This window comes from Streptomyces sp. NPDC004667 (genome assembly GCF_040609475.1).
Lineage (GTDB): Bacteria > Actinomycetota > Actinomycetes > Streptomycetales > Streptomycetaceae > Streptomyces.
The window spans coordinates 1-57,671 of the sequence record NZ_JBEXKC010000047.1 but is presented as its reverse complement, the minus strand read 5'-3'; the positions used below and the strand labels follow the sequence as shown (position 1 = coordinate 57,671).

Genomic DNA, 57,671 nt, shown 5'->3' with positions numbered 1-57,671 from the left:
CCGCGGCGGTGTGCGGGCGGGCGCCGACGGCCGTTCGCAGCTGGCCTTCACCACGTTCCGGAAGGAGGGGAACGAGGAGGTGGCGGTGGACACGGGCCACGTCGACAAGCCCTCGACGGCGGACGTTGCGGCCTGCTCGGGCTCACTCGCCACGGGCAGCGACACCGAGAAGTTCGTCGAGGCCCGCCTGTGCGCCGCCTTCAACCGGGGCGTGGCGCTGAACGACACCGCCACCTGGTCGGACGCCTCGCGGTACTACGCCAGGGACACCGGGGTCCCCTTCAACGACTACGCGGCCTTCTTCCACTCCATCAGCCTCGACGGCCTCGCCTACGCCTTTCCCTACGACGACGTCCACGACGGGAGCTCGGTCATGATCCTCCCGAACTCCGACGCACCGACGAGCCTGAAGCTCACCGTCGGCTGAGCCGACGGCACCCGGCCGCGTTCACCCGGTGCCGGCTCCCCCGCCGTCGTCGGGGAACCCCGGGTCGTTTCCGCCGCCGTCCGGCGGGGCGGGGGGCGACGGGCCGTCGTCCGGCCCGCCGGTGGCCGGCGGCGTCGGGTCGGGACCGGTGGTCGCGGTCGGGCCCGACGGCGGCTGCGTCGTGCGCGTCGGCGGCGGTGTCGTCGGCGGCGGTGTCCTTCTGGGCGGCGGAGTCGTGGGCGGCGGGGTCGTGGGCGGCGGAGTCGGGGTGATGCCGCTCATCATCTTCAGGTCGAAGGGCACCGCGGCGCTGCCCTCCAGGGCGCTCTTGGTGTAGGCGGCCCACACCGCGCCCGGCGGCCCACCGCCGCTGACCCTCTCGAGGCCGAGCGCCCCGTACAGGGGGCGCAGCTGCCCGCTGTCCGGGTCCTGGCCCATGACGGAGACGACCGTCGCCAGGTCGGGGGTGTACCCGGCGAACAGCGCCGCCTGGTCGTTCTCCGCCGTGCCGGTCTTTGCGGCCGTCGGCCGTCCGATCCGGCCGGCCGCCTTGGCGGTGCCGTTGGCGACCGTTCCCCGGAGCATGGCCGTCGCGGTGTCCGCCGCCTCCCGGGGCACCGCCTGGACCGCTTCCCGGTCGGGCAGGCTCAGCTTCTCCCCGCCACGGGTGACCGAGTCGACCAGGGTGTACGGGATGTGCTTCCCGTGCGCGGCCATCGTCGCGTACGCCTGCGTCATGTCGAGGACGCTCGCCTGGGCGACGCCGAGGGCGATCGACGGGTCGGCGCCGAAGGAGGACAGGTCGTCCGGCAGGCCCATGGCCACGGCGGTCGCCTTCACCTTGGCCGGCCCCACGTCGACGGCCATCTGCGCGAACACCGAGTTCACCGACTTGTCCGTGGCCGTGCTGACGGTGATGGGACCGTACGACACATCGTCCTCGTTCTCCGGCGCGTAGGGCACGGGCGAGCCCTTGACCGGTGTCTTGCTGTCACCGTTGTAGATCGTGTCGGGGCCTATCGGCTGACCGTCCTGGGTGTGCGAGCGGTTGGCCAGGGCCGAGACGAACACCAGCGGCTTGAAGGTGGAGGCGACCGTGGAGTCGTGCCGGGTGGCGTTGTCGACGAACTGCTTGGTGTAGTCGATGCCGCCGTACAGGGCGACCACCCGGCCCGTCGCCGGATCGATCGACACCCCGCCGACGCGCACGTTGCGGTCCGCCGCCCGTGCCGGGTCGAGCTTGGAGTTCACGTTCTCCTGGACGGCCCGCACGAAGTCGTCCTCGCGCTTCCTGTCGATGCTGGTCGTGATCTGGTAGCCGCCGCGCGCCAGCTCGTCCTTCGTCACCACCTTGTTGTCCAGCAGGTACTGCTCGGCGGCCTTGGCCAGGTAGCCGCGCTGTCCCGACAGTCCGGACGGCGGTGTCGGGTCGATGGGATCGGGGAAAGCCATGGCGGCCCGTTCGTGCTGGTCGAGCCAGTGCTCCTTGACCATGCCGTCGAGCACGTAGTTCCACCGGGCCACGGCCTGCGGCCGGGCGTCCGGATTGGTCCGCACGTCGAGTGCGCTCGGGGCGTTCAGCAGCGTGGCCAGGTACGCGCCTTCGGCCGTGGTCAGCTGCGAGGCGTTCTTGCCGTAGTAGGCCTGGGCGGCGGCCTGGATGCCGTACGCGTTGCGCCCGAAGTAGCTGGTGTTGAGGTACCCCTGGAGGATGTCCTGCTTGGACTCCTCGTTCCCCAGCTTGACCGCGATGATCAGCTCCTTGGCCTTGCGGGTGAGGGTCTGTTCCTGGCCGAGGTAGGTGTTCTTGACGTACTGCTGGGTGATGGTGGAACCGGACTGGGCGGGGCCGCCGGTGGCCATGTTCCAGGCGGCGCGCAGCATCGCCTGCGGGTCGATGGCGGGTTCGGTGTAGAACCCCCGGTCCTCCGCGGCCAGTACGGCCTCCGCCACGCTCTTGGGCACCTGTGAGAGCTGGATGTTCTGACGGTTGAACTCGCCGGTGCGGGCCAGCAGGGACCCGTCGGAGTAGAGGAAGACGTTGCTCTGCGCGGTGGCGGCCGCGTTCGCCGCGTCGGGCACGTCGACCACCATGTAGCCGGTGATCACGGCGCCTATGCCCGCCACGAGCAGACCGAGCGAGGTGCCGAGCACCCAGGGCCATCGGGGGATCCAGCGGCGCCAGCCTGTACGGCGGGGCCGGGGGGGCGCGGCGCGGCGGCGCCGGTTCCAGCGCGGGAGCCAGAGCCTTCTCCCGTTGTTCCGGGGCGGTGTGTCGTGGGTCATCGGGTGGTCCTTGCGGGGTGTCGCGGGCCCGCGCCGGTTCGCACCGGCCGGGGCGGGGTGGACCCGGCCGGTGCCAACCGCGCAGGGTGCCGGGACCACAGCAGCCAATCAGTCGCGGACCGGCCGCCCCATCCACCGATCGGAGCCGGTACCGGGTGTGCGCGCGGTCCCCCGGCGGCCTCGTCCCGGGGCGCGCGCTGCCGGGCCGGTTGGGCCAGGCCGGTCGGGCCGCGCGGATCCGGACCGTCCCGCCCGTCCGACCGTTCCTGCCTCGCTGCTCCCGTGCGGGACGGCAACGGCGCCCCGGGACCATCCGTCGCGTGGGCCGAACGGTGGACCGCATCGGCCGGTGACGCGGAGCACCCTGGACGCACCGCCCCTCGGTCCCCCACCCGGTCCTTCCCGGGGGGGACCGCCGGAACAGAAGGAAGTGACTCGATTGACCGGCAGGCAGAACCGGCAGACCTCGGCGACGATCCAGGAGGTGTGCGCCGACCCCGTCGAAACCGGGATCCCGGGGCTCGGCGGCGTCGGCCCGTGCTTCGAGCCGCCGACGCGCGGCGGTCCTTCCCGCACGGTGGTCCAGCGGATCGTGATCCCGCCGGGCTTCGAGACCGGCTGGCACTACCACCCCGCCGACGTGCTGGTCACGGTGGTGCGCGGAAGCCTCACCCACTACGACGCGATCGGCCGCGTCGACGTCCGGCCGGCCGGTACCTCCTTCCTGGAACCCGCCGGGATGATCCATGCCCACCTCGGCCGCAACGACGGGGACGAGCCGGTGGTCATGTACGTCACCCACGTCAGTCCGGTCAGCGGGGCACTGGCGCTGCCCCTGCCCGTCGCGGCCCCGGGCGACGGGGCTCAGGGCCCGGCGGCGGCCTGACGACACCGGCGGTATCAGACGAACGCCTGCCGGTACCGGTCGAACCATTCCCGTACCGGGGTGGGCTCGGAACCCGTCAGGCTCTCGAACGTCCCGGTGACCAGCTCCGCCTTCCCCTCACGCCAGGCACGCATGTGGAGGATCACGCCGAAGTCCGCCTCCTGCGGCGACAGCCCCATGCCCACCAGCAGGGCGCGGAAGTCCGCCTCGGGAACGTCGTGGTAGGCGACCGGCCGTCCCAGGGCCGCCGAGGCGCATACGGCGATGTCGGTCATGGACAGCGCCTGCGGCCCGGTGATCTCGTAGTTCTTCCCGGACGGCCCGTCGGAGGTCAGGACCGCGGCGGCGGCACGGGCCACGTCGTCGGCGGCGACGAAGCCCACCCGGCCGTCGCCGGCACAGGCCCAGAGCTCCCCACTGTCACGGACCGCGTCCGCATGCGGCAACAGGCTCGTCTCCATCACCGAGTTGGGCGACACGAGCGCCCACTCCAGACCGCTGGCCCGCAGGGCGGCGATGGACGCCTGGTGGAGCTCGTCGAGGGGGTCGCCGTCGTGGCGGACGCAGCCGTGCAGCTTCACGATCCTGCGGACACCCGCCGCCCCGGCCGCGTCGATCACGGCCCTTTCCCGCGTGTAGACGTGCTCGTCCATCGGCGACACCAGGAAGACGGTGCCGACGCCGTCCAGCGCCGGGGGCAGGGTCGCGGGATCGTCCATGTCGCCGACGGCGACGTCCACTTCCGCCGCCAGGAGGCGTTCGGCCTTGGCGCGGTCGCGGACCAGGGCCCGCACGGGTACGCCCTCTTCGGCGAGCCTGTTGGCGATGCGGCTGCCGAACATTCCGGTGGCTCCGGTGACCAGGATCATGTCGATGCCTTCCTTCGAGCGAATTGCAAGATATCGGACTATTACCCCTTTCGGGGTGCATCCCGCATCGGCCGCGCCCACGGTCGCCGCGAGGCGGTGCGCTACGGCGCCGTGATCACGAACTGGGTCACCGCGGGCACGGACGTCAGCGGAGGGGCACTGCTGTCGGAGACGGTGAAGGCGACGGAGAAGGTGCCGGCCGTCGTCGGAGTGCCGGTGACCTGACCGGTGTGCGGGTCGACGGCGAGGCCCGGCACGGCGGGTCCGGAGAACGCGTAGCCGTCGAGGGGGCTGTTGTACGCCTGGTCGCCGCCCGCCGCGAACCGGCTGATGTCGATGCCGGTGACGGGTCGTCCGACCGTGCCTTGGAACGGCCGCCCCGGATCGAAGTCGATGGCCGGGGCGGCTCCCAGCGCCGCCGTCAGGCCCATGACGGTGCCGGAGAGATTGGTGAGCACGTTGAGGGCGGCGGTGGCGCCGACGCGGACCGGGAAGGATTCGTCGGCGTCGGTGGTCTTGAGGCGGAGGACCGAGTCGACACCGCTGATGCACGAGAGCACGTCGACGGCCCAGCCGTAGGCCCCGGCGCCGCTCGCGGAGTCGTCGGCCGCGAGGCAGACGAGCTGGACGAGCCCCAGCGTCGTGGTGAGGACCGGGCCGACCTTCCCGTCGGAGAGGTTCTGGAACCACGCGGTGTCGGCGGTCGCGTCGCCCGCCATGTGGGCGTACAGTGTCGCGCCCGAAAGGCAGACCTGGGCCGCCTGTGCGGTGAGGGCACCGCTCGCCGGGCCCGCCCAGGCCCTGCCCGCGACCGGGGGAACGCTGCCGATCACGCCGGAGAACACCTGGGCGGCGGTGGCGATCACCGCCGTGGACGTGCCGACGCAGTCGCTCCGCGATTCCCACATGATGGCCAGGTCCCCGTACAGGCTCGCGATCGAGTCCAGGATTCCCAGACCCGCGCAGACCGCCTGGAGGCGGTGCAGGTCCGCCGCGCTCCCGACCGCGTCCCCGCCCTCCCCCGGGACTCCACCGCTCTGCCAGGGCGGGACCGGCAGGGCCGGGAAGACTCCGCCGGGGAAGGGTGCCGAGTCGGCGCCGTGGAACACCTTGTACGTCGTGGTGAGGAAGAAGGCGCCGACGAGGTGGGACATCCCGCCGACGGTCAGCGGCTCGGGCACGGCGATCCCGGCCTCGGTCTGGACCCAGGTGTAGAGGGTGTTGACGGGGCCCAGGTCGAGGGGCACCGACAGCAGGTCGGCGAAGCCGAGCGCCATGTCCGCGAGGACCGAGAGCAGGCCGTCGACCAGCGCGTCGAGCACGTCCAGGGCCGCCAGCGCCACCTGCTCCAACGCCTCCAGCAGACCTGCCACCGCGGTGGTCCGCGCCATGCCGGGATCGGCCGGGTCGAAGAGTGCGGCGCAGGCCGCGGCGACGTCCCCGAGGGCCGCGGTCAGGTCCGCGACCAGGGAAGTGGCGTCCACCTTCGTGCGGAACTCGTCGAAGGCTGCGGTCAGCGGTGAGTCGGCGGCCGGGGAGGGGAAGGCGGCGCCCGGCACGCCCGAGGCGGCGATGACCCGGTTGAGCAGCCAGGCGGCCTGCGGATCCTGCGTCAGGTCCCGGACGGCGGGCACGGTGCCCGCGGCGGTCGCGGGCAGCGGCTGGACGTTGGCGAAGTCACCCGCCCTGGATTGGGCGAACCGCTCCTTGAGCGCCGTGAACTCGGCGGTGACCTCGGCCCTCCTGCCGGAGAACCAGTCGTCGGCCAGCCCTTCGAAGTGCCGGAACGTCGCCGCGCAGAGGGGCATGACCTCAGAGGTCGCCGACTCCAGGGCCTTCTTGGTGTCCCAGATGTCGCCGAAGTCGAACACGGCCTTCAGCCAGTCCGCCACCCGGCCGATGTCCTGCACCACCGTGCGGAGCGCGGCCTCGGCCAGGTGCACCGCGCTGTCGAAGTCGTCGATGGCGAAGTCGGCGAGTTCCACGATCTTCTCGCCGAGCAGGATGAACACCTTGCCGACGTCACCGGTGACGAACGCGTTGCAGACCTCGATCACGCCGTTGCGGATGCCCTCCCACACATCACTCGCGAAATCGGCGAACTCCTCCCAGATCCCGCCGTATTCCGGCAGGGCCCGGACCGCCGCGAGGTACGCCCGCGCCTCGTCCGGGGTCGCGAACTCCACGTAGCCGAGGCCGGTGCGCGGCAGCCGGCCGACGGCGCAGCCGTGCACGGGAGAGCGCCGGCCCGGGGCGCTTCCGGGCGGGCGCGCGGTGAGGGGCTGCCCGGTCCCCGCCGCCAGGGCGTTGCGCACCGCCGCGACGACACCGTCGGCCTGTTGCGAGGTCGTGCCCGGAGCGACCACCGGCCCTGCGTCCGTCCGGGCGGCGAGCAGGGACGCACCACTGAACGGGGCGTCCCGGGAGGCCAGGGAGCCGGTCCCGGAGAGGAATCCGTGGACGCCGGACGCCTGCTGGACGGACACGCCGTCGGCGAGTCCGGGAGCGTCGACGCGCAGGGCCGGTGGAGCAAGGGACCGGGCGGCGGTCGCGACGGTGATCCGGCCCAGGGCGTTGGTGGTCAGCCGGGCGGCGCGTTCGGGCCCCACGAGGTACGAGACCCCGTCGGAGACGAGCTCCACCCTGGACTGCGCCGACACGTTCAGGGTCCGGCCCGGCATCGCGACCCCCGCCGTGTCCAGCAGCGTGATGTCGGAGACGTAGTGGGTGACCGGGGCCGGGGCGTCCGTCACCGGCAGCCGCACAGACTCCTGCGACCACCGGGCCGACAGCAGGTCCTGGCCGGCCACGCACCACTGGTTCGCCGCCGAGGCGTCATCCTGCCTGATCAGCTGGTTGGGCAGGGAGTCGGGGAAGGGGTCGAGCGCGTACTCCAGGACGCCGGGCCGGATGCGTACCGCCATCGGCGCCGGCGCACCCGTGGCGGTCGAGGTCTGCGACCAGGCCGGTCCGCCGTTCGCCCAGCTGCTCTGGTGCAGGACCTGGAGGGTGCCGACGGAGTCCAGTCCGTAGACGTGCAGCATCCGGTTGGCGTCCGCCCACGCGCGCGCCGTGGAGAAGCCCAGCCCCGGTGTGACGTTGCTGTACCAGCCCGGTCCCTGATCGGTGTTCAGCACGTTCGTGGTGACGAGCCCGCCGGAGGTGTCCAGATGGACCACCCCGAAACCGATGCCCCCGTAGTAGACCGGGGGTCCCTGGTAGGCGCCCACCAACTGCGCCACGTCCGAGGCCATGACGCAGGGGGTGCCGCCGGCGTCGATCCTCACCAGGTCCTCACCCTGCTGGACGAACAGCGTCCACGAGGACGGACCGGCGAGGCCGACGTAGTCGGCGCCCGGTGCCAGGACCGGGATCGAGGGGGTGCTCACCTCGAAGGCCGGGACGGTCGTACGGGCGCTTCCGGCGCGTATGTGCCAGAAGTGGTCGCCGACCGGGTTGAGGCCGAAGACGTGCGGGGTGGTCCCGTCGTAGAAGAGCCGCAGCTTCGAGATGCCGACGACCGGGACCGGGGACACCAGGGGATCCGCCGCCTGCCACCGGCTCGCCGTCAGCCCGTTCGCACTCGTCCCGGTCAGCCGCGCGGCCGCCAGCGTGCAGGCGCCGTCGCCCGGCGGACTGGTGTACAGCGCCCACACGCTCAGGTCGAAGGGGTGGACGACGACCACGACCTCCTGCGCCCGCACCGGGGCCGAGGTGCCGGAGAGGAGGGCCGGGGTCTGCTCCCACCCGGATCCGGTGTTCTCCGAGCGCCGCAGCCAGGTCAGGACACCCTCGGCGCTGATGACGAGGGCTTCCTCCGCGCCGTTCGCGAACGGGTTCGCGAACAGGGCGATCCGGTTCTCCCCGGCCGCGGCGTCCACTCCGCCCGGCGCCAGGCAGTCCTGCATCAGCAGGCTCGACGAGACGACCGATCCCGGCTGTGGACCGATCGCCTGCGCACCGGCGTCCGTGGTCGATCGGATGCTCATGTCGGATGATCCTTCCGTCGTCATGGTGCCGCCTCCGGGCCGGGCGCCGGACCCCTGGCGCAACCATTACCGGCTTGACGTGGGCAGCACGCCGTTCGCCCGCAGTGGATGTGAGCCAGGAAGTGGAATTCCGCTCCGTGCCGCCCCGGCCCTACGGTGGGCGGAGGGCGCCCACAAGTCCGCCTCTCGGTGCGGCCGTTCGTGCTTCGGCCGCACGTTCCGCCATCCTGGTCCGGTCCCGTCGGGCAGGAGGCCCTGCGACCGGACCCTCCCGGGGGGACGCGGGAGTCAGCCCGGCTTCTGCTTGTCGCGGGAGGTGCGGACGACGTTGACCGCCTGAGGACCCTTGGGCCCGTTCTCGACGTCGAAGGACACGGGCTCTTCCTCCACGAGCTCACGGTATCCCTTGCCGACGATGGCGCTGTAGTGGACGAACACATCGGCGGGATAAGGATTTCCGGGGGTGGCGGCACGGGATATGAAACCGAATCCCTTGTCGCTGTTGAACCACTTGACCGTGCCAGTTGCCATGTCGTCTCCGTGTTGCCGTGGCATGGGGCGGCGCTTCGGTGCACCGCCTCCCATGGAGCCAGCCGGGTGACATTTGGGACAAGAGGCGGATGGGCACCTCATGGGGCAGCCGCGGTCGGGCCGTTGGCGGGCGCCCGCGGCCGGTGTGCGGCGCGGCCCCGGCCCGGTCCCTAAGCGGAAGCCGAGGCCGCGGCGGGGAAATCGGTGATGTGGAGGGCCGCGTCCGCGCCGATGACCGCGACGGACGGACCGTCGCTCGTGCACAGGGCCGCCGGGGCGCCGTCGAAGACGGGGCCGCCGTCCGCCCACCGGTCGCCGGCGCCGTCCCCGGCCGCCAGCGTGCCGGTGCCGTCGCGGTCCGCGACGAGGCTGCCGCATCCGGTCACCGGGCCGTAGCCGCCCGTGTCGCCGAGGTCGCCGACGGCGGAGACCAGCAGTCCCCGCGGACCCGTGTGCGCGGTGGCCGTGAGGACATCGCCCGACTGCGGCCTGCGGAACCACAGCCGGACGCCGTTGCCGTCGGCGACGGCCGTCAGCGGCAGGGTGGTGGCGGGCAGGCCGGTGGGGACCGCCCGCAGCGGCGCCCCGCCGGGGCCCGTGGTCCAGGCCAGGACGGAGCCGGCCGTGGGGGCGAAGACGTATCCGGTGCCGTCGGCCGCGGTCGCGGCCACCGGGTCGCCGTGCAGGCCGGAACCGCCCAGGCGCCGCCAGGGGGACCAGCCGCTGCCCGACTGGGTCCGTGCCCGCAGGGTGTAGTCGCCGTCACGGACGTACACGCTCAGTCGCCCGTCCTTGCCGACGGTCACCGCGGGGGCGCTGAAGGCGAGGGTTCCCTGCGTGTTGCCCGTCGCGGGCGCGCCGAGGGAGTTCCACGGAGCGAACGCGTCGCCGCCCGCGGTCCGCTCCACCGTGTAGACGAGCTCGCGGGTGTAGTGCGCCGCCGCGGAGCCGAAACCCATGAGCGTCCGGCTGGCGAACACGGCGACCCGCCCGTCCGGCAGGACGACCGCGTGGGCGCCCTGGTCCAGCCCGGTTCCGGGCAGGAGCGCCGGTCCGGACCAGCCGCGGCCCGGGCCGGCGCTGTGCCAGGCGGCCATCTGCCCGTCCAGGACGGAGAACGCCCAGTCGCCGTCGTGCGGTGTCACGGCGGTCCACGAGGTGCTGTTGCCGCGGGCGTAGCGGATGTCGTCGCTCCAGTGGTACCCGGAGGGGTTCTGCGCCACCTTGAGGTCACCGCAGCCCGCGGTGCTGTCGCAGTCGTCGGGCCGGCCCGTCCAGGCGTACGTCTTCAGGAAGCCCAGTTTCGTACGGGCCGCGGCCGGGTCGAGCACGTCGGCGAAGGCGCCGCTCTGGTAGCCGAGGTAGTTCTGGACCGTGAAGTGCGGCCGGTCCGGGAACGGCACGGCGGCGGCGTACCGGTCGAGGGCGGCCTGCACGAACCGGGCTCCGTAGATGTGGTCCTGGTGGTCCGCCTTCGGGTTCTTGCCCGGAGTCGGGTCCTGGGTCCGGACCAGGGTCGGACGGTACTTCTCCAGGAGGCCGGTGAGGGTGGCGACCACCTGGCTGCGGGTGTAGGTGAAGGGCTTCGTGACGGGGCTGCCCGCGATGAGCTGGGAGCGGATGACGCGGGTCCGGCCGTCCCACAGGCCGTGCAGGCTCCACGGCGCGTTGCCGTGGACCGACTCCGCCTCCCTCATCTCCAGCCAGACCAGCTGTACGGAGGGCTTCGCGGCGAGGACGTCGACCTCGGCCCGCGCCCCGCCGGCCGTACTGATGACGGAGCGGCGCCAGGGGCTGGCGGGGTCGCGGGTGGCCATCTGGGCGTAGGCGGCCAGGATGCCGTTCTGCCGCGCCTCGGCGTACAGCGGCTTGTCGGGAGCGGGCAGCCGCCCCTCGGCAGCCAGCACCTTCTCCTCGTGGCCGCCGATGTTGCGCCCGTCCGCCTCCCCGGAGGTCAGGTACACGGTGGTCAGGGCCGCGCCGTCGGCGATGGAGTGCCGGACGTCCGGATTCATGAAATAGAGGTCGTCGTCGGGATGTGCGATGAAGTCCACCGTTCGGACCGGCCCGGGAGCGGCGGCTGAGGGGCTCTGCGGGGCGACGGCGGCGGTCGGCGCCGTCCGGGGCGAGGCCCCGGCCTGGCAGGCACCGGAGACCGCCGTCCCGCAGAGGACGCCCGCGACGGCGCAGGAGATCAGGAACCGGGTCTTCGGCCGGCCGGCCGGGCCGGGGGAGGGCGTGGTGTTCACGATGGGTGTCCTCTCCGTCGCGTTCCGTGCCGGTGGGCGGGCGGGTGCGTGCCCGAAGGATCCGGCATCGGATGGTCGTCGGCCGACGGCCTCGGCGGCGTGGTCGGCCCGTGTCCGGAGGGGAGGGACGGTGATGCGCTCGGGGACGTCGGGATGTGCCGCACGGGTCTACTCGCGGATTGGTTACCGCCGGACCTTGTGTCCGGATGAGCGGTTGCCGTTACGGCCGCGCATGCTTCTCATGTCGCGGACTTCCCGGTCGTCCTCTTCGTGCATCGGGGCCTTCCGGCCTCTCTGACGCAATCGACACTACGGACGTGACGCGGGGCACACCCTCCCCCTGTCGGGGGGTCCGAGGGGGTGACGCGGCTCACCCGCCCGGCCCGCGGGGCGTGGCCCCACGGGCCGGGCGGGGGACTGGTCCGGGGCCTCAGCGAGTGCCGGTGACCGAGGCGACGACCGGCGCCGCCAGAGGGTTCCCGGGCAGGCCGTAGCGCACTTCCAGCCGCTTCGTGCCGGGAGCGGGGTAGGAGAAGGCGACGTCGCTCCAGTGGTCGACGGAGGTGGCCGCGGTGTCCCCGCTGAGCCAGATCGGGCCCGTCTGAGCCGATCGGACCGGGTCGTAGAGGAAGAACACGGAGCCCTCCTGCTCGGCGACGGCCGGCTCCGAGGCGAGCACCAGCACTCTCATGGGGCCGCCCCGCCCCGGCATCCACGACTCCACCAGGTTTTCGAGCGCGAACCGCTGGTCCACGCGGACGTGTACCCCCGCGCCGCCGTCGGCCGGCGCGGTACCGGAAGGCGCCGCGGCGGCGAGCGGAGCGGAGAACATCAGGGTGCCGCAGACGAGCGCGGAAGCGGTCACCGTGGAAATGGTCCTTGCCAAGGGGGAACTCCTTCAAGACGTGTTGTCCGTACGGATGGTCGGCGGGCCGGAGGCCCGACCACGTATCCGGGCACGGTCGGCGTGCTCCGCCCGGATCGGTGGTCAGGCTCGCGCAGACCGGCCGTGTCGCCCAACTCCGCCGGTGCGAAGCGGAATGGTGGTGTCCGGATCTGGACGGTCCGTCGGGCCCGTCCTGTCCGGCCGAACGGCTGCCCCAACGCCCCTGCCCCCGCGGCGGTGCCGCTGCTGTCATGACGCGAGGGAGGCGTGAATCCGTCGCCCCCGCACCCGCCGTTCCGGAAGGGACGCGGGCGCGAACCGGAGACAGGGAGGACGTACGTGCCGGCTCCACCATGGGTACCGCCGGGGACGGACCTGGACTTCGTCATGACGAAGCGCCCCCGGGACGTCCGCGATCTCCTGAGGCACGGGAAGCCCTGGACGGACCTCTTCAACCGGTGGTACGCCCATGCGCACCCGGCCAAGAGCCGGGCCGACCTCGCACTCTGGCTGCAACTGGGCCAGGGGTACGCACGGACGGGGAGCCTGCGCAAGACGCTCACCGCACTTCCGGCGGCAGGGAAACGGCTGGAGTCCTGGAACCTGCTGATCGGGCTCTCCTTCTTCGAGGAGTGCGGGAAGGTCCGCGCCTGGCTGGAGGAGGAGAAGCGCAGGGCCCGGGCGGAGCTGGAGGCCGAGCGGGGGAGCGGGTCGTGGTTCCGCGGCGGTGTGCCGGAGGAGAAGGTCCGGGCGAGGCAGCGGAGCAACGCCGCCCTGGCGATCTCCAAGGCCCAGACGCGGGAGTGGGAAGCGGCCGCGGCCGCCGACCCGGGAATGACCGAGAAGACCCTCTGCCAGATGGAAGCGGTCCTCACCGCCCACACCCGCGTCGTCAAACCGAAGTTCATCGAGCTCTACGAGATCCACGCCAAGGGAGCCGGAAGCGGCCCCACCGCCGGCATGGCCGTGCTCTCGGAGGCCTACACACGGCTCGGCGGTGCGGAGGCGCGCCTGCGCGCCGCCTGTACCGGGCTGAGGGGGCGGCCCGGCCCGGCCGGCCGGACGGCGGCGCAGGACGAACTCCTCGCCGCCTGGGTGCAGTACACGCGGGCCGGAACCGCGCTGGGGGCGGCACTCACCGACTTCAGCAGGGAGGCCGTGCGCTGGGCGGCCGAGGACACCTCCGCCAAGATCCGCGCCAACTTCGCCTCGGTGCACCCCCGCGTGGCCGGTGCACAGCTGGCCATCGGCCTCGCGGTCACCGTCCTGAGCGCCCTGATCCAGAGCTTCGGCCTGCTGGCGGTCGCGGTGTCGCCCGCCATCACCGCCGCGGCCGTGTCCGCGGCGAGCACGCTCACCGTCGCGCTGAACCTGATCGAACGCCTCACCATCGCGAAGATCGCCGACGCCGACGCCGCGCACCGGGAAGTCGTGACCGAACACATCGGCCGGGAATACCGGGTTCCGCCGTCGGGCGAGTCGGCCGGCAAGGTGGCCGCGGAGGCCTCGTACACCGCGACCACCGCGGGCCCGGCCGTGGCTCCCGCACTCCAATGGGCGAACACGTCGTCCGGTACGTCCCTCGAGGGCGCCGCCCCGTTCATCCCGTTCGCCGGACCGGTCCTGCGCCTCGGTTCGCTCGCCGTGAAGTTCGACGAACTGGCCAACCCCCGGGTCCTGACGGACACCAGGGACCGCGAGGCACTCCTGAGACTGCTCGAACGGGCCCGCTCAGAACTCGGCGCGACGGCCGAGTCCGTGGAGGTGAGGGTGCTCCACGTCAACCCGGCCGACGGCGAGGCGCAGGTGGTGGTGAACGGCAGGCGCGGCACCCTGAAGGACGGCCGGTTCCACCCCGACGACCGCCGTGACGCGCTGCGGGGCGTCCTTCGCAACTGGAGCCGGGCCACCAGGGACGTGAACCCCGGCCTGCCCGCGCCGGCGGGGGACTACCCCGGGGTGCGCCGGTTCACCCTCCTCTCCGGCGGTGCGCCCGCGACCCCGTCCAACGTCCTCGACGGCATCCACTCCTACCGGGAGGAACGGGGCCGGGGATTCACGTGCAGCGCGGCGGCCTCGGGATTCGGGCCGGGCTCGGGCGCGGACCGCTGGGACGTGACCTTCTTCCTGAGCTACGAGGGGGAAGCGGAGCTCCGCGACGCCGGGTTCCAGACGCTCACCCTCTACGCGCAGGACCGGCAGAGGCTGTCGGTCACCTCGTACGGGATGGAGGACGCCCGCCGTCTGCTGGAGCTGAAGAGGGACGATCCGGGGCTGGAGCAGCTGCTGGCCGTGCAGGAGACGCTCGGCGTTCCGGCGGGCGCTTTCACCGTCGAGGACGGGATCCTTCTCGACCCCTCGGGCCGGCAGCTCACCCCCATGGACGAACTCGGCCGCCTCTACGGGCACGTACGCGTCCTCGACGAGGCGACCAGGGAACTGGAGAACGGGATCCCGGTCGGACTGGATCACCTCGGGCTGCCACAGGAGCTGATGGACTCCCTCGCGGACTGGGTGGAGCCGCTCATGCGGTTCGACGAGGTCTCCCGGATCGCCGATGATCTCGAACGGTTCGAAACGATCCAGCGTGCCCTCGCCGAGCTCGAACACCGTCCCACGGTCCGGGCGAGGTACTTCCGGTTCATCACGAAGGACGACGCGCTGCACAGCGCCTACCTGAGGGTGACACGGATCTTCTCGCTGGCGTTCCAGCTGCGGAACGAGAATCCCGACGAGCCGATCTCCGCCGAGCAGGCCGAGCTCATGAACGGTCTCTCCGAACCGGAGAGGGAATGGCTGGAGTTCTTCGGCAAGCAGGTCGCCTACCGGGACCCCCCGGTGGAGGGAGAGCTGTAGCGTCCCCGGCCGGCGGTCGCATTCAGCCAGGTGTGCCCGGCCACCGGTCCTCAGGAAAGGGAGGCGATGGCGGCCCGGACCTTGGTGATGACCGCCTCGGGGATGGGAGCGTAGGCAGCCTTGGTGAGGATGTCCTGTCCGCCGGGTGAGGCGGTGTAGGCGAGGAAGGCCTTCACGCTGGGCAGCGTGCTCTTCGCGTTGCCGGTGTCGCAGACGATCTCGTAGGTGACCAGTACGAGCGGATAGGCGCCCTCCGCCTTGGTCGTGTAGTCGAGGGCCAGGGCCAGGTCCCCGCCGGTGCCCGCCGGCTTCGCCTGGGCGATGGCCTTCGAGGCGCTCGCGGGCGAGGCCTCGACGGGGGTTCCCGCCCCGGTGTCGAGGCGGACCGTGGGGATGCCCTGGGAGGTGGCGTAGGACAGCTCGAAGTAGCCGATGGCCCCCGCCACCTGCTTGACCTGCGCCGCGACACCCGAGGACCCGGCCGCCGCCTGCCCGCCCGGCGCGGGCCACGGCTTGGCCGGAGGGTAGGGCCACTGGGCCGGTGCGGCCTTGCCGAGGTAGAGGCCGAGGTTCTGCGTCGTGCCGGAGTCGTCGGACCGGTGGAAGGACTGGATGGTCTGGGCCGGCAGGTCGGTCCCGGGATTGAGACGGACGATGGCGGGATCGTTCCACTTAGTGATCTTCCCGGTGAAGATCTCCGCGGCGGTGGGGGCGTCCAGCACCAGCTTGTCGACGCCGGGGAGGTTGTAGCCCATCGCCACGGGACCGCCGACCATCGGCAGGTCGATGCCCTTCCCTCCCGGACAGGCCTGCTTGGAGGCCGCCACCTCGGCGGGCTGCAGGGGGGTGTCGGTGCCGGCGAAGGCGACCGTTCCCTGGGTGAACGCCGTGACGCCCTCCCCGGAGGACGATGCCTTGTAGTTGACGTCCGCCCCGGGACAGGCGGCCATGAAGGCGTTGGTCCACAGGCTCATGGCATTGGCCTGCGCGCTGGAACCCGAGGCAAGCACCTGGCCCTTGGCCTGCCCGCAGTCGATCGCCCCACTGCCGACACCGGGGGACGTCGCCGTGGCCGGTCCGGCATTGTCGTTCGACCCGCAGGCCGTCAGCAGCAGTCCGGCACACACACTCGCCGCGGCGGCGCGGGGGAGCGCTCTGAGTCGGTTCACCATCGGTCATCCCTCTGACGGCCGTACCGATGGACACCAGGACCGGGAGGGCCCCTGGGGACCGCACCCGGGTACGGAACGGTCGTCCGGGGTACCGCGCCGGGCCGGACCGCCGGGACGGAAGGTCGGTTTCCACGCCCCATCAGGCCATGCCCGGCAGCGGTGCGCACCTCGGGGAGCCGACGGATGCGACCGGTGCGGGAACCGCAGGCCCGTTCGGCTGCCCGAAGAGCAGCCCTCCGGGCCCTGACCCGGATCCGTGCCCGCTGCTGCCATGGGGTGAATTCCCCGGCGAGAGGAGCCCCGGCAGTGTCGCGCAGTACGCAGGAGAATCCACCGGACCCCGTCGCAGGCCCCGCCGCCGCGATCTCGTACGCGCCCCTGGTACTGAGCGAGCACCTGGAAGAGGTGCTCGCCGTTCAGTGCCGTGCCAACGGCTTCGACCGTTTCGAGGAGCGGATGCGGCTCGCCATGCTGCGAGGGAGGGCGGAGTCCCGCGAGGTCGCCGCCGTCGGGGCCTTCAGTGCCGGGAAGCTCGTCGGGTACGCGTACGGGGCCCCCTTGGACCCTGCCTGGCACTGGGCGCGCCATCTCATGGAGGAACTGGGGGACACCCCGCGGGACCGGCCGTTCGTGGGGCTCGGCCGTCCCTACACCGTCCTGGAACTGCACGTCGATCCGGGGGTGCGGCGCCGTGGGGTCGGCAGTGCGCTCATGGCCGGGTTGTGCCGGCCGGTCTCCCAGCGGTGGATCCTGCTGACCCGCGACCGATCCGCCGTACCGGCCCGGCGCTTCTACGCCTCCCTCGGCTTCACCGAGCTGGCCGTCTCCGTCCGCCACGATGCCTACGCGGCCATGGGCAGGCTGCGCTCCTCCGGACCGGAACCGGTTCAGGAACCGAAACTGGAATGGATTCCCAGGCTCTGCATCCAGGGATGACAGTTGACGCAGGGCTCTATGTAGTTCCCGTTGTTGAACGAATGGCACTTCGCACCGGATAGGCCTTTCAATGCCCTCAGGATGGTGGTGCTGTCTCCGTGGGCCACGTCGACGCCCCGGCCCTGGAGGTACAACGCCAGGGCCTTGGGCTCCGCACAGGCTCCCACGTCGGTCGCACGGCTCTTGAGCGGATCTCCGTTCCGGCGGGAGTCGAGCACGGCTTTGAGTGCCTGCATACGCGCCGGATCGCGCGAGTTGGCAGTGTACATCCTGTTATCGATGGTCAGGAAAGACCTCGTGCTTCCCGGCTCGTCGGCGGTATATTCCGCCAAAACGGTCTGAAATCTATCGGTCAGATTGTTTCGTGACGCCTGTGCTTTCTCCCTCTTCTTCTTGTCGTTCCGCTCCTGCTCCGCCGCCCGGGCGTGCTCTGCGGCAACCCTGGTCGCCGCCTCCATTTTTCCCCTGCTGTCTGCGGCGCGTCGACTTTCCCCGGCCTGGAGGCCTGAAATGAATTGCTCGACGAATTTGTCATAGACTGCCAGTTCTTGCGCTCTGCCAGCCAGCTTTTGCTTGAGGAATTTGTCGACCTCTTCGACCGTGTAGCAGCCGGGATCGTCACCGATGAACGCGGTTTCGTCTCCGGTCAGCAAATTGGCGATCTCCTCGATGGAGTCTCTGGCGCCTTCGGGCATGTTCAGATTGCCCGATGCGAGGATCTCTTTCACTCTGCCGGCCACCTTGCGCTTCTCCCGGTATGCCTCTGCTCGCAGAACCCGGGTCGATTGCGCGTTCCCCTGCTGCTTCGCGGCACCCATCTCCGTGCGCAGCCTGTCGACACGACTCATCGCGTCGACCAGGTCCTGACGCAGGCGCGCGAGGTCGCCGCCGTTGCCGTTGCCGAAGTAGTCCGCTACTTCCTTTCTCAGCCGGCCCCAAATCTCGGGCGATACGTCCTTCTCTTCCCTGGGCTCCATACGGGTCCTCCGCCCTCCGTCGGGTGTTACTGCGCGTGTGTGGTCGGCTCGATCGTGTCGATCGTTTCGAGCATGATGGACAACAATTCGTATGTGGGTATGTTCTCCGCCCCCGGTACGGTCTGCATGATGTGCTGATAGGCGCCTTCCACTGACCTGCTCGACTGGTTTTCGGCCGGAGATTCGAACGGGTCCGGAAATGCCGCGTTGTGCGCGTACTCCTTCACCAGGGTGGCGAGCTCCAGGGCATCCGAGGGGAACGGGCGGGATTCGGACCAGTACCTCCACAGGTCTTCCGCGGCGTCGGAGAACCCGTCGACGTCGTAGAGACGATCTCCGCAGTATGCGGTGAACCCCTCTCTGAAATCTTCCCAGCCATCGGCTTGGAGATATTCCTTCGCCTCGATCAGAGCATGTGCCCAAACGGTAAACGAATACTCCTGAACATTCATGCTGTTCCTCGCTGGGGAAGTCCGGATCCGGTGTGATCGGCTCGTCACATTAGCGTGTCCCTGTTCATCGAAGAAGGTGGTCTCGGGCATTCCTTGGGGCGTCCCGTTTCCCGGAAGGAAATTCACGCCCTGCCCGATTGCGCAACAGAGGGGCGGGATGGAATCCGACCGGACCGGCGGCCCCGGCTTCCGCGTCATACGATGGCGCCGGGACGAGCAGAGCACGGAGGCCGCTGTGGAAGACCGACTGGATCTCGTCGTCGTGGGCGCGGGCCCCTTCGGGCTCTCCACGGCCGCCGCCGCGCAGGAGAAGGGGCTCAGGACACTGGTCCTGGGCCGTCCCATGGGGTTCTGGACCGACCACATGCCGGCGCGGATGCTGCTGCGCTCGGGCACGGACTGGCATCTGGACGCGGCCGGCACGCACACCATGGAGGCCTATCTGGCGGCCCGTGGGACACCGGCCGACCTGCCGCTCCCCCTGGCGTCCTTCCTCGACTACGCCCGCTGGTTCCGGGAGCGCAAACAGCTCGACGTGGTCGAGGAGTACGCCGCCTCGGTCGTCCCGGAAGCCGGGGCGTTCAGCGTCCGGCTGGCCGGGGGCGACTCGGTCCGCGCGGCGGCCGTGGTCGCCGCCCCGGGGGTACAGCACTTCGCGCACCGCCCCGCCTGGGCCGAGACCCTGCCGCGCGAGGTCGCCCTCCACAGCAGCGACGCCGTCGACTTCGACGGGGTCGCCGGCCGGCACGTCGTCATCGTGGGAGGCAGGCAGAGCGCCTACGAGTGCGCCGCGCTGGCGGCCGGACACGGCGCCGCCCGGGTGGACCTGGTCCACCGCCATCCCGTGCCCCGCTTCGAGCACGTCAGCTGGTCCTTCTTCGACGACTATCTCGACAAGTCCCTGAAGGAACCGGGATGGTGGCGGCACCTGCCCGAAGAGGAGCGGCAGGAGATCGTCACCCGCTGCTGGACGGCGGGGCGCGCCACCCTCGAACCGTGGCTCCCTCCGCTCCTGGACCCCGAGGTGGTGCACGTGCACGCCGAACGCGACGTGCGCCGGGTCGAACGGGCGGGCACGGGCAGCGGACTGCGGTTCACCCTCACGGACGGGCAGGTGCTCAGCGCCCACCAGGTGATCCTCGCGACCGGCTACCGCGCCGACGTCGGACGGATCCCCTATCTGCGCCCCGTGACCGACCTGATCGCGACGCGGGACGGCTTCCCCGTGCTGGACGAACGGCAGCGGACGACGGTACCGGGCTTCCACATGACGGGGTTCGTCGCCACACAGGACTTCGGGCCCTTCTTCGGCTTCGTCCGGGCCGCGCCCGTGGCCGCATCCCTCATCTCGGATGCCCTGACGCGCTGACGCGCTGACGCGCTGACGCGCTGACGCGCTGACGCCCGGCGGTGTGCGGGGGCGGCCCGCTCCCGCGGCCCCGCCTCCCGCACACCGCCGGGCGTCCTTCCGGGCCGGTCAGCCGGACCTGCGGCGAGCCAGGTAGTACAGGCCCGCGCCCACCCCGAGGACCGCGAGGGCGCCACCTCCCACGGCCAGCGCCGTGGATCCGGTGGAGGCCAGCACACCGCCGATGCCCTTGTCCCCCGTATCCGCCTTGTCCGCCGCACCCGCCTTGTCCCCGCTGTCCCTCGCGTCGCCGGAGTCGCCCCCGGTGCCGCCGGAGTCGGCGGGGTCGCCCCCGTCACCGTCGGGGTCGGTGGCGTCCGGGTCGCCGGACTCCGGCGGATCCGGCTGGGCCTTGGCCGTGATCTCGACCTCGGCGCACACCCCGATGCAGGGCGTCGGGTTGTAGGCGTCGGACGCGGCGTACCGCACCTGGGAGGTGAGGGTCCGGACCGTGGCGGTGGTCACCGTGATCTTCAGGGTCGCGTCGGCGCCGGAGGCGAGGTCGCCGGGACGCCAGTCGCCCGTCTTCGGGTCGTAGGCGCCGTCGGAGTCGTCGGAGACGTACTCGAGGTCCGGGGGCAGCAGATCCTGCACGTGGACGTTGCGGGCGGTGGACGGCCCCTGGTTGAGGACCTTGGTGCTGATGACGAACCGGTCGCCGGTGAACGGCGTGGGGTCGTCCACCTCCTTGGTGACCTTGAGGGCGGCGACCTGCTTGACGGGGGTGCTCACCTGCGCGCGGTGGGCGTCCTTGGTCTTACCGCCGTCGCCGGGCACCGAGTCCCCGTCGGGAACGGCGGACTTGGTGATCTCCGCGCTGTTGGTCAGGTCGGCGGTGTCGGCGGGCAGCTTGCCCTTGAGCACCAGCTCGACGGTCTTGCCGACGGGGACGTCGCCGGCCTTCCAGATGCCGGAGCCGGGGTCGAACGAGCCCGCGCCGGTCTTGTGTTCGAGGAGTTCGAACCCCTTGGGCATCCGGTCGGTGACCTCGACGCCCTTGGCGGTCGAAGGGCCGGAGTTGTGGAGTTTGACCGTGTAGGCGACGGTGGAGCCGGCCTTCGGTTCCCGCTCGTCGATGACCATGGCCAGGGACAGGCCGGCGTTCTGCCTGACCTTGACGGTCCTGTCGGCGGTGTTGTTCTCCGGCTTGGGGTCGGGTGTGGCGGAGGAGGCCGTGACGCTCGCGGTGGCCTCGTCGACGTCGGCGGGCAGCAGCCCGCGTACGGTCAGCTTGGCAGAGCCGCCCTTGGCGAGGTCACCGGCCTTCCAGACCCGGGTGGCGGGGTCGAGTTCGCCGTGGTCGGCCTCGTGGCTGCTGGATGTCATGCCGGGCGGCAACTGCACGCTGACGGCGGCGTCCTTGGCGGTGGAGGGACCGGCGTTGCGCAGGGTGAAGGTGTACGCGACCGAGTCCCCCGCCTTGGCCTCGCCGGCCGGTTCCGAAGCGGCCTCGACCGACACGTCCGCGCTCTGGGCGATGGCGGTCTTCACCTCGGACGTGTTGTTGTCCGGCGCCGGGTCCTCGTGCTTCCCGGAGACGGCCGCCTTGGCGACGACCTCCGCCACATCCGCCGGCAGGGTGCCGGTGACCTTCAGCTCCGCGGTCTCGCCGACGCCGAGGGAACCGGGCAGCCACTGGCCCGTCCCCGTGTCGTAGGCGCCCTTGCCGGTGGTGTGGCCGGTGCGCGCCAGACCCTGCGGAAGTTCCACGCCGACCTTGACCTCCTCGGCCCGGGAAGGGCCGGCGTTGCGGACCCGCACCGTGTAGGTGGCGGAGTCGCCGGCCGTGGCGGAGGTACCGGCGGAGGAGACGATGTCGGCCGACAGGTCGCTGGCGGCCTTCGAGGAGGCGACGAGCACCGTCTCGTTGTTGTTCGGCATCGGGTCGAACGTCGAGGCCGAGGCCTTGGCGTTCACCTGGAGGGAGCGGTTGCCGTGCCCGGCGTCGAGCGTTCCGGTGACGGTGAGTTTGGCGCTCTGGCCCGCGGCCAGCGTGTCGAGACCACACTCGATCTCGCTGCCGGTCAGCTTGCAGTCACCCTTGGGGGCGTCCAGGCGCGTCGACACGTTCGTGAGCCCCTCCGGCACCGTGGCCCGCAGCTTGGTGTTCCGTGCGGCGTCGCCGCCGGCCGCGTTGCGGAGCGTCACCTCGTAGGAGGTCTTCTGCCCGGCGACGGGCTTGTCGGGGGTGAACGCGCCGGACACGGAGAGGTCGGCCGACGCCAGGGCGGTGCGGACCGGGGCCGAGCGGACGGAGAGCCGGTCGTAGTACTGGGCCCCGTACGCGACCTCGGGGGTGAGGTCCATCGTGCTGTTGACGGCGTCGTCCTTCACCTTCGCCTTGAAGGTGAAGGTGGCCTTTCCGCCGGCGGCCAGGTCGCCCGCCTTCAACGGTATGCGGCCCTCGGCATCGGGTTGGGCCTTGGAGCTGTCGTACGGCTTGTCGTTCAGCTTCAGGGTGTTCTGTACGAGCGTGGTGCCCTCGGGAACCTGGTGCATCAGCGTGACACCGGTGAGCTTTGCGGGCCCCGGGTTCTCGGCCGTGACCGTGTAGGTGACCTCGTCACCCCGGTCGGCCCGAGGCCGGTCGGCATTCGCGGTCACCTTCGGGGGCTTGGGCTCGGTCTGGGTCGAGGTGATCACGATGCTGTTGCCCGTGAGGTCCTGTGCGCAGGTCAGCCGGGTGTGCGGGGCATCGCATTCGACCGCACCCTGGAACACTTTCAGGACCACGTACTCATGCCAGGCCGTCCTGTAGGTCAGGGAACTGCCCGTGGTGCCGGGAAGCGCATTGGATTCCAGCTGTACCGACTCGCCCGGCTTCAGTTCGCCCGGTGCGGGGTACCAGTTGGCCTGTTCGGCGACGTACAAGGTCGTGGGAGTGCTGTTCTGGATCGTGAGGACGGGCCCCTGGGGTTCGTCCTCCGCCATCGCACGCTCCTGCGTTTCCGGCAGCATCAGCAACAACGCCCCGGCGACCGCGGCGACGGCGACCACCACCTTCCACGGCCTCCGCTTGCGTCGCTTCGACATTGCGCTCCGTCCCCGACCACACGCCTGCGGCCCGTTGTGATGTTGGAAGGCACGGCCCCGGTTCCCGGCCGTGCCACGGTGGACAGCGCCCCCGCCGGAGTGATGATCTCCGCGCCCCGGGTCCATCCCGGTGATCGTTGTCCGAGCCCAGCGTCTTATACGCCCCAAATGCGCCACAGCGCCGACCGGGCGGCCTGCCGGGCAGCACTTCGGGCGGCCCCGGCCGGCTGCCCGAGGCCCGGGCGGCGCGCTTCACCCTCCGGTGGGTTCGATCGGGGGCTGCCGGGAGGCCCGCGTCCGTCGTCCACTGGACCGGTGCGTGCGGGCCGCGGGTTACGCGGCGGCCCGGCCGGATCGCGGCGCTACTGGATGCGCGCACGGGAGGAAGGGCTGTTCATGTCCGCGACCGAACTCGTCCGGGCCCGGCGGGCCACGGCCGCCACCTTCGCGCTGGTGGGAGCGATCAGCGCGGTCTGGGTGGTGCGCATACCCGCGCTGCGCGACAAGCTGGACCTGTCGGAAGCCCAGGTGGGCATCGAGGTGCTCGCCTGGGGCACCGGCGCGCTCGCGGCCATGTACTTCGCCGCCCGCCTGATGGCGGCCCACGGCAGCCACCGCGTCCTGAGGTACTCGGTACCGGCCGCCGTGGCGAGCCTGTCCCTGCTGGCCTTCGCGCCCAACTTCCCCTTCCTCGCGGCCGGCGGGCTGGTCTTCGGCGCCCTGTTCGGCCTGGTCGACGTAGCCGCCAACGCACAGGCCGCCGAACTCGAACGCGCCTCCGGGCGCCCGCTGATGGGCAAGATGCACGCGGGGTGGAGCCTGGGCGCGGTGCTGGGCGGACTGCTGGGCGCGGGCACCGCCGCCGCCGGACTCGGGTTCACCGCATCCGTGGCCCTGGCCGCCGTACTGGCCCTTCCCATCGCCCTCTTCACGGTGCCGCACTTCCGGGCCCAGGACCCGGACGACGCCGACCGGCAGGAGACCGCCGCGGGGAGCGGACCCCTGCCACGCGTGATCTACCTCCTGGGCGCGCTGATGTTCTGCGCCTTCCTCGCCGAGGGATCCGTGGCGGACTGGAGCAGCCTGCACCTCCACGACAGCCTCGGCGTGTCCGAAGCCGTAGCGGCGCTCGGCTACCCGGTGTTCGAGCTGGCGATGCTGGCGGGACGGCTGTTCTGCGACCGGCTGACCGAGAAGGCCGGAGGACGCGTCCTGCTGGCGGGTGCCGGGCTGCTGGCCGCCCTCGGCTTCGGGATCCTGACGGCAACGGAGTGGGTGGGCGCGGCATTCGTCGGCCTGGCCTTGGTCGGCGCCGCGGTCTGCGTCGTCGTACCGCTGACGTTCTCCCTGGCGGGGCTGGCGGGCGGCGCCCGGAGCGCGGCTGCGATCAGCCGCGCCGGCATGTTCGGGTACAGCGGGCTGCTGCTCGGGCCGGTCGCCATCGGCTTCATCGCGGAGCACTGGTCCCTGCGGATCAGCTTCTCCGTCGTCGTCTGCACCTGCCTCCTCATCACGGCCGGCGCCTTCCGGCTCCCGGACCTGCGGGTCTCCCACAGCCGCCCGGACGCCGACGGGCCGGGGCCCCGCGCACCGGGCACCGCGACACCCGCGAGCCCGGTCGCTCCGCCGTCCTAGCACCACGGCAGGAAGCCCCGCGCCGGGCGGTTGCGCAGGCCCCCCGGGTGGCGGAACAGCGCGGTGTCCCGATCCGTACGCCCGGAGGACCCTCATGACCACGACCATCGCGAACGGCTCCACCGCCCTGCGCCCCTGGCGCACCACCCCGATGCAGCGGCGGGCCCTGGCCTCCGGAAGCGTCGGCCAGTTCGTGGAGTTCTACGACTTCACGCTCTACGGTCTCTCGGCAGTCACCCTGTCCGTCCTCTTCTTCCCCGACGACAGCGCCTTGGTGGGGCTGCTCGCCGTCTTCGCCACCTTCGGCGTCGCGTTCGCGGCCCGCCCCCTGGGCGGACTGTTCTTCGGCGCGCTCGGTGACCGGATCGGCCGCCGCGGGGTCCTCCACATCACCCTGCTGTCGATCGGTGTCGCGACGGCGGCGATCGGGGTGCTCCCCACCCACGCGGCGATCGGCTGGCCCGCACCCGCCCTCCTGGTGCTGTGCCGGCTCGTCCAGGGCTTCTCGGCCGGCGGCGAGTCCGTCGGAGCACCGACGTTCGTGTTCGAGCACGCCCCCGCCCACCGCCGCGGCACCTGGCTGAACGTCACCCTGGCCGCCACCGCGCTGCCCTCCGTCGTCGCGGGCACCCTCATCCTGCTCCTCAGCGCCTCGATGAGCGACCACGCCTTCACGACCTGGGGCTGGCGCGTACCGTTCCTCCTGGCCCTGCCCGCAGCACTGATCGGCCTCTGGATCCGCCGGCACACCGAGGAGAGCACGGAGTTCCGGCGGATCCGCTCCGGGGGCGACGACACCGGGCACACCCCGCTGCGCCGGGCACTGCGCGAGAACAGGACCGCGATGCTCCGGGTCGTCGTCGTCCTGGGCCTGACCGCCATGGGCTTCTACTGCCTGGCCGGCTACTTCGTCACCTACGCGCAGACCGTCGGCGGCCTCAGCCGTGAGCAGTCACTGGCGATCAACGCCGTGGCCATGACGGCGTACACGGTGCTGCTGCCCCTCGGCGGCCTGCTCGGCGACCGGGTCGGCCGCAGACCGATGCTGATCGCGGGCTCGGCGGCCCTGGCCCTGTTGTCCGTGCCCTGCTTCGTACTGGTCACCAGCGGTTCGCTCCTGCTGGCGGCCCTCGGCCAGCTGCTGTTCGTCGTCGCGCTGTGCGTCTACGGAGGCGGCTGCTACGCCTTCTTCATGGAGGTCTTCACCACGCGGACCCGGTTCACTTCGGCGGCCGTCAGCTACAACACGGCCTACGCGCTGTTGGGCGGGACGGCCCCGCTGGTCGCAACCGCCCTGGTCACCGCGACCGGCACCGCCACCGCACCGGGTTACTACCTGGCGGGATCCGCCGCCGCCGTGCTCCTGTTCCTGACGCTGACACGGGTACCGGAGACCCGGGGCCGGATGCGCTGACCCCGCCGCTCGAAGCCGTGCCCGGGGATCCCCCGATCACACCCCGAGGGCGACCCGGGACGGGGACCGATCGGGGGACGCCGGGAACCACCCTCCGGCGCAGGATGGAGGCCGGTTCCGCCACGAGAAGGGTGAACACGTGAGGAAGGTTTTCCGGACCGCCGTCCTGATGGCCGCGACGACGGCCGCTGCACTGGCGCTCCCGGCGACGGCGCACGCGGCCACGCCCACCGCCCCGGAGGTGACCGCCCAACAGCCCCGGGAGGCCGCGGACACCCCCACCGTCCTCGCGCCCGGGGGAGCCGTCGGCCGCATCACCCCGGGGAGCGGTTCCACGGTCGGTGTCGGCATGCCCGTGTCGGTGGCCTTCGACAAACCCGTCACCAATGAGAAGGCCGTCCAGTCGGCGATCCAGGTCACCTCCACCGGCCACCAGGACGTGGTCGGCCACTGGTTCGGCCGCACCCGGCTCGACTTCCGCCCCCGGCACTACTGGGAGCCGGACTCCGAGGTCACCGTGAGGATCGGCGGCGCACAGAACGAGACGGTCGCCTTCCACATCGGCCGCTCACAGATCTCCACCGTCGACGCCGAGACCAAGACGATGACCGTGGTCCGCGACGGCGAACGGGTCAAGACCTTCAAGGTCTCCGCGGGCGCCCCCGACAGCCCCACCTACAACGGCCAGATGGTGATCTCGGAGAAGCGCGACGAGATGCGCATGAACGGGTCCACCGTCGGCTTCACGGACGAGGACGGCCGGCCCGCCTACGACATCCCCGACGTCCCCCACGCCATGCGCCTGAGCAGCTCGGGCACCTTCATCCACGGCAACTACTGGGGGAGCGAAGACGTCTTCGGCTCCGTCAACACCAGCCACGGCTGCATCGGGCTGAGGGACGTCAAGGGCGGCCAGGACCCGGACACCCCCGGCGCCTGGTTCTACGACCATTCCCTCGTCGGGGACATCGTCGTCGTCACCCGTTCCGACGGCCGGACGATCCGGCCCGACAACGGCTTCGGCGACTGGAACCTTTCCTGGAACGCCTGGACGAAGGGCTCCGCGACCTGATGCCGCGGACAGGCCCGGGACCGGGTACCGGTCCCGGGCGCCGTGCCGACGGAGGCCGGCGCCCACCGGACGGCCGCCCGCCCGCCGCGCCCGCTCCGTCCCGACGGGGCGGGCGGCCCGCGTGCCTCATGGCCGCGCCCCGTCAGTCCCTGTGTCTGAACCTGATGAGACATGCGGTGCTGTGGGTGGGCACAGCACTGGGCCCCGGCGATCCTGCGGGGCGCCGGGGCCTGTCTTGATGTGGGTTACCGGGTGGGCTGCTGGGCCTGCTCGTACATCTGCCTGCTGGTCGTGCCCAGGCCGGCGGCGTCCGAGATGGGCTCCTCGCTTGACGGTCTCTTTGCAGAGTTGACGCCGACGACGGTTCCGGTCCGTGTCCGCACGCAGCGCCCGCGACCACGCCGACGCCATCCTTCACCGCCGCCAGACGCGCCCGCAGACGCCGTGGACGCCGCCACGGCCCGCAGCGACACACAGAGGAGCAGAAGGACGCACCCGCGCCGGCGCTCGGCGCCAAGGACTCACCACATCCCGGACACCGACGTTCTCCCAACCCCTCAGCGCCAGTCGACACCCCATCAGACCAATCCCCAAAACGCCCCGAATCAGCGGATCGCAAACCGGGACCCATGACCGGGCGCGGCCCGTACGGCTTTCCTCGCACCGGCCTCTATCCCGTACGGCGCGTGTCAGGGCGCACCGCGCCGCCGTGCGGCTCCGCGATGCCGCCGCCGCGTGCGGTACGCGCCGCCTCGGCCAGATCCAGCGAGGCGGTCTCGGGCGCCAGGAACTGTGACACCAGTGCGCCGGCGGCGAGGACGCCCGCGCCGACCAGGAGGACGAACTCCACGCCGAAGCGGTGCAGGCCCATCGGCAGCAGGAAGGTTCCCACGGCCGCGCCCACGCGGCTCATCGCCGTGGCGAAGCCGACGCCGGTGGCGCGCAGCGAGGTGGGGAAGACCTCCAGGGGGTAGACGGCGGTCAGCGCGCTGGAGGCGGAGTTGAGGAAGATGAAGAAGAGGAACCCGCCGACGACGACCGGCGTGGACGTGGGCCACACCGCCACGAGCGCGAGGCAGCCGGCGGTGATCCAGAACGGCGGGATGAGCAGCTTGCGGCGTCCGATGCGGTCCACGACCAGACAGCCCGCCGTGACGCCCGCCACCGCGGTGAGGGAGTAGAGGAGCAGCGCCCCCACCGCGTTGCCGCCCATGTTCAGAGCCTCGAACACCTGGGTCCAGAAGGTGCCGATGGCGAAGTACGGCAGCACGAGAGCAGCCCAGAAGAAACTGGCGAACACCGTACTGCGGACGTACCGGCGGCTGAAGAGGGCCCGGAAGCCCTCCCCGCGCGCACCGGCGCGTTCGTCCAGCTCCGCGGCGACGTCGACCTCGATGCGGTACTTCTCGATCAGCGTCTGCGCCTCCTCCCGGCGGCCCCGGCTCAGCAGCCAGCGGGCGGACTCCGGAATGCCGCCGCGCAACGCCATGCAGATCACGGCTATCACGGCGCTGCTGGACAGTGACCAGCGCCAGCCGCCGTCGACGCGCGCGAACACCGCCCCCACGACCGCCGCCAGCGCGTAGCCTGCGTACCAGCTGATCTCCAGGCTGGCCAGCAGCCGGCCCCGTCCGCGCCGCGGTGCGTACTCCGACAGCAGCGGTGCGCCGATCGCGTACTCGCAGCCGATCGCCACACCCATGACCAGGCGTACCCAGAACAGCTGGAGGCCGTCCACGACGAAGAACTGGAGCACCGAGCCGACCAGGAACATCAGCATGTCGACGAGGAACACCGGGCGGCGCCCGAAGCGGTCTGCCAGCCGTCCGAAGAGCGGGCCGCCGACGAAGATGCCGATGAGCGCGGACGCCCCGACGAGGCCCTCCATCAGCGGTGAGAGGCGCAGATCGGTGGTGACCGCCCCCATCGCCATTCCCATACCGCCGATGATGTAGCCGTCGATGCCCTGGCCCATCTGGGTCGCGAGCTTCAGCTTCGTGTGCAGCCGCCGCCACTCACGGGTGCGGTCCGGGTCGGCCGACGGCGGGGTAGCGGTCGTGGGCGACGCTGCCATGGGCGGTACCTCATTCCTTCGGCGTCCCGGCGGGAGCGGAAGCGGGGCCGCAGACGCGGGCGGCGGATGCCCGCCCGCGTCTGCGGCCCCGCGATTTGCGTGGTCAGCGCTGTTCGCGACCGCCGTCCGCCGCGGCAGGGGCGGCGGGGCACGGCGTCATCAGGTAGTGGGCCAGGTCGGCCAGGAGCCGGCTCACGGGGTCCAGCGTGCGGGGACCGGGGGCCGCGCAGGCCCGGGTCGTCTTCACAGCCGTCGTGCCGCGTGTCCAGTGGAAGGTCTCTCGCATGATCGTGCTCCTCTCCGGCTCGCGGGGCCCTGCCGCCGGGGGAGGCCTGCTCGGCCTCTCGACCCGGCTCCTCGAAGGGGTCCCGCACTGACATCGATGCTCCGCCGGTCCCGGCGGCAACTCACCATCCGAACGGTTGAACCACCGGAGGAGGCCCACACCACCCGGTGCTGCCCCCTCCGGCCGACCCCGCCTCCCCCCGGCTCCCGCCGGTACCGTCCGGAAAAGAGGAATGTGATCGCCGAAATCCGGTGGCCCCAGAGCGGAATGATCGGGATCAGGCAACGTTGCCCGACCGGCAATCGGAGAGTGCCCGATCTGTTTCCTGGCGGGCTCTGTTCCCCGGATATCCCGGTTGAGTAATTTGATGTCCTTGGTCTGGCGACTCCGAGTCTCCGGGAGATTCCGTTCGGGCCGCCAGTCGGGAAACTAGGGTCATTGGAGTCCGGAAATGTCATCTCTTGAGAACGGCGACGATTTCGACGGATTCATCTCCGCCGTTCGGGAGCGCAGGGACGGCATCGTGGCAGAACTTCCCGATGCATTTCCCGAACTGGCATGCCTCTTCGACCGCTCTGCCACCTTCGACGACTTTAGTCAGTGGCTGATGGAGAAGCAGTCCTCCTGGAGCGGGAGTGAGACCGCTGCCTGGTTCTCGGCGGGCCTCCGGCAGTTCTCCCCGGAGAACCTGCACGGACTGCTCGAACAGCTCGCGGTGCTGAACGCGGGCTGGGCGGATGCCCAGTGGGTCGATGAGAAGGCGATGTACGCCCGCTATGACGGTGCGGTGAACGGGTGGGTCTACGCGAGGCTGAACACGGTCGACGGACCCTGGGGCATCGATCCGGAATCTGCCGCTGAATGGATCTTCAGCAGGATCGCCTCCGAGGACTTCCGGCAACTGGGCGACGAAGACCGGGTGCGCATTTGGGAGGAGATCCGCGAGCGTGTCCTGGCGGTCGGTGTCCTCGACCTCGACGAGGTATCGGCGATCCGCGAGGAAATATCGACGAGATGGTCGGAGCATTTCGAATTCTTTGAATCCGGGGAGTCTCCCTCCGGGTGCTCTCCGGACAGTCAGGTGATATCGGTCCTGGAGGAGATGAAAGAAATTCTGACTGCTCAGCTCAAATCATTCAACTGATGGCGTGCCGGTATCGAAAGAGAGATGGATCGTGGGAACAGGCAAGAGCAGGAACCGTCAGCAGAATCCGGATCGGCAGGCAGCCGTCGACGGCCTTGTCGAAATTCGCGAGGCGTTGCGGGAGCGGGTCGAGGGGGACCGGCTGACCGTCGAATTTCTGCTGTCCGCAGAGAAAAGGATATCCGCGCTCAGTAAAACGCTGATTAAAAACTCTGAATCAGATGCCAACTCGAAGTACATTCGGGATCTCGTGGATGATGTCCTGCGAATCGCCGAAGCCTCCCGTCGCAAGCTCAACGGTCCCCCCTTCGTCGTCGCGGGAGGAGGGCGGGCCCCGGCGGATGACCAGGAAGAGAAGGCGAGGGAGCTGGAGCAATCCAAGGCCCGGCGGCTGGCGATACTGAATTCCGATGCAGAGGCCCTGCTGGATCGAAAGGTGTCGAAGCTGAGAGAGGTAATCGAAAAATCGCGGGACATTCTCGAAAATAGGCGCGACAGGGGTGATGTGTCCGCAGACATCGAAAGGGGAATGATCGAGAGGATCAGGCTCGACGAGGCGGAGCTGCACGCCCTTGAGCAGTGCTCGTCCGAATGGATCGACAGAAGGGTCCAAGACGTAATCCGCGGCCAGGAAGAAAGCGAGCGGCAGGCTCAGAACGAGCGGGCGCTCCGTGTCATCGTTACCCGGATGCTCGCGCATGAGGCTTTCAGCGGACTCATCACTGCGGACACTGCGCTGAGCCTCATGGGTGACATCCTCAAGTCGATGATCCTATCCGATATCGTCGGGCCGGCCGATGACTCTCGCAACGATGTCATCGAATCGCATCGGCAGAACTATTACCTTCCCGATGCAGGCGGTAGCCGGCCTGTGACCGCCTCGAGCGAAAAGGCGTTGGATATCGACCTGAAGGTGCTCGGTGTCGCCTCTTCGGCAGGGTTCCGGATCGAGGACCACATGGTGCTGCAGGCGATCCTCAGGATCTCCGCCAGGGTGTTCCAGCAGATCAACGTCTCGGACGCCGGCGGCAAGGCCGATCCCGGGTGGTAGGCGGTGACGCTCCCGCCCGTCATCGCCGGGGGTCACGCCGCGTCCGGGTCACGAGATGCGCCTCAGCTCGTACCGTTCTTCACCCCCCGTGAGCGTGTCGATCCTGATGACTCCCCACGTGATGTCCGCCAGTCTGACCCTGCCGCCGGCCTCCAGCTTGCCCATGAACTTCGCGGTACGTGCCGCAGGGCCGATACGGTCCCTCAGCTCCTGCAGAGTGCCACTGATCACGTCACCGGGCTCGACCGGGGCAGGGGCCGCGGGGAGCTGATTCGCCCGCCGCCTGTCCCGTGCCGTCTGCCTGGTCGTGGCCACCTGTCCCGCAATGGCCTGGAACTCCGCAAGTTCCTGCTCGGGAAGGAACTTGGAGACGACAGCCGTGAGCGCATCGATACCGGGCTCCACGGCCGTTCGGGCGTAGTATCCCCTGGAGCGGTTCCGATACCATGCGAGAGTGGTTTCCCCGCCCTTTTGCTGAAGTATATTCGCCAGCTCGTGGGCGAATACCCGACCGGACTCGGGCGCGTCGAGAATTACATGGCCCCATTCGTGCCAGAGGGTTCCCTCCAGCTCCGTGCCGGCGTTTTCCGCCAGGCCCTGCTTCAGTAGGATCGTATTGATGTGAAGTCGCTCCTGAACCTTCTTCACATCAAATCTGCCCGTCCACTCCCTCTTGTCCGCGCATGCCTCCACTGCGAGGTGAAAGATCTTGACCTGCTGCGCTGACTTGATGGTGATCGCAGTATTGTTCCCCTGCAGGTTGAAATCGTTCGGGACCACCACGACATCTGCGTCATTGATTCCCGGAGTGGCTCCGATGATCGCCAGGGAACTCCAGGCAGCGTTCTCCAGTGCGGGATAGAAAGCGTCCGCTGCACCCGTCACATCGATCGATTCCGCATGTTGCAGAGCGGACTCGCCGTACGGGACCCAGGATGAATAGGGGGTGTCGGGGGCGGGCGCGACCCACTTGCTCCCGTCCTCCGCCAGCGTGAAGACGAACCCCCCGTCGTATTCTGCCGTGAGGATGAGCCACAGGTACTGGACGAAGTCCTGAGGCGGCTCGGAGTCGGCCGGAAGCCCATACTCCGCCCTGAGGTCGCCGATGAGAGCGGGGAGGCTCCCCTCGCGCTCCTCGACGAGAAGATCAGGATTCACCACCTGGCGGCACGCCTCGAGAACATCGGCAACCGAAGCCGGAGCTGGAGTGCCGGTGTGCGATGAAATGCAGCACAGGGCATCCGGATACTTTTCCCATTGCACGATAGATCCGCCTTGAATGTGAAGAATTTCGACTTCTACGAGTCTCGTCCCCACCCACCGGGCAGTCGCGCCCTTACAGGCAGGCCAACGGGTCGACGGCACCATCCGGACCCCGGCCTGTACAGGCCGGTCGAGCCCGGCCGTCGGACCCGCCGGCTGCCGCCGCCGGATCCGGCGCCGGAATCGTTCTCTGCCGTCGCTTCCCCGGGACCAGGAGGTACTTCGCCTATCTGCCCGAGGGGCCCGTGGTGGACTGGCAGGGGTCCGCGATGGACAGCTGGCTCGTTCCGCTCATGCGGCATCTGCGGGAGGCGGGCGCCTTCTCCGTGCGGATGGGGCCGGCACCGGCGTACCGCCGTTGGGACGCCTCCAGCGTGAAGGCGTCGACGCGCCGTTTCGTTGCGACCTCACGCGACCGCAGCGTGTTCTTGCTCTGGGAGCGCGTGGAACCGCGGATCCCCCAGTTCCGCGAGCAGGCCGGCATCCCGACCGCCACCACAGGGGTACCCCTCGCTCAAACAGCGCCAAGGCCGCGAGCGCACCGCCTCCGCCGCCGCACTGGAAGCCGAGCTGGACCAGCGCCTGCCGGCCCGCGGCATCCCGGAGCACCTGGCGCGAGCCGCGCAGGGGACCGGCTGGTGGCCCCGCCTCCTTTCACGAGGTCGGACGTGCCGTCCGCACGATCGTGTTGCTTCGCCATCTGTCGGATCCGGGGCTGCGGGAGCAAGGCGCGACCGTGAGGGTGCACGAGAGCCGCCTCCGGAAGCAATGTCGTGATCGTCACCCTTGATCCCGAGAGCGCCATTACCAGAGCGGAATTCGGCGCACGGCCGATCGGAGGACGAAAATCCACCCCGCCGGCTGCACGATCTGCTCTTGCCCACACGATCCGCAGGTTGCAGCGTGGCCAGTGCCCAAGGCTGTCATGTCGTGACTTGGGTGCGCATCATTCCCGTAAGGCACCGTCGAAGCAGGTCCAAAGGACTTGGCGGCAGAGTGTCCGGGTCCGTGCCTCCAACGAAAGGGAACATCTTCGTGCGTCGGAAACGCCTCGCGCCTCTGCTCGCCACCACGGGACTCGTCGCCACCAGTCTGCCCCTGCTCGCTGTGACACAGGCCACCGCTGCACCGGCAGGCCGGTATCTGGACCAGAAGCCCGAATGGCAGCGGTGCGACCCTGATCAGCAAGAGTCGTTCGAGTGCGCCACGCTGAAGGTCCCACTCGACTACCAGCATCCTGATGGCCCCACGATTGATCTCGCGATCTCCCGGATCAAGAGCACGGACCCGGCCAAGCGACATGGGGCTCTCCTCCTCATACCTGGAGGGCCAGGAGGATCCGGGCTCGACCGTCCTCTTGTCGAAGACAATTCGCTCCCCCAGGGCGTCCGTGAGCAGTACGACCTGATCGGCTTCGATCCGCGCGGTGTGGGCAAGTCCAGCCCGATCACATGCGGGCTGACCGAGGAGGAGCAGAACTTCCAGCGCCCCTACCGGCCGGAGACCTTCGATTCCGACGTGGCATGGGCGAAAGCGGTGGCTGACAAGTGCCGGGAGAAGGCCGGTGACGTGCTGCCGTACATCACCACCCGGAACGAGGCACGCGACATCGACACCATACGCGCGGCGCTGGGCGAGCAGAAACTGTCCGCCCTGGGCGGGTCGTACGGCACGTACGTAGGCGCGGTCTACTCCCAGATGTTCCCCGAGCGGACCGATCGCTTCGTCCTCGACAGTGGGGTGGATCCGGCCCGGGTCTGGCGGGGCATGCAACAGGTCTGGGCGGAACAGTCCACACCGGACTTCGACCGGTGGACGAAATGGGCAGCCGAGCACAACGCCGAGTTCGGGCTGGGCGACAGCCCGGAAGCGGTGTCCGACACCTTCTGGGCACTGGTCGAGGGCGCCGACAAGGAGCCGATCAAGTTCAACGGACGGGGATGGCCCCCGGAGGTCACCGGGGACGACATCCGTGCAAACGCGCGGGGCCTGGCCTACTACCCGCCGTTCTTCACGGAGCTGTTCTCGGCCCTGAAGGCGGCATCCGAGGGCAAGCCGCTGCCCGCGGGCACGGACGCCGAGAAACTGAAGAAGGCACTGACCGAACGTAGTCCGGACGCCCCCGCAATAGCCGGAGCGGACGAACGGCCCGCAGACAACAGTACGGCGGTGTGGTGGTCAGTGGTGTGCGGAGACACCGACACCTGGCCCCGCGATCCCGAGCAGTACGCAAAGGACGCAGCCCGCGACAAGAAGATCTACCCGCTGTTCGGGGACATCTCCTCCAACATCAAGCCGTGCGCCTTCTGGGACAAGCCGCTGGAGCCGGCAACCCTCATGGACAAGCATGCCAACGTCCTGATCGTGCAGAACGAATGGGACCCGAACACCCCGCTGTCCAGCGGGCAGGGGCTGCACCGCGCACTGAAGGGCTCCCGCATGGTGACGGTTGAAGGCGGGGAAGGCCACATCGTGTACCCCCAGGGCGGCTGTGCTGACACCTCGGTCAACAGCTATCTGACGACGGGCCAGCTGCCGACCGAGGACGTGACCTGCACCAATCCGGCAGGCAGCACCAGACGCCAGAACACCACCACGCCCAGGCCGCTGCCGAACGGACCAGACCGCTACTGAACGGACCAGACCGCTACTGAAGCAGCCGCGCCGCAGTCACCATTCACCAACGTCCGGTGGGGCAGCCTTCAACACTCAGCCAACGCTGAGGTCCTGACGACTGGCCGTCGCGCCATCACCGTACGTGACTCTCTCTGGGTGACATGCTCACCAAGATGGCCTCGTGGCGGGAACGCGGGTCTGGTACCAGACCGTGGCGTCCGCCGATCACCGGCGTGAGGTGCGCCCCGGCAATGCCCTGCAGTGGCGCACGATGTGCGACGCGCTCGCACTGACAGCCGCCGAGTACGACATGCGCGGCGTCGCGCCCACCCTCGACCCCGGTGATCGCCCGTTCGGGTTGCCGCGCCGGAAGCCCGGCACGGGAGGGCAGGTCGTCGAGACCGTCGGCGAGTGGCAGACCGCCGTGCCCGGATCGGCCAACAAGGCTCTGTAGCAAGCTTTCCGGACGTACCTGGCGCATCGGTGACGGCTGCCACGACGTCCGGGCGGGCGCAGGGGGAACAGGACTCGGTCCTGAGGAACAGCACGGTCATGGCCTCGGTCAGGTCCTGAACGCCCGAGGGGGGGGTTCGGGGCGATGATGTGGACCCCGATCCTCAACAACCTCGCCGTACGGGCGGCCGCCCTCGTCCCGTCCCTGCGCGCCGCCCGGTTCCGCTGGCGCCCGCGTTTCGACTGGCGCCGCAGCGGGATCGCCCATCCCCTGCGCAGCGGGGGCCGGCTGGTGCTGCTGGTCCTGACCAACCAGCTCGGGTACTGGGCCATCACCCGACGCCCTCTCCGTTCGCCATATCGCGGCGCCCGGGCCGCAGGGCGGCACGAACCGCAGGACGGTGACCGCCCCCCGGCGTGCCGGGTGAGCCGGACCACGGGTGCCGGGTGCCGGGTCCACCACCACCTCCCCCGTTCAGCCGATCAGAGTATCTTGATATCAAGATACTCTGATCGGGTCCACCGGATCACCGGGAGAGGGAGGCGACCATGACGAGCGAGCGACCGGAGACGAACCCGGCGGTGCGGCGGCGGCCGGACGCAGCCGGGGCCGGTGAGTTGTTCCGAGGTTTCCTCTGGCTCGGTCTCACCGGATTCGGCGGGGTCCTGCCGCAGGCCAGGCACATGATCGTCGAGAAGCGGCGGTGGCTGGCCCCCGAGGAGTTCGCCGACCTGCTCGCGATGTGCCAGTTCCTCCCCGGCGGCAACGTCCTCAATCTCGCCGCCGCCCTGGGCTCCCGGCTCCGGGGGGCCCGCGGCGCCGTTGCGGCACTGACCGGCCTGCTGGCAGCGCCGTCCGTCGTGGTGATCGCACTCGGGGCCTGCTACCAGGAGTTCCAGGGCAATGCCGAGGTCCGGGGTGTGGTCCTCGGCCTGGCGGCCGCCGCGGCCGGCCTCCTCGCCGCCACAGCCCTCAAGATCACGCGGACGCTGCCGCGCCACTGGGCGCCGCTCTCGGTCGCCGCCGTGTGCTGTGCCGCCGTGGCGGTGCTGGGATTCCCGCTGGTGGCAGTCCTTCCGGCGATGTGCGCCGCGAGCCTGCTGCTCAACCGGAGGATGCCGCGATGACTTCCGTGCTCACCCAGATCGCCACCGTGTTCTCGCAGCTCTCGCTGCTGTCCTTCGGCGGGGGCAACGCCGTCCTGCCCGAACTGCAGCGGCAGGCGGTCGACCTCCGCTCCTGGGCCACGCCGGAGCAGTTCCACAGTCTGTTCGGCCTTTCCCAAGCGGCCCCCGGACCGAATCTGATGATCGTCACGCTCCTCGGGTGGCACGTCGCCGGCCCGGGCGGCGCACTGGTCGCCACCCTCGCCATGGTCGGGCCGTCCGCCCTCGTCGCCGTGCTCGTCACGCGGCTGTGGCACGGCCTGCGGGACCGCCCGTGGCAGCGGACCGTCCAGGCGGCGATGACCCCGGTCAGCGCCGGACTGGTGTGCGCGGGTGCGGTCTTCGCGGTACGCGCCTCGACGGGTACCGCGACGGGTGTGGTGATCGTCGTCGTCGCGACCGCGCTGGCCGCGACGAAACGGCTCCACCCCTTGGCCATCCTCGGCGCGGGCGCGGCGTGCGGGCTCGTCGCCGCCGTCATGTGATCGCGCCGCCGGGTGCCGCCCACGGGTGCCGCCCACGGGTGCCGCCGCCGCGTCCCGCCGCCGCGGGCCCGCACGCATCGGACAGCAGATTCTGCCCGGAAGCCTGCCCGTACGCGTAGTGAGCGGTACGCGTGCTGCCAGTAGCTTCGCGGAAGTCCGTTCCCGGGCCGGTGATGCCGCCCCATCGGACGGTTTCGCCTGCCCGGAAAGCCATCGGCTCCCAGGAGACCCATGTCCACCGCTCACAGCACCACCCCGGCCGCCGAAGTACCGGACGGGGCCCCGGCCGCCGCCCCTCACGCGCCGAGCGGGGGCGGGGCGCGTACGCGACGCGCCGCCGTGCCGCTCCTGCTCGGCGCGTTCCTGGCCATCGGTACCGGGCCGGTCACCGCCCAGGCCGCGACGACCTCCGGCAACCACTGCGTACTCGGCACCGACACCGGCCGGACCGAGTGCTTCGGGACGTTCCGGGAGGCGATCTCGTCCGCCACGGAAGGCCGGGTGACCGACGCCCCCGACGCCACCACGGCCGCGAGCAGCGCGCAGTTCGCCGAGCGGCTGAACCAGAAGCCCACGTCCGGCACCCGAGCGGTGGTCACCATCGCCTACTCCGGCCAGAAGTTCGACGGCGACACGCTCACCGTTGTCGCGGCCGGCCCCTGCACCGCGAACAACGGGGTGTCGTCGCAGGTCGCGAACCTGGGACGGGTGCCCTACAACTCCGGCGGTGCCTCGTGGAACGACCGGATCAACGCCTACGTCGGCTTCAACCACTGCCAGACGAAGGGCTTCCTCGACGTCGACTTCCGGGGCTACCAGGCCGATGCCGTGCCGGTGGGCGACACGGGAACCACCCCGCTCCACGACGGACTCTCCTCCCTCCAGTTCTTCTACCGCCCCGCCGACACGGACGTGCTCGCGCTGTGCGAGAACGGCGGGGCGGACTGCTCCTTCAACCCGCTCAAGAGCACCGTCGCCACCGCTCCCCCCACCCTGGTGGAGCTCGCGTGGAACTGCACCGCGCAGGTCCAGAGCACCACGGTGAACTGGACCAAGACGTTCACCTCCAGCAACACCGTCGGCGCGGAGGTCGGTGTCACCCTCGGGTTCGCGCTGGGCCAGAAGTTCGAGGCGTCCGTCAAGGCGACGTACCAGCACAGCTGGTCGGAATCCACGACCTTCGGCCAGAGCACACCCATCAGCGTCCCGCCGCGCAACGTGGGCATGCTGTCCGTCACGCCCCAGACCGAGACGGTCACGGGCCTGTTCAACGTGCTGCCCAAGAGCCAGTACTACGGCTCCGCCCACTACTACCCGAGCCTCACGGCCACCCAGACCGTCAAGACCGAGGCAGTACCCGTGGTGTGGAACGAACGGCCCATGACGGTTGACGAGACGAACCTCTACTGCGGCACCGGCCCCGGCCCGCGGACCTCCCTGGGGACCAGGACGTTCGCCGGACCCGTCCGCTCCTGACCCGGCGGTACGAGTCCGCGGCGAGGGCCCGGAGGAGGGTCCGTTCGTCGGGCGAGCCGTCTGGTGCGGTGTCCGATCGGGGGAGGCGGCTCACGGGGGCGGAGGGTGATCCTGGGTCCAGCGGATGCCGTGTGACCGCTGCGACCACCGCTCCGGATCACAGGGCCAACTTCGTGGAAGGCCCTCGCCATGCCCCGCATTCTCCTCGTACAGAACGACCCCGCCGCCCGCAACTGGCTCCAGTCGGCCCTGCACAGACAGGGCTATGAGGTGTGCCGTGTGGTGAGCGGCGGGGCAGCGCTCGACGCGATCGACGGATTCCATCCGGACCTGATCCTGCTCGATCTGATGCTGCCCGGCTTGAACGGCATCGGGTTCTGTCATCGGATCCGGAGCACCAGCACGGTGCCCGTCATTCTGATCACCTCGCGCGGCGACGACTTCGACATGATCGTCGGGTTGGATGCCGGGGCCGACGACTACATCGTCCAACCGGTCCGCGCGGACGTCGTCCACGCCCGCATCCGCGCGGTGCTGCGCCGTGCGGCGGGGCCGGCCCCGGAGCGGGAGACCGCCGAGTCGTACGGAGAGCTCACCATCGACCGTACGGCGCCCTTCGTCGCCAAGGACGGCCGGCACCTCCAGCTCGCCCGTTTCGAGCTCCGGCTGATCCTGTACCTGTCCGAGTCGCCCGGACGGATCTTCAGCCGGCAGCAGCTGCTGGAGAATGTGTGGGAGCACAAGCACGACTGCGGAGGGCGGATCGTCGACGCGTGCGTGCGCCGGCTGCGCTGCAAGATCGAGGACACGCCCCGCCGCCCCCGGTACATCCAGACCGCCCGTGGGCTCGGATACCGCTTCGGACCGGTCCGCAGCCTGAGTGCATGACGGCACGGGTCGGGCGAAGGGGCGGTCGGGAGCGCCGATCGCAGGACGCTGACGGACGGGGGGCGCCGCGGGCACGGCGGTGGCCCGGGCGGTCGGGCCCGGGCCACCGCAGCCGTACGGTTTCAGCCGCTCGCGGCAGCGCCCTCCTGGCCCGCCTTGTCGACCACCGCGCGGGTGAGGACGGCGGAGAGGGAGGTGAGGGTGCCGGCCTCGCCCTGCTTGGTGTCCTTGGTGAGGTAGCTGCGCTGGCCGAGGTAGGCGAGGCTGCTCTTGTCGAAGATCCACTCGGTCCGCTGGGAGAGGGAGGTGTCCTCACGGGCGATGCCGACGCCGTGGCGCCCCGCGGCGTCCACCGCGTCGGGGACCTCGATCACGCCGGGGATCTTCGCCACCGCCTTGTAGAGGGCGGCGGCGGTCTGCGGTGGCATGACGGACTCGCGCAGCAACTCGCCCACCTTGTCGAAGACGGCCTGGTCCTGCCCACCGCTGCCGTAGGCCTTGGTATCGGCGTACAGCTTCTTCAGCAACGCGTCGGGGTCGGTCGGCAGTGAGGCGAGCCACTGGTACGTCGGGCGGTCGATGCCGGCGGGCACGCCCCCGCTGCCGCCCCCTCCGGAAGGTGAGGGAGCGGCCATGCCGAGCTGAGTGCCGTCTTCACGGATCATGCCGTGGTCGGCGCCCTGCGGGGACGGGTCCTGGGAGAGCCAGATCCGGCGCTCGTGCAGGGCACTCAGCTTCGCCGGGCCGTCGTCGGTGCGCTGCTCGGTCGGTTCGGAGCCCGCGACCTTGCTGTACACGTAGACGAATTGGTCATCGCGGACCGGGGTGACGGTGCGGTGTGCGGCGACGGAGGCGATGCGGTCGAGCAGCGCGGTGGCGCCCGCGGCGTTTCCGGCCTGGACGCTGATGCTCTGCTCGGCCGGACCGCCGGGCGAGTCGTGGCGCCCGATCGCCAGAGAGGTGATCAGGACCCCCGCCGCCGCCATGGCGGCGGCGGGTACGAGGAATCCCGGGCGCATGATGCCGCGTCCTCGCCGGACGGTGCCGCGGGCGGGGTCGGAAACGTCGTGCCGGTCGTGCTGGATCTGCTGCATCAGGATCTCCCTGTGATGGCGGTGACGCCCCGGGGGAAGGTCCCGTTCGGCCGGCGCCGGCAGCAGCCGGGCCATCTCCTCGCACTCGGCCTCTTCGGGCCGGGACGGGAAGGCGTTCATCGGGTTCCCCCCTCTACGGGCAGGGCCGCGGTCGCGGCCTCACTCTTCACCTCTCCGCGCAGCGGGCGCGGTTCCGGGAATTCCTCGGGCAATTCCAGATCGGTCAGCCGACGGAGCTTGGCCCGGGCTCGGGACAGGCGCGAGCGAACCGTGCCCACCGGTACTCCCAGAGCCCGCGCCGCCTGCTGATAGTCCAGCCCGGACCACACGCACAGCGCCAGTACCTCCCTCTCCTGGCGGCGCAGCCCTTCCATCGCCCGGCGCACCGCGGTGAGGCGGCGGGCATCGTCGACGCGCCCCGCAGCCTCCTCCGCGAAGTCCTCCACCGGCTCCGGAACGGAGAGCCGGGCCAGGAAGGCCCGACGCCGCCGTGCGCCACGGCCGGCGTTGCGCGCCTTGTTCGTCGCGATCCCCAGCAGCCACGGCCGCAGCGAACCGCCCGCCTCCTCGACCCGCTCACGGGTCCGCCAGGCATCCAGGAACGTCGCCGACATGACGTCCTCCGCGACCGACCAGTCCCCCGTCAGCCGGAAGGCATGGTTGTACACCGCCTTCGCGTACCGCTCGTAGAGCTCGCCGAACGCCTCGGGGTCCCCCGCCCGTATCCGCTCCCGCATCCCGTCTCCCTCGTCACTCACACCGGACCCGTCTCACCTACTCTCTCCGCGCACCGAGGGCGGTTCCCGCCCTTCGGGCCCGAGCGGCAGCGGTGGAAGGACACCTGTCCATCGGGGGCGGCTCGGAGAGCGGGTGCGTGAGGGCCATGGCAACCAGGCTGGGCCGGGGGTGCGGTCGGACGCGCGGTTGACCGGGCGCATCACCCGCCGGCAGTCCCGTCGGGCCGGTCGGCCGACCTCCCGCGAACACACCCGGGGCTGGTCGAGTACCCCACCACCACCCGCACTGGGCTCATCACCCTTCCTCACTCTGACGTGACGTGTCCCGGGCGAAGACGCACTGCCCTTCCGCTCACCCGAACGGGCAGCGGTTCCGAAGGAATGCCCCGCGCCGTCCCTGCCCGTCCTCAATGCCCGGCAGTGGTAACGGCGTTGCCTCTTCGGGCGCACCGATCCCTTCGACTGGCAGAGACGGAATCATCCCCTGCCGCCCTCGCCCTGATCGGCTCGTCCTGGCGCTGGACGTGAGCGACTGGCGGCGGCCGGAGGCCGAGTGCAGCCCGGAGCGGCTGTTCCCGGCGCGCCGAGGTCGACTGTCCCGTGCAGGTGCCGTCGTCACCGATTCGACGAGCTCGTGGTCCGGCGCCGGACGGCGGGGCGGGCGGTCCCGGGGGTCAGTAGGCGCCGTGGACGTTGTTGATCGAACCGTAGCGGTGGGCCGCGTAGTTGCACGCGGCCACGATGTTGGCCACCGGGTCGTAGGGGTTCGTGCTCGTACCGGCGACGTGGTAGGCGTCGAACGTGGGGTCGATGATCTGCAGGAGCCCCTTGGACGGCGTACCGGCCGCGGCGTTGGAGTCCGTCTCGTTCACGGCGTCGCGGTTGCCCGAGGACTCCCGCATGATGTTGCGCTTGATGCCGGCGTAGGAGCCGGGGATGTCGTGCTCGGCCATGACGGTGAGGGCCTCGTCGATCCAGGCGTGCAGGCCCCCCGAGGCCGGTGTGGCGTCCGGGACCGACGCGGGCAGGGCCTTCGGGACCGCCGTGGCCACTCGCGCCTCGGCGGTGGGCCGCATGGCCGGAGCGGCGTGTGAGGGAAGGGCGGCGAGCGTTCCGCCGATGGTGCAGAGCCCGACGAGGGCCCCGGCGATGACCTGCTTGCGGCGGACGTTGGTGCGGAGCGATGCACGGAACACGACATGGCCTTCGTTCGGGGACGGGGGGGACGCAGCGGCGCGGGTGCGGAACGGATCCGGATCGACGCCCTGCGGTGGGCCGCGGGAATGCCGCGGCTGCACCACCGTGGCCCGGGACCGGGCGCGGAGGCAAAGCCCCGCGGACTACGAAGGGAGATAGTGGAAAGCTCCGGGGTGTCCTTCCCCCGGGGGGTGTCCGTCGCGGCGGTGACCACGTCGCGTACGGCCCCCGGGGACCCGGCCGGCTCTACTACCGGCCTTCGTGGAAAGCCGGAGGGTGTGACTCACGCCACACGACCTGAGGGCCGGTCGGCGAGCGACACGGGAAAACGGCGTCCCCCGGGCGACGGCCCATCGGGTGGGCCCGATCGGGGGAGGCGCGCCCCCGGCCGGCCCCGAGCGCCTCACCCCACCAGGGCGGTGGGCCGGACCACGATCTCGCCGAGGGCCACGTCACGGCGCCGGGTGACGACGTAGGCGATGGCGTCGGCGACGTCCGCGGGCCGCACCGGGGCGTACCCCGGGAAGGGGTCGCCCGCGGACGTGCCCGCCCCGGCCGCGACCCCGGCGGGCCGGTCGCACTCCACCGCGCCCGGTTCGACCACGCAGACCCGGACGTGACTGCCGGCCAGCTCGTGGCGCAGCGCTTCCGTGAGACCCACCACCCCGTACGTCGTGAGGGCGTTCACCTCGCCCCCGGGAACCGCCGTACGCGTGGTGACGGGGGCGACGTTGACGAGGTCGGCCACCCTCCGGGAACCGGACGAAGCGGCCACGCGCAGGTGGGGCAGCGCGGCCCGGCTGGTGTGGAGCAGACCCCGCAGATTGAGGTCGATCGTGCGGTCCCACGCGTCGACGGGTGCCGACATGAAGCCCGCCAGGAGCGTCCGCCCGGCATTGTTCACGACGGTGTCCAGCCGCCCGAACGCGCCGACGGCGCGCGCGACGGCGTGCCCCGCCTGCACGGGGTCCGTGACGTCGCACGCGACGGCCAGGGCCCGGCCCCCGGCTGCGGTGATGGCGCCCACCACGGCGCCCAGGCAATCGGTCCGGCGGGCCACCACGGTCACCGCCGCGCCCTCCGCGGCCAGAGCCGTCGCGGTCGCGCCGCCGATGCCCCCGCTGCCGCAGGTGACCAGGGCGGCGGTGCCCGCCAGCCGTCCGTCGTGCTTCATCTGTACCTCTCCAGTGTCCGGGGCCGGGGACGGGGGTCCTGCACCCGGCCCCTCCACCGCACATGGTGGTGGTTGCCCCTACGGTCCGGAACGGACACCCGGGAACTCTGCCCTTTCGGGCCGAGAGACCACAGGGGCGGAGCCGACGGTGGGGAGCCGCCCGCGCGCCCTGTGGCGCACCACGGCCTGCTGGACGGACAGCACGACGCCGAAGTACAGCAGGAGGGAAGAGGCACCGAGACTTCCGTACGCCGTTCCCCGCCCGTGGGACAGCAGCGTGACGAGGAGGAGGTGCTGCGGGACGGACACTGCCCACAGGAACGTGGTCACGGGCCGGTCCTGGCGCATGACCCGGCCGTTCTCCGTGAACAGGCGCACGGTGCAGCCCCGGACTACCGCGAGGAGGCTTCCGGCGACCAGGCTCGCCGCTATCAGGAACAGGTCGTGCCGGGTCATGGCGGCCTGCCACGCGTAGGTGTTCAGCAGGGCGACGCCGGGCAGCGCCCACACCGCGCCGGTCCAGGGCCGTTCACGCAGGGGGCGTTCGCCCGAGAACGTGACGACGGCCCACAGGATGACGACGAGGCCGAAGACGAGGGCGATGGCGGAGCTGAGGGCGGGAGCGTTCACCGGAGCCCCCCGCGGGCCGGAGGGGTTGACCACGGGGGCCGGGCACCCGCCGTCGGTGCCGGTCGCGTGCGCGGGAAGGTGCTGGTCATGAGGTGCCTGTTCTGATCGGCCGCGCTCGGAGGGCAGGAAACGGCAGGGGCGCGGGAGCCCGCGCCCCCGGCGCGGTGCTCGTCCTCAATCCTCCACACCGGAGCCCGCCCACGGCTTCCCCTGATCGGGGGAGGAGACGGCTGACGGCGCCCCGCGGTGCGCTCAGGGCGCGGAACGATGGAGGAGGAGGAAGCCGTCGTCCTGGGTGACGGTGCGGAAGCCGTCGTCACGTGCCCGGTCGAGGGCGTGCGCCTCGTCCCGGGCCGACAGGGGGAAACCCATCGGAGCCTCGGTGTCGACGACGATCCAGTCCGCGGTGAGCGGGACACCGTGGAAGCCGAACAGCGTCACCGTGCACCGGTCGGTGAGCTGGGGGACGAGGCGGTTGGAGGCGGCCACCGTCGCCCCGTCGGGAATCCTGTCCATGACACGGTGAGCCGCCGCGGCCCGTGGCGCGGTCTGCCAGGTGGCCGGTTCCGCGAGCCGGGACAGGGGGAAGCCGGGAACCAGCAGGAGGGTCACGGCCCCGCTGACGGCGAGACCGCTGCGCAGGGTCCGACGGTCCTGCGGCGAAGTCCCCGGTGCCCAGCGGCCCAGGGAGTGGACGAAGGCCCCGAAGACGATCGGGATCAGCACGGCGCTGTAGTGGTGGTCGGTACCCCAGTAGGCCTGGTTCTCCGACACGAAGCGCCAGCCGATGGTCGGCAGGACCAGCAGCACCAGGGGGGACCGCAGGGCCATGAACGCGGTGGGGGCCAGGAGCACCAGCAGGGTGATGACCTTGGTCTGGGGGGTGATCAGGTCGACGGGCAGGTGCAGCAGGTCCAGCAGGGCGGAGTCGCTTCGGCCGCCGCCGGTGATGCTGCCCGAATAGGCGTATCCGTTGCCGGGGTTGAACGCCGGGATGAGGACGAACATCTCCAGCAGGGTGCCCGCGAGCCCGGCCGCGGCGGTGGCCAGACCCAGGCGGCGCGAGCCCCGCCAGGCGATGTAGCCGCCGATCAGCATGACCGTCAGGCCCAGGTCCTCCTTCACCAGGAGGAGCGGCAGCGCCCAGGCGGCCGCCGCCCGCGGACGTCCGTTGCCCAGTGCCGTCACGGAGAGGGCGAGCAGCGGCACGGCGAAGCAGACCGCGTGGAAGTCGAATCCCACGGTCGAGGCGATGCCCCAGGAGAGCCCGTGGCCGATGCCGACCACGAGGGCCGCCGCACGGCCGTGGGACCGGTAGGCCCACCGGCTCAGCGGCACGACGGCGACGGCGAGCAGTGCCGCCTGGGCCACCAGCAGGGTCAACGGTGAGGGGAACAGGCGGTAGAACGGTGCCAGGGTCGCCAGGACCGGCGAGAAGTGGTCACCGAGCAGGTTGAAACCCGGCCCCTTCAGCGCCGACACCGGGAGGTGGCCGTGGGCGTAGGAGCGGACGGCCTGTTCGAAGATGCCGAGGTCGTAGCCCGTGGTCAGAAGCCTCTGGTGGAGCCGTATGGACAGGGCCGCGTAGAGGGCGAAGAACACGGCGGCGAGGGTCCAGGGCAGGGTCGCCTCGGAAGACGGCATCCGCCACTTCCGCGGCCCGGCCGGTGAGGTGCGCTCCGGACGCGCGGAGATCTGTGGCCAACGGAGCGGCATGTGGTTCCTCGTGTCGTCGTGTCCTCGTGCTCCCCCGGAGAGCCCGTCGCCCCGTGGATCGGGCGCGCGGGTCGGGTCAGCCGGGCGCGGCGCGGCCGTCGCCATCGCCGGTGGCGACGGCCGTCGTCTCCGCGACAGGATTTCCGGGCCGTACGAGCGCGCGGAACGAGTGGTGGTCATGCGTGCCCGCCTGGGCCACCCAGTCCTGCAGGATCGCTTCTCCGAGTTCCCGGGGACCGACGAAGCTCTCCACGTCCGCCAGGAAGTACTCGGTGTCCCAACTGCCGTGTTCGAACCGCTGGATCTCCACGGACAGCGTCCGCGGGGTACCGAAGGCACCTTCCGGAAGCCGTGAGTGGCACGAGCAGTCGGCACACCACAGGGCGCGGCACCGGTCCGCGCGCGGTGCGCTGCAATGGCATCGGACGGCGGCGCGTGCCCCGATCCATTCGGGCCATCGGAGCTCTCTCTTTTCGGTCATGGCAACCGTCCCTGTCAGGCTGGGCCGGCGTCGTCGGCGCGTGTGAACGCGATGTGACGTCCCTGTCGGCAGTAACGAGCCTCGCCGCGGGGACGCGGCCGCGGACCCGGCCGACCGTACGATTCGCCGGGCCGTCGCCGGTTCCGCCGATCGGTGCCCCGCGGTGACGGGCGCCACGGCGCCCGGGCCCACCGATCGGCCCTTCCATCGGACCAAATCACCGCCGCGGGGCCCCGAACGGCTTCCCCGGGGGCGCGCGACGGTGGCAGCGTTCGCTCCGAACCGCATTCGAAGCCCGGTTCCAAGACGCGCTCGCGAGGTGACCCATGACGACGCTCGACCCGAAGGACCACGAGGCGCAGCTCCTCATCTCCACCGGGCACGGCCCCGGTTCCCTGCCCGTACACCCGGGCGACGGGGAGCCTGCGACAGCGGAGCCCGCCGCCCCGGCCAACGAGCCGCCCCCGGAGACCGCCGCCGACTGGGGGGTCAACTCGCGCGGCTGGATCGTACGGGTCCACAACCTGACCTCTCAGCCCGTCACCCCGTGGCACATGGCCTCGGACATGGTCCACAGCTCATCGCGGCTGATCGCCCCCGGCGCCACCGGAACCGTCGTGGGCAAGCCCGACACGCTCCGCGACGGCCATCCGGCTTCCATGTCGATAGACCTGCGCATCGACGGATGGCCCAACGTCCTGCTCGTCAGGCGCGTCGGGCGCAGCGACGCCTTCACCGCCACCGTGTACGGCTGCGACCCCTGGGCGTTCACCTTCGCCGAGCACCGGCTGAACGAGCCGCTGACGCTGGCCATCACCTCCCGGACCCTGGAGCTCCACACCGGCCGGAGCCGGGCCAGGGCCCGGCAGTGGCACGCCGCGCCGAAGGCGGTCTTCCTCGTCCCGGCCGAGGGGACGGGTGGCCGGGAACAGGAGCCCGAGGGCCTGCGCGAAGGCGGGGCGGCCGCCGCGTAGCGGCGCTGCCCCATCGGTGGGTCCCGGTGCCCGCCCGACTGCCTTCGGGGCCACGGAATCCGGCCGTCCGGTCTATAGCCTCGCTCTCATCCGACGGAACGCGTCCCGCGGCCGGAGACCTGGCCGAGGCGGGCGCTGAAAGGCAGGCCGAACGTGTGGACAGTCGCTGAGCAGGAGGACGTGGACTGGCTGGGGACGCGCCTTTGGGCCGGTGAGGAGGAAGTCCTCGGGCGCATCCGGGAACTCCTGCTGAGCATCGAAGAGCTCACGGGCGAACTGCGGACCGGGCAGGGCTCGACCGACCGGGTCGCAGAGGTCTTCGCGGGCGTCTGCGCGACCTGGCACGAACTCCTGTCGGCGGCCCAGGCCCTCGGCGGCATCGTCCGGCCCGACGGGATGACCGAGGCCGAGGAGGAGCAGGCCGGGCAACTGCTCGCGTGCATGACAGGCCTGGCGGTGTCCGCGGAGCAGACCGCGGCACTCTTCCTCGACTCGCTCGGTGAAGTCGTCGCGGTCGGCCAGACGCTGGGCGAAGCCCTGGCAGCGCGGGCCGAGGGCCTCGAAGGCCTCGCGCCCGCCGCGCTCGCAGGCTTCGGAAGCGAAGCGGAACGAGCCGACCTCTTCATGTTCTGCTACGACTGGTTCGGCCCCGAGTCCATGTCGGTCATCCGCGAGGTGCTCTCCAGCCTCCAGGACAGGACGAGCCGTCCCGACCCGTCCGACCGGCACGGGGCGGACCCGCTGCCCATGGCTTTCGGCTCCGCCGGCTTCGAGGCCTACCAGAGGCCCGAGAGCGTCGGCTTCCACGCCGCCGAGGCCGGCGGCCTGCCGCTGCACGAGGAGTACCGGGGCGAGGAGCACGGACAGGGCTGGCGGGCACGGGAGGTCGAGCGGACGGCGCTGTCCACCCTCTACGTGGCGCTGGAGGACCGTGATTCCTACCGGGCGACCCTGGTCGACGGCGCCGTCGTCCTGGCCGACGGGACCGCGCTCCCACCCGGCTCCACCCGCGGATGGGTCCTCTCCGAGGGCGAGGAGCTCTACGTCTTCGACGAGTTCTCGGCGCAGTTCCTCGACGAGAACGGAGAGCTCGTCGAGACCAGGGTGATGGACTCCCTCGACGAGGCCCGGCCGCACATCGCGGGCGGCGGCCGCGTCAGGCTGACGCACCACAGCAGTGTGGTCGGCGGAGCGGCCGTCGTCGCCGCCGGAATGATCGCCGTCGACCGTGCCGGAAAGCTCACCGTGGACAACTGGAGCGGTCACTACCGGCCCGAGGCGACGAACATCGGCGTGGCGGCGCGGATCCTCGTCGAGAAGCACGGGCTGGACCCCAACACGGACGTGGTCCTGCGCGGCGACAACGGTTCGACCGGGCGGCCGGTCCCCGGCCTGGAGGGGATCTACGCCGTCCGCGACCAGATCCGTGACACCGCGGACGGATGGGACAACCCCTATGACGCGGGGGACACGACCGTGCCGGCGGGAGTCATGGCCGACCTCGGCGAACACGCGGACATCACCTCCATCAAATTCCGTGACCGGGTCGTCGCCCAGCTCAAGCGCGAGGCGGCGGACGCCTCGGCGCGCACGCAGCGGGATCCCGGTACGACCGGGTCGGCCGCCCCGTCCACGACGAGTGCGACCACGCCCGTTTCCGACGGAAGCGAGAGCCCACGGGAACGGGGCAACGTCTACGAGTAGACGCGGACGCCCGGGCCCGGAGCGGCACGCCCCCCTCGGGTGTCGTGCCTGCCCGGGATCCCGGACGGGATCCCCGGAACGGTGGATCCGCCGGGCCCCTTCGCACCCCCCGGGCGGGGGTCGCCCCGGCCGGGCGGCTCCGGCCGTCCTCCTCCCGCCACGGGGCCGTTGGGCGGATGCCCGCCCGTGTCCCAAGGACCTCACCATGGACGCACAGGGTCACAGGGACCGGCGGGCAAGGGCGAGGAGACATCCATGGGACGGCACGGCACTCCCCGGCGGGCGGGTGGACGCTCCCGCGTCCTGCGCACCGTGCTGATCGGCACGGCCGCCGTCGCGGTCGCGGGAACGGCGATGACCGTCGTGGTGGACTCGGCGGGCGGTCACCACGTACGGGCCGCATCCGTTTCGGGCGAGGGCCGCGGGGACCGGGCTCCGCTCGCCCCGAACCCCTTCGAGCAGGGACTGGCCGAATCCGGGCGGAAGGCTTCGGGGGCCGGGCAGGGGACGGGGGACGGGGCGGGGACCGCCTCGGGAGCCCGTTCCGGGTCCGGTCCGGCTTCCGCTTCCGGCTCCGGCTCCGGGAAGTCCGTACCCGGCGGGGCCACCGGGAGCGGGGCGCCCAAGAGCCCGACGGGCGCCGCCGAGGGTTCCTCCCACGCGGCCGTCGCCGTCCACGGGGCACCCCGGCGCGAAAGCCTCCCCCGGACCCCCGCCGCAGCTGCCGCCGCGGCCGAGGAACTCGTCAACGAGGCACGCGCCGAAGCCGGCTGTTCCCCGCTCACCGTCAGTCCCGTGCTGTCGTCGCTCGCCGCCGCGCACAGCAAGGACATGGCGTTGCACGGCTACTTCTCCAGCACCGGCCCGGACGGCTCCACCCCGTGGACCCGGTCCGCGCGGGCGGGCGTGCAGGGCTTGCGCGCCGAGAACATCGCACGGGGCCCCGCGGACCCGCAGGCCCTCCTGAACCAGTGGACGGCCCAGCCCGGATCCCGTGCCAACCTCCTCGACTGCGGAGACCACAGCATGGGCATCGGGGCCTACTTCAACGACGTCGGTTTCTGGTGGACCGAGGACTTCGCCGCCTGAGCGCGGTGACGGAGCGACCGGAGCGACCGGAGTTCCGGGTCCACTCCCTGCGCCGCAGGGTGACGGGACCGACACCCGGACCGGATCGCCACGGTCGCTCGCCGCCCGGAACGGTTGCCCCGGACCAGGGCAGGCGAATCGGATGTCCCCGCGCGCCGTGTATACGTGATACGGGCAACAGGGGAGTTACCCTCGGTGCGAGAACGCGCGCACCCGGGGCCCCGCCGCGGTTGGCCGCAGCGATGTGGGACGAGGAGGCGGTGACCCGTGGTCGGTCTCAACGCGTTGATCAGTGTCGTGCTGGCGGACGATCACCCGCTGTTCCGGGAGGGCGTGCGCCGCGCGTTGACATCGAGCGGGCGCATCGAGGTACTGGCCGAGGCGAGCACCGGGCGGGAGGCACTCAAGGCCATCGCCGAGCACCAGCCGCAGGTGGCCGTGGTGGACGTACAGATGCCGGACCTGGACGGGATCGCCGTGGTCCGTGCCGTGGTGCGTGACGGACTGGCGACGCGCGTGCTCCTGCTGACCGCCTTCGAGGACAGCGGCCTGGTCTTCCAGGCCATCCAGGAGGGTGCCTCCGGCTACGTCCTCAAGGACGCACCCCGCTCCAAGATCGTCGAAGCCGTCGCCCAGGTCGCGTCGGGCGGCACGGTCATCCCGCCCGAACTGGCGGGGGGCCTCGCGGGAGAGATCCGCGGACGGCTCAAGGACGAGGGGCCCCTGCTGACGGAGCGGGAACGGCAGGTCCTCAAACTGTTCGCCGAGGGGATGAGCATCCCCGCCGTGGCCGGGCGGCTCTTCCTCGCGCCCAGTACGGTCAAGAGCCACGCGCAGCGGCTCTACACGAAGCTGGGTGTCTCGGACCGGGCGGCCGCCGTCGCCGAGGCGATGCGCCGCGGTCTGCTGGAGTAGGAGCCGTTCCTCGTCACAGCCTGCCCGGCCCGAAGCCGTGGTGGATCTGCACCATGCCCGGTCGGCAGCACTCGGGCGAGCAACGGCCCAGGTACTGCCATTCGTGCACGAGCATGTCATAGAGCGGCGTGTGCGGATCGTTGTACACGGCTCGGGCGGCCGGGGCCGCGGGGGCGGCCTGGAAATGGTCGAACGTCTGCGGCGGGTGAGTGTTCCACTCCGAGGGGCGTACGCCGAGACCGGTAGGACCGTTGTGAACGTGCATGGTGCCTCCGTGGTCGCACGAGGTCCGGCGGACGGTGGCGCCGGGCGGCCGGGTCCGTCAGTGGCCCGCCACCGTGCTCGTGCCCCTCAGCACACCCGACCCCCTGGCCTCGGGCCAGGCCCGGCGGGGCAGGATCCGGGGCAGTCTCCCGGCTGGAGTGGTATCCGGAGAAGAGGGCACCGCGCCGTCTGCGCACGGTCGGTTCCCCTGCCGGACCCGCTGTTCGGTGGGGCGTGCGCCGGGCCGGGGGGCCGTTGGATGGAAGTCCGCGGCCCGCCCGGCGGAGCCCTCCGTCCCCCGGGCCCGGGGAAGAGGAGTACGGGCCATGACCGAGGAGAGCACCGGCGGAGCATGCTCCGGGCGGCACCGGGGAGTTCCGTGCGTGCCCGAGGCCGGGGAGGCGGCGAACGGAGTGTGTACCCGTGCCGCCTGGTGCCGCCGGGTGACGGCGGAGACGGAGGCGGAGGATCCGGACGGCCCCGTCTGCCTGGGCCGCGGGCCCGCCGCGGACGATGACTACTTCTGGCTCTGCCGCCAGTGCCTGATCGTCTATCCGGGTTTCCGCAGCGAGGCGGCTGCCCTGCGGATGGCCCGGTCACACTGCGTTCTGAGACGGCGGGAGCACCTGGTGGGGAAGGCGGTCCGGGCCAGGCGCCGGGCCGGACTGCCGGCAGACCTCTCGTACGAGGAACTCCGCGAGGCCCTGCGCGACACCTGAGCCGGTGTCGGCGGCAGGGGCTGTGTCCGCGCGCAGTGGTGACCGTGCGGAAGAGCTCCCGGCCGGGCGCCGGGAGCTGCTCGCGGTCGGTGGGGAAGCGACCCAAGCGACGGGCGGACGGACTTCGAGTCGGCTTTCCCCCCTCTCCGCCTCTCTCAGGAGAGCGATAGGTGTGTTCCTGAGTCGCTCCGGTCGCTGGGGTGCCCTTCGACCGCCTCCATCCCGTCCCTCCCCTGTTCGGGGGACGTCCTTTCCCCCGGGGCATCCCCCGAACGCCCTGTCGGGTGGCGGGGCGACCTCACGGAAGCTGGGGGCGGGCCATCCGCCCAGACCCTACGGAGGCGAAGCCAGATGCAGCAGTTCCGCCGTGCACAACGGTCCGATTCCCGTCCCCGGCCGTGGAAGGTGTCGCGCCGGGAGTTGCTGCGCCCCCTCCTGCGGGTCCTGGCGCGTGACTTCTCCGCCCTGGGCTCCTCCCGGTAGAGGCCAAAGACCCTGCCCGGAGCGGACGATCGGGTGAAAGGCCCGGCCCCTTGGTCCCCCCGATCAGCCGAGGTGCGGCCCCTCCTCCGTGCCACAGAGTGTGGTCCGAGGAAGTCGGTCGCTTGAGTCGCTGGGAGAAGCACGTGCCTTTCGAAGCGGGAACACCATCGGGCGGCCTTCGGGAGCCGGGTCGCGTTCACGAGCCCGGTCACGTCGTGACCGGCCCTTCGGCACGTGGCCCGCACCCCTCGCCCCGCTCGGTCGCCCGCTGGTGCGCGGCGCAGGGCTGGCCGGTCCACCCGCTCGCCCACGGAGCCAAGACGCCTCCGCGCAACTGCCCGGACTGCCGGGACGGCGCACACACCCCCGAGGAGTGTCCCTGCCTTCCCGCGGGCCGGAGGTGCCACGGGTTCCATGCCGCCACCACCGATCCAGGACGCATCGACGCCTGGTGGGCCGCCGGCCGCTTCGGTGTCGGAGTGGCCTGTGGCCCGGCCGGTCTCGTCGTCATCGACATCGATTCCCACGGCGGTCCACCGCCCCCGCGCGGGCGGCTGCTGCCGGGGATCGACATCGCGGACGAGGTGGACCTCACCGGTCTCGCCGACGGTTTCCACACGCTGGCCGTGCTCGCCGCCCTGCGCGGGGCCCCCACCCCGGCCCGGGACGAGGGAACCCTGAGGGTCCGTACCCCTTCGGGAGGCCTGCACGTGTGGTACCGGGCGGGGGACGGGCCGGGCTGGCACTGCTCCTCGGGATCGGGCCGCCGGGCCCTGGCCTGGCAGGTCGACGTGCGGGCCCACGGGGGGTACATCGTCGCCCCCGGAACCGTCACCAGGGACGGCGCCTACGAACCGGTCGGCCCCTGCCGGGCACCGGCCCCGCTGCCGCACTGGCTCGCCGGGGAGCTGACCCGGACCGGGCACGCGATCGGCCCGGTGCCCGAGTCTCCGCCCACCAGCGGCCCCTCGTCCCTGCCCGCGCCGTTCATGCCGGCCCGCCCGCCCGCCCGTTCCGGAGCCCGCCCCCGGCACGTCCCGTACCCCCGCCGCCCCCGCGCGGCGGAACTTCTGCGCTCGGTGCTCGGGGAGCTCGCAGCCTGCGCCGCGGCCCCGACCGGAGCGGGTTTCACCGAACGCCTGAACCGGGCCGCCTACACCGTGGGCGGGCTGGTCGCCGCCGGACACCTCGACGCCGGCGCGGCCGAACGCGCTCTGACCGATGCCGCCGCCCTGGTGCGCCCGGGACAGCGGGAGCGGGCCCGACGCGTCATCACCGCGGGCCTCGCGGCCGGGTTCCGGCGCCCCCTGCACCTGGGAGGACGCGGATGACGGACGCTCCGACGGGCTTCGACCCGGTCGCGGTGGCCCTGCGCATCCTCGCGGCGTCCGGCGCCCCCGACGAGATCGCCCGGCTCGCGGCCGCCGCCGGCCCCGGGACGATCCCCGCCCCGCCGACACCCCCCGCGGACGCGGAGCAGCGGCTGCTGCCCGACAGCCTGACGGACCGCGGCAACGCCAAGCTGTTCGTCGCCCTGTACGGCAAGGACTACCGGCACGTCCCCGGACTCGGCTGGTACCGCTGGACCGGATACCGCTGGTCGCTCGACGAGGACGACGCCGTGGTGTGGGCCGCCGGAGAGATGGCCGAACGGCTCGCCGAGCACGATCCCAGCGGGGGCCACACCACCACCGGACTCCGCCAGCACCGCAGGCGCGCCCTGTCCACGGCGGGCGTGAAGGCCATGCTGATGCAGGCCAGGTCGGCCCCCGGGATGATCCTGAACGCCGCCCGGCTGGACGCGGACCCGTACGCGCTGTGCACCCCCGGCGGTGTCGTGGACCTGCTCACCGGCACCGTGAGCGCCCCCGACCCGGCGCGCGACTTCCACTCGCGCTCGACGAGCGTCGCGCCCGCGGCGGTTCCCGCGGTCCGCTGGGAGGCCTTCCTGCGGGACACCTTCGGTCAGGACGCCGAGGGTGCGGAGATGATCGACTTCCTCCAGTTGCTGCTGGGGTACTCGATCACCGGCGACGTCGGGGCGCAGGTGATGCCCTTCCTCTACGGCCTGGGCAAGAACGGCAAGAGCGTCCTGCTCGACGTGCTGGTGAAGCTGCTGGGGGACTACGCGGACGCCGCGCCGCCGGGATTCCTGATGGCCAAGCCCTTCGAGGGGCACCCCACCGAACTCGCCGAACTGCTCGGCCGCAGGGTCATCGTGTGCAGCGAGCTCAAGCCGGGAGACCGCTTCGACGAGGCCAGGGTGAAGCTGTTGACGGGAGGTGACCGGATCAAGGCGCGCCGGATGAGGCAGGACTTCTTCTCCATCACCCCCACCCACAAGCTCTGGCTCCTGGGCAACCACCGGCCCGAAGTGGGCACCGGAGGCTTCGCGTTCTGGAGACGCATCCGTCTGATCCCCTTCGAACGCGTCGTGCCCGACCAGTGCAAGGTCGACAACCTCGCCGACTCGCTGGTCCAGGACGAGGGCCCCGGCATCCTCGCCTGGCTCATCGACGGAGCCCGCCGGTACCTCGCCGGAGAGAAGGACCTGACGGGCCCCGACCGGGTGCGCGTCGCCACGACCGCCTACGCCGAGACGGAGGACCACATGGGCCGCTTCATCGGTGAAGCATGCCGGGTGGAGATCACGCTGCGCGCCGAACAGGCGACCCTCTACCAGGCCTACCGGCAGTGGTGTCTGGGAGAAGGCGCCAACCCGGTGACCTCCAGGGCCTTCGCGGCCCGGATCCGGGAGACACTCGGCATGCGCAGTCCGAAAGAGATGCTGGCCTCGAACCAGCGCAAGTTCTATCCCGGGATCGGACTCCTCACCTCTCCCGTGACGGAGGAGACCTCGTGAGCGGACTCATCGGACCGGAGCAGATCGCCCAGGAGTGCCGCGTCGTGTGGCTGGAGGACATCACCGGACTCGACTACGTGCGCCAGAGCCTGGAGCGGCTCCAGAACCGCCAGGGCCGCCCGCCGTACCACCGCGACGGCCGCATGGTCGGCTACGCGGTCCTCGGACCCGGAGCCCGCCCGTCCAGGGCGTCGGGCACCTTCCTGCGCAGGGTGTTCTGGCTGCTGCCCCACGACCGGGACCAGCAGCCGGACGGCAGCTACGCGCTCAGCAGCCCGTCCGAGGCCGTGGACCCGAGGACCCTGGCACCCCGGAAGCCCGGGCACCGGACCCTGAGGTCGGCGGGACCCCCGTCGGCCGCGATGCGCAGGCTCGGCATCCTGCTTCCGGAGAGCTGACCCCCACCGCCGGGGGCTCAGTCCTCCGGCCGGCGGGGGCGGGAAGGGGAACCCGGTGACCGGTAGTCAGGGTGGTCGGCCCACTGCCAGGCGACGGCGTGCAGCCGGCGTGCCGCCGTGGCGTAGACCGCGCGGTCCCCGCGGATCATGGCCCGGTCGGCTTCTTCGGCCAGATCGCGGACGCTGTCGGCCAGAGCGTGCACGGCGGGCATGAGCGTCCGGCTCCCGCCCGTCTCCAGGAGGTCGGCGATCCGGGCGTCGAGAAAGGCGCGCTGGGCGCTGAGGTCGTCTTGGGCGGGGCCGTCCACACCGTGTCCCTTCGGCCGTTCGAGGGCGGGGCCGGAACGAGCCGGACCCCTCGGGAGGGGACGGTGTCGCCGGATGACACCGGGCTCGCGGACTCCGGCCGAGATCTCAGCATGCACGCCGCCCCCCTCACAGGCGTGATCCGAACGGATGATCCCCCGGATGAAATCCCGTGCCGAAGCGGGGCTCAGGCCCGGCCGGCCGCCAGAGCGGCCGGCGGTCCCTCGGCCGCTGGACGCTCGGAGCGCAACTCGCCCCACACGATGAGCCGGTAGGTACTGGTGTACTCCGGGGTGCACGTGGTGAGCGTCAGATAGCGGCCCGGACCCGTGAACCCGGACCCCTTCGGGACCGGCGCGACCACCCCCGAATCGGACGGCGAGGTTTGCGGGAGCGAACCGGTCACCGCGTAGGTGTAGTAGGTGTCGCGGGTCCGCACGACGACCTGGTCACCGCGGGTCAGCCGGTTGATCCGGCGGAACGGCTCACCGCGGCTGTTGCGGTGGGCGGCCAGGGCGAAGTTGCCCTCCTTGTCCCCGGGCATGGCCGACGAGGGCCCCCCGACCCCGTCGTAGTGGCCGACCAGCCCCCGGTCGAGAACCTCCTGCCGGTCCACCCCCTGGGCGATGGGCGCCTCCAGGCCGAGTTTCGGGACGTAGAGGATCGCGAAGGCCTGCCCGGAGGGCACCGCGGTGCCGTTCCCCTCCCCGGAGGAGGGCGGGGCGGGCTCCTCCCACTGCCGTTCCATGGAGGACAGCGCACCGCCGGCCTCCTGCGCGGCGAGGACGTTGGTGTACCAGAGCTGGTAGACGACCAGCAGCAGCATCAGAGCCCCGACCGTCAGGCACAGTTCGGCGAAGCCGCGCACCGCGATCGCCACCGGGCCGCCGCGACGCCGACGGCGTTCGCGCCGGGCCGCCTCCACGGCGGCCCGGCGCCGGGCCGC

General features: G+C 71.3%; 46 protein-coding genes and 3 pseudogenes (1 of these 49 running past the window's edge). 26 read left to right on the top strand and 23 right to left on the bottom strand.

Annotated elements, in window-relative coordinates:
• Nucleotides 1-427, top strand: partial view of a beta-1,3-glucanase family protein gene (locus ABZW32_RS24635; RefSeq protein WP_356219331.1) — the final stretch only. Its footprint begins 884 nt before the window's first position; only the last 427 of its 1,311 coding nucleotides appear in the window; its start codon lies beyond the left edge, outside the window; the stop codon is at nt 425-427.
• A 21-nt stretch (nt 428-448) separates the two neighbouring features.
• On the opposite strand, the gene ABZW32_RS24630 is transcribed toward ABZW32_RS24635, so the two are convergent.
• On the bottom strand, nt 449-2,521 hold the full coding sequence (locus ABZW32_RS24630; RefSeq protein ID WP_356219349.1) for a transglycosylase domain-containing protein: 2,073 nt from the start codon (nt 2,519-2,521) through the stop codon (nt 449-451).
• 631 nt (nt 2,522-3,152) lie between these two features.
• On the opposite strand from ABZW32_RS24630, the gene ABZW32_RS24625 reads away from it, so the two are divergent.
• The gene (locus tag ABZW32_RS24625; protein ID WP_356219328.1) at nt 3,153-3,599 is read left to right on the top strand and encodes a cupin domain-containing protein; all 447 of its coding nucleotides are present in this window, start codon (nt 3,153-3,155) and stop codon (nt 3,597-3,599) included.
• A 14-nt stretch (nt 3,600-3,613) separates the two neighbouring features.
• Here ABZW32_RS24625 and ABZW32_RS24620 read toward each other — a convergent pair whose 3' ends face one another.
• From ABZW32_RS24620 to ABZW32_RS24600, 5 genes are all read right to left on the bottom strand, one after another.
• Nucleotides 3,614-4,468, bottom strand: a complete 855-nt coding sequence (locus ABZW32_RS24620; protein WP_356219326.1) for an NmrA family NAD(P)-binding protein — start codon at nt 4,466-4,468, stop codon at nt 3,614-3,616.
• 101 nt (nt 4,469-4,569) lie between these two features.
• Nucleotides 4,570-8,457: a hypothetical protein gene (locus tag ABZW32_RS24615; protein WP_356219323.1), complete on the bottom strand. Its 3,888-nt coding sequence runs from the start codon at nt 8,455-8,457 to the stop codon at nt 4,570-4,572.
• Between the two features lie 288 nt (nt 8,458-8,745).
• Nucleotides 8,746-8,988 (bottom strand): cold-shock protein, encoded by a 243-nt coding sequence (locus tag ABZW32_RS24610; RefSeq protein ID WP_356219321.1) that lies wholly within the window; start codon nt 8,986-8,988, stop codon nt 8,746-8,748.
• Nucleotides 8,989-9,158: 170 nt separating this feature from the next.
• Nucleotides 9,159-11,237, bottom strand: a complete 2,079-nt coding sequence (locus ABZW32_RS24605; RefSeq protein ID WP_356219318.1) for a PIG-L family deacetylase — start codon at nt 11,235-11,237, stop codon at nt 9,159-9,161.
• A gap of 430 nt (nt 11,238-11,667) precedes the next feature.
• On the bottom strand, nt 11,668-12,123 hold the full coding sequence (locus ABZW32_RS24600) for a hypothetical protein (RefSeq protein ID WP_356219316.1): 456 nt from the start codon (nt 12,121-12,123) through the stop codon (nt 11,668-11,670).
• 387 nt (nt 12,124-12,510) lie between these two features.
• Between ABZW32_RS24600 and ABZW32_RS24595 the strand changes: the two genes are divergently transcribed.
• A complete protein-coding gene (locus tag ABZW32_RS24595; protein WP_356219313.1) occupies nt 12,511-14,979 on the top strand; it encodes a hypothetical protein in 2,469 nt (822 codons plus the stop codon).
• A gap of 50 nt (nt 14,980-15,029) precedes the next feature.
• On the opposite strand, the gene pstS is transcribed toward ABZW32_RS24595, so the two are convergent.
• A complete protein-coding gene (pstS, locus tag ABZW32_RS24590) occupies nt 15,030-16,151 on the bottom strand; it encodes a phosphate ABC transporter substrate-binding protein PstS (RefSeq protein ID WP_356219312.1) in 1,122 nt (373 codons plus the stop codon).
• 306 nt (nt 16,152-16,457) lie between these two features.
• Here pstS and ABZW32_RS24585 point away from each other — a divergent pair, with 306 nt between their 5' ends.
• A complete protein-coding gene (locus ABZW32_RS24585; protein ID WP_356219309.1) occupies nt 16,458-17,087 on the top strand; it encodes a GNAT family N-acetyltransferase in 630 nt (209 codons plus the stop codon).
• On the opposite strand, the gene ABZW32_RS24580 is transcribed toward ABZW32_RS24585, so the two are convergent.
• Nucleotides 17,039-18,064 carry a hypothetical protein gene (locus ABZW32_RS24580; RefSeq protein ID WP_356219306.1) on the bottom strand — a complete coding sequence of 342 codons (1,026 nt, stop codon included), beginning with the start codon at nt 18,062-18,064 and terminating at the stop codon, nt 17,039-17,041. The two genes, ABZW32_RS24585 and ABZW32_RS24580, sit on opposite strands and share 49 nt — an antisense overlap.
• Nucleotides 18,065-18,090: 26 nt before the next feature.
• Nucleotides 18,091-18,516, bottom strand: coding sequence for a hypothetical protein (locus ABZW32_RS24575; protein ID WP_356219304.1), 426 nt, complete (start codon nt 18,514-18,516; stop codon nt 18,091-18,093).
• A 235-nt stretch (nt 18,517-18,751) separates the two neighbouring features.
• On the opposite strand from ABZW32_RS24575, the gene ABZW32_RS24570 reads away from it, so the two are divergent.
• Nucleotides 18,752-19,885, top strand: coding sequence for an NAD(P)-binding domain-containing protein (locus ABZW32_RS24570; protein ID WP_356219301.1), 1,134 nt, complete (start codon nt 18,752-18,754; stop codon nt 19,883-19,885).
• A gap of 108 nt (nt 19,886-19,993) precedes the next feature.
• Here ABZW32_RS24570 and ABZW32_RS24565 read toward each other — a convergent pair whose 3' ends face one another.
• Nucleotides 19,994-22,957: a DUF11 domain-containing protein gene (locus tag ABZW32_RS24565; protein WP_356219298.1), complete on the bottom strand. Its 2,964-nt coding sequence runs from the start codon at nt 22,955-22,957 to the stop codon at nt 19,994-19,996.
• A 396-nt stretch (nt 22,958-23,353) separates the two neighbouring features.
• Between ABZW32_RS24565 and ABZW32_RS24560 the strand changes: the two genes are divergently transcribed.
• From ABZW32_RS24560 to ABZW32_RS24550, 3 genes are all read left to right on the top strand, one after another.
• Nucleotides 23,354-24,592, top strand: coding sequence for an MFS transporter (locus tag ABZW32_RS24560; protein WP_356219295.1), 1,239 nt, complete (start codon nt 23,354-23,356; stop codon nt 24,590-24,592).
• A 94-nt stretch (nt 24,593-24,686) separates the two neighbouring features.
• Entirely contained in the window at nt 24,687-26,006 is a 1,320-nt protein-coding gene (locus ABZW32_RS24555; RefSeq protein WP_356219292.1) for an MFS transporter, read from the top strand.
• A 169-nt stretch (nt 26,007-26,175) separates the two neighbouring features.
• On the top strand, nt 26,176-27,078 hold the full coding sequence (locus tag ABZW32_RS24550; RefSeq protein ID WP_356219346.1) for an Ig-like domain-containing protein: 903 nt from the start codon (nt 26,176-26,178) through the stop codon (nt 27,076-27,078).
• A 670-nt stretch (nt 27,079-27,748) separates the two neighbouring features.
• On the opposite strand, the gene ABZW32_RS24545 is transcribed toward ABZW32_RS24550, so the two are convergent.
• Together ABZW32_RS24545 and ABZW32_RS24540 are read right to left on the bottom strand one after the other, a co-directional pair.
• Nucleotides 27,749-29,152 carry an MFS transporter gene (locus ABZW32_RS24545; RefSeq protein ID WP_356219290.1) on the bottom strand — a complete coding sequence of 468 codons (1,404 nt, stop codon included), beginning with the start codon at nt 29,150-29,152 and terminating at the stop codon, nt 27,749-27,751.
• A 103-nt stretch (nt 29,153-29,255) separates the two neighbouring features.
• Nucleotides 29,256-29,438 (bottom strand): hypothetical protein, encoded by a 183-nt coding sequence (locus tag ABZW32_RS24540; RefSeq protein WP_356219287.1) that lies wholly within the window; start codon nt 29,436-29,438, stop codon nt 29,256-29,258.
• Nucleotides 29,439-29,889: 451 nt separating this feature from the next.
• Here ABZW32_RS24540 and ABZW32_RS24535 point away from each other — a divergent pair, with 451 nt between their 5' ends.
• Both ABZW32_RS24535 and ABZW32_RS24530 read left to right on the top strand, forming a co-directional pair.
• Entirely contained in the window at nt 29,890-30,582 is a 693-nt protein-coding gene (locus tag ABZW32_RS24535) for a hypothetical protein (RefSeq protein ID WP_356219284.1), read from the top strand.
• A 31-nt stretch (nt 30,583-30,613) separates the two neighbouring features.
• The gene (locus tag ABZW32_RS24530; RefSeq protein ID WP_356219282.1) at nt 30,614-31,633 is read left to right on the top strand and encodes a hypothetical protein; all 1,020 of its coding nucleotides are present in this window, start codon (nt 30,614-30,616) and stop codon (nt 31,631-31,633) included.
• Nucleotides 31,634-31,681: 48 nt separating this feature from the next.
• Here the strand turns inward: ABZW32_RS24530 and ABZW32_RS24525 are convergent, their stop codons facing one another.
• Nucleotides 31,682-32,794 (bottom strand): hypothetical protein, encoded by a 1,113-nt coding sequence (locus tag ABZW32_RS24525; protein ID WP_356219280.1) that lies wholly within the window; start codon nt 32,792-32,794, stop codon nt 31,682-31,684.
• 272 nt (nt 32,795-33,066) lie between these two features.
• Here ABZW32_RS24525 and ABZW32_RS24520 point away from each other — a divergent pair.
• The 8 genes and pseudogenes from ABZW32_RS24520 to ABZW32_RS24485 all read left to right on the top strand — a co-directional run.
• Nucleotides 33,067-33,279 (top strand): annotated as a pseudogene (locus ABZW32_RS24520) (peptidoglycan bridge formation protein FemAB); the annotation flags it as partial.
• A 652-nt stretch (nt 33,280-33,931) separates the two neighbouring features.
• Nucleotides 33,932-35,530 carry an alpha/beta hydrolase gene (locus ABZW32_RS24515; RefSeq protein WP_356219278.1) on the top strand — a complete coding sequence of 533 codons (1,599 nt, stop codon included), beginning with the start codon at nt 33,932-33,934 and terminating at the stop codon, nt 35,528-35,530.
• 169 nt (nt 35,531-35,699) lie between these two features.
• A pseudogene (locus ABZW32_RS24510) lies at nt 35,700-35,966 on the top strand (peptidoglycan bridge formation glycyltransferase FemA/FemB family protein); the annotation flags it as partial.
• A 106-nt stretch (nt 35,967-36,072) separates the two neighbouring features.
• Nucleotides 36,073-36,305: pseudogene (locus ABZW32_RS24505) on the top strand (murein biosynthesis integral membrane protein MurJ); the annotation flags it as partial.
• Nucleotides 36,306-36,514: 209 nt separating this feature from the next.
• Nucleotides 36,515-37,093, top strand: coding sequence for a chromate transporter (locus tag ABZW32_RS24500; protein WP_356219275.1), 579 nt, complete (start codon nt 36,515-36,517; stop codon nt 37,091-37,093).
• Nucleotides 37,090-37,617 carry a chromate transporter gene (locus ABZW32_RS24495; RefSeq protein ID WP_356219272.1) on the top strand — a complete coding sequence of 176 codons (528 nt, stop codon included), beginning with the start codon at nt 37,090-37,092 and terminating at the stop codon, nt 37,615-37,617. Before ABZW32_RS24500 ends, ABZW32_RS24495 begins: the two co-directional genes overlap by 4 nt.
• Before the next feature lie 231 nt (nt 37,618-37,848).
• The gene (locus ABZW32_RS24490; protein WP_356219269.1) at nt 37,849-39,093 is read left to right on the top strand and encodes a hypothetical protein; all 1,245 of its coding nucleotides are present in this window, start codon (nt 37,849-37,851) and stop codon (nt 39,091-39,093) included.
• 189 nt (nt 39,094-39,282) lie between these two features.
• On the top strand, nt 39,283-39,981 hold the full coding sequence (locus ABZW32_RS24485) for a response regulator transcription factor (protein WP_356219267.1): 699 nt from the start codon (nt 39,283-39,285) through the stop codon (nt 39,979-39,981).
• A gap of 122 nt (nt 39,982-40,103) precedes the next feature.
• On the opposite strand, the gene ABZW32_RS24480 is transcribed toward ABZW32_RS24485, so the two are convergent.
• From ABZW32_RS24480 to ABZW32_RS24450, 7 genes are all read right to left on the bottom strand, one after another.
• Nucleotides 40,104-41,195 carry a CU044_5270 family protein gene (locus ABZW32_RS24480; RefSeq protein ID WP_356219265.1) on the bottom strand — a complete coding sequence of 364 codons (1,092 nt, stop codon included), beginning with the start codon at nt 41,193-41,195 and terminating at the stop codon, nt 40,104-40,106.
• Nucleotides 41,192-41,812 carry an RNA polymerase sigma factor gene (locus ABZW32_RS24475; protein WP_356219343.1) on the bottom strand — a complete coding sequence of 207 codons (621 nt, stop codon included), beginning with the start codon at nt 41,810-41,812 and terminating at the stop codon, nt 41,192-41,194. Before ABZW32_RS24475 ends, ABZW32_RS24480 begins: the two co-directional genes overlap by 4 nt.
• Before the next feature lie 674 nt (nt 41,813-42,486).
• Nucleotides 42,487-43,008, bottom strand: a complete 522-nt coding sequence (locus ABZW32_RS24470; RefSeq protein ID WP_356219264.1) for a transglycosylase SLT domain-containing protein — start codon at nt 43,006-43,008, stop codon at nt 42,487-42,489.
• A gap of 404 nt (nt 43,009-43,412) precedes the next feature.
• On the bottom strand, nt 43,413-44,183 hold the full coding sequence (locus ABZW32_RS24465) for an SDR family NAD(P)-dependent oxidoreductase (protein WP_356219261.1): 771 nt from the start codon (nt 44,181-44,183) through the stop codon (nt 43,413-43,415).
• A 78-nt stretch (nt 44,184-44,261) separates the two neighbouring features.
• Entirely contained in the window at nt 44,262-44,813 is a 552-nt protein-coding gene (locus ABZW32_RS24460; protein ID WP_356219258.1) for a hypothetical protein, read from the bottom strand.
• Between the two features lie 252 nt (nt 44,814-45,065).
• Nucleotides 45,066-46,457, bottom strand: coding sequence for a DUF2079 domain-containing protein (locus tag ABZW32_RS24455; protein WP_356219256.1), 1,392 nt, complete (start codon nt 46,455-46,457; stop codon nt 45,066-45,068).
• Between the two features lie 148 nt (nt 46,458-46,605).
• Nucleotides 46,606-46,839: a hypothetical protein gene (locus ABZW32_RS24450; RefSeq protein ID WP_356219253.1), complete on the bottom strand. Its 234-nt coding sequence runs from the start codon at nt 46,837-46,839 to the stop codon at nt 46,606-46,608.
• Between the two features lie 497 nt (nt 46,840-47,336).
• Between ABZW32_RS24450 and ABZW32_RS24445 the strand changes: the two genes are divergently transcribed.
• The 4 genes from ABZW32_RS24445 to ABZW32_RS24430 all read left to right on the top strand — a co-directional run bounded on the left by ABZW32_RS24445 (nt 47,337) and on the right by ABZW32_RS24430 (nt 51,692).
• A complete protein-coding gene (locus tag ABZW32_RS24445; RefSeq protein ID WP_356219251.1) occupies nt 47,337-47,984 on the top strand; it encodes a hypothetical protein in 648 nt (215 codons plus the stop codon).
• 153 nt (nt 47,985-48,137) lie between these two features.
• Nucleotides 48,138-49,688 (top strand): hypothetical protein, encoded by a 1,551-nt coding sequence (locus ABZW32_RS24440; protein ID WP_356219249.1) that lies wholly within the window; start codon nt 48,138-48,140, stop codon nt 49,686-49,688.
• A 255-nt stretch (nt 49,689-49,943) separates the two neighbouring features.
• Nucleotides 49,944-50,777 carry a CAP domain-containing protein gene (locus tag ABZW32_RS24435; protein WP_356219246.1) on the top strand — a complete coding sequence of 278 codons (834 nt, stop codon included), beginning with the start codon at nt 49,944-49,946 and terminating at the stop codon, nt 50,775-50,777.
• A 267-nt stretch (nt 50,778-51,044) separates the two neighbouring features.
• Nucleotides 51,045-51,692, top strand: coding sequence for a response regulator transcription factor (locus tag ABZW32_RS24430; RefSeq protein ID WP_356219244.1), 648 nt, complete (start codon nt 51,045-51,047; stop codon nt 51,690-51,692).
• A gap of 13 nt (nt 51,693-51,705) precedes the next feature.
• Here ABZW32_RS24430 and ABZW32_RS24425 read toward each other — a convergent pair whose 3' ends face one another.
• On the bottom strand, nt 51,706-51,957 hold the full coding sequence (locus ABZW32_RS24425) for a hypothetical protein (RefSeq protein ID WP_356219241.1): 252 nt from the start codon (nt 51,955-51,957) through the stop codon (nt 51,706-51,708).
• A 325-nt stretch (nt 51,958-52,282) separates the two neighbouring features.
• Between ABZW32_RS24425 and ABZW32_RS24420 the strand changes: the two genes are divergently transcribed.
• From ABZW32_RS24420 to ABZW32_RS24405, 4 genes are all read left to right on the top strand, one after another.
• On the top strand, nt 52,283-52,675 hold the full coding sequence (locus ABZW32_RS24420) for a hypothetical protein (protein WP_356219239.1): 393 nt from the start codon (nt 52,283-52,285) through the stop codon (nt 52,673-52,675).
• Between the two features lie 698 nt (nt 52,676-53,373).
• Nucleotides 53,374-54,489: a bifunctional DNA primase/polymerase gene (locus ABZW32_RS24415; RefSeq protein WP_356219236.1), complete on the top strand. Its 1,116-nt coding sequence runs from the start codon at nt 53,374-53,376 to the stop codon at nt 54,487-54,489.
• Entirely contained in the window at nt 54,486-56,021 is a 1,536-nt protein-coding gene (locus ABZW32_RS24410; protein WP_356219233.1) for a phage/plasmid primase, P4 family, read from the top strand. The genes ABZW32_RS24415 and ABZW32_RS24410 overlap by 4 nt, the downstream gene beginning before the upstream one ends.
• On the top strand, nt 56,018-56,419 hold the full coding sequence (locus ABZW32_RS24405; protein WP_356219231.1) for a DUF6009 family protein: 402 nt from the start codon (nt 56,018-56,020) through the stop codon (nt 56,417-56,419). The genes ABZW32_RS24410 and ABZW32_RS24405 overlap by 4 nt, the downstream gene beginning before the upstream one ends.
• Before the next feature lie 17 nt (nt 56,420-56,436).
• On the opposite strand, the gene ABZW32_RS24400 is transcribed toward ABZW32_RS24405, so the two are convergent.
• Both ABZW32_RS24400 and ABZW32_RS24395 read right to left on the bottom strand, forming a co-directional pair.
• Nucleotides 56,437-56,727: a hypothetical protein gene (locus ABZW32_RS24400; protein ID WP_356219229.1), complete on the bottom strand. Its 291-nt coding sequence runs from the start codon at nt 56,725-56,727 to the stop codon at nt 56,437-56,439.
• Nucleotides 56,728-56,912: 185 nt separating this feature from the next.
• The coding region (locus ABZW32_RS24395) for a class E sortase (RefSeq protein WP_356219226.1) at nt 56,913-57,671 on the bottom strand (759 nt) is incomplete at its 5' end.

Excerpts from the sequence above, each read along its gene's own strand:
- ABZW32_RS24615 (WP_356219323.1), bottom strand. The coding sequence starts at position 8,457 with ATGAGCATCCGATCGACCACGGACGCCGGTGCGCAGGCGATCGGTCCA.
- pstS (WP_356219312.1), bottom strand. The coding sequence starts at position 16,151 with ATGGTGAACCGACTCAGAGCGCTCCCCCGCGCCGCCGCGGCGAGTGTG.
- ABZW32_RS24565 (WP_356219298.1), bottom strand. The coding sequence starts at position 22,957 with ATGTCGAAGCGACGCAAGCGGAGGCCGTGGAAGGTGGTGGTCGCCGTC.
- ABZW32_RS24500 (WP_356219275.1), top strand. The coding sequence starts at position 36,515 with ATGACGAGCGAGCGACCGGAGACGAACCCGGCGGTGCGGCGGCGGCCG.
- ABZW32_RS24425 (WP_356219241.1), bottom strand. The coding sequence starts at position 51,957 with ATGCACGTTCACAACGGTCCTACCGGTCTCGGCGTACGCCCCTCGGAG.
- ABZW32_RS24465 (WP_356219261.1), bottom strand. The coding sequence starts at position 44,183 with ATGAAGCACGACGGACGGCTGGCGGGCACCGCCGCCCTGGTCACCTGC.
- ABZW32_RS24535 (WP_356219284.1), top strand. The coding sequence starts at position 29,890 with ATGTCATCTCTTGAGAACGGCGACGATTTCGACGGATTCATCTCCGCC.
- ABZW32_RS24580 (WP_356219306.1), bottom strand. The coding sequence starts at position 18,064 with ATGGAGCCCAGGGAAGAGAAGGACGTATCGCCCGAGATTTGGGGCCGG.
- ABZW32_RS24540 (WP_356219287.1), bottom strand. The coding sequence starts at position 29,438 with ATGCGAGAGACCTTCCACTGGACACGCGGCACGACGGCTGTGAAGACG.
- ABZW32_RS24485 (WP_356219267.1), top strand. The coding sequence starts at position 39,283 with ATGCCCCGCATTCTCCTCGTACAGAACGACCCCGCCGCCCGCAACTGG.
- ABZW32_RS24575 (WP_356219304.1), bottom strand. The coding sequence starts at position 18,516 with ATGAATGTTCAGGAGTATTCGTTTACCGTTTGGGCACATGCTCTGATC.
- ABZW32_RS24410 (WP_356219233.1), top strand. The coding sequence starts at position 54,486 with ATGACGGACGCTCCGACGGGCTTCGACCCGGTCGCGGTGGCCCTGCGC.
- ABZW32_RS24490 (WP_356219269.1), top strand. The coding sequence starts at position 37,849 with ATGTCCACCGCTCACAGCACCACCCCGGCCGCCGAAGTACCGGACGGG.
- ABZW32_RS24455 (WP_356219256.1), bottom strand. The coding sequence starts at position 46,457 with ATGCCGTCTTCCGAGGCGACCCTGCCCTGGACCCTCGCCGCCGTGTTC.
- ABZW32_RS24560 (WP_356219295.1), top strand. The coding sequence starts at position 23,354 with ATGTCCGCGACCGAACTCGTCCGGGCCCGGCGGGCCACGGCCGCCACC.
- ABZW32_RS24420 (WP_356219239.1), top strand. The coding sequence starts at position 52,283 with ATGACCGAGGAGAGCACCGGCGGAGCATGCTCCGGGCGGCACCGGGGA.
- ABZW32_RS24480 (WP_356219265.1), bottom strand. The coding sequence starts at position 41,195 with ATGAACGCCTTCCCGTCCCGGCCCGAAGAGGCCGAGTGCGAGGAGATG.
- ABZW32_RS24435 (WP_356219246.1), top strand. The coding sequence starts at position 49,944 with ATGGGACGGCACGGCACTCCCCGGCGGGCGGGTGGACGCTCCCGCGTC.
- ABZW32_RS24545 (WP_356219290.1), bottom strand. The coding sequence starts at position 29,152 with ATGGCAGCGTCGCCCACGACCGCTACCCCGCCGTCGGCCGACCCGGAC.
- ABZW32_RS24630 (WP_356219349.1), bottom strand. The coding sequence starts at position 2,521 with ATGGTGGTCGACGTGCCCGACGCGGCGAACGCGGCCGCCACCGCGCAG.
- ABZW32_RS24550 (WP_356219346.1), top strand. The coding sequence starts at position 26,176 with ATGGCCGCGACGACGGCCGCTGCACTGGCGCTCCCGGCGACGGCGCAC.
- ABZW32_RS24620 (WP_356219326.1), bottom strand. The coding sequence starts at position 4,468 with ATGATCCTGGTCACCGGAGCCACCGGAATGTTCGGCAGCCGCATCGCC.
- ABZW32_RS24495 (WP_356219272.1), top strand. The coding sequence starts at position 37,090 with ATGACTTCCGTGCTCACCCAGATCGCCACCGTGTTCTCGCAGCTCTCG.
- ABZW32_RS24595 (WP_356219313.1), top strand. The coding sequence starts at position 12,511 with ATGACGAAGCGCCCCCGGGACGTCCGCGATCTCCTGAGGCACGGGAAG.
- ABZW32_RS24555 (WP_356219292.1), top strand. The coding sequence starts at position 24,687 with ATGACCACGACCATCGCGAACGGCTCCACCGCCCTGCGCCCCTGGCGC.
- ABZW32_RS24610 (WP_356219321.1), bottom strand. The coding sequence starts at position 8,988 with ATGGCAACTGGCACGGTCAAGTGGTTCAACAGCGACAAGGGATTCGGT.
- ABZW32_RS24445 (WP_356219251.1), top strand. The coding sequence starts at position 47,337 with ATGACGACGCTCGACCCGAAGGACCACGAGGCGCAGCTCCTCATCTCC.
- ABZW32_RS24475 (WP_356219343.1), bottom strand. The coding sequence starts at position 41,812 with ATGCGGGAGCGGATACGGGCGGGGGACCCCGAGGCGTTCGGCGAGCTC.